The organism is Chitinophaga jiangningensis (assembly GCF_900142605.1).
Lineage (GTDB): Bacteria > Bacteroidota > Bacteroidia > Chitinophagales > Chitinophagaceae > Chitinophaga > Chitinophaga jiangningensis.
Map to the genome: position 1 here is coordinate 403,701 of NZ_FRBL01000009.1, position 57,671 is coordinate 461,371.

A 57,671-nucleotide genomic window follows, 5' to 3' on the forward strand; every position below is an offset into this window, starting at 1 on the left:
GGTTGGTTCGACTGGAGCGCCGGTTTATCTACCCTGTTCATTGGTTTCTTTGCCAGCACTATTTTCCTGTACCACGGTACATTCACCATCAACTCCCTGATGCACAAAATTGGTAACCAGCGTTACAAAACCGGCGACCAATCCCGCAACAGTGTATGGCTGGCGCTGATCACCCTGGGTGAAGGATGGCACAACAACCACCACTACTATCAGAGCTCTGCACGCCAGGGTTTCTATTGGTGGGAAGTGGATATCTCCTATTATGTGTTAAAAACACTGAGCTGGTTTGGAATCGTATGGGAAATCCGTCCGGTACCGGCGAAAGTGAGGGAGAGCAATAAAATTAATCAGGTAAAAGATGGAACTCCTGCCAACGAGGTAAGAGCATAGTTTCCGCATAACGAATAAAAAAGAGGTCGTCACGGTTATCCGCGACGACCTTTTTGTTTCTGCTTATTAGACATTGAGGTTAACCTATTAAATACACTACACGATTAATGATTTTCCACGACATGCTGCCATAGCAGTATGCATGCATTTACTAACGTGAATTATTTAATTGGCGAAAGGAGATCCCAATGATCCCAGGTGGATATAAGAATTTAAACAGATAAAATAGTTCGTTGGGATGGCGGCCACCTTGTATGGCCGGCGATAATATTTTTTGCGATCAGAATAATTGGTTGAGATTGATTTACAACTGCAATATGCATCAACTAATCGAGTGTAACAATACCCTTCCGGGGTGATTTTTCACCCCTATACCTGCACAAAAATGGAGTACTGTAACAGCTCCTGTACATTGCGGCAGCGGAGTTTCTGCATTATATTTTTGCGGTGTGTTTTTACGGTGTCTATGGAGATAAAAAGGGCCTTTGCGATAGCCGGGTTCGTGGCACCCCGCACTATCTGCTGGAACACCTCTTTTTCGCGGGCAGAGAGACGGATGAACTGCTCGGCATGTTGCATTTTAAAAATCGAGCTTTTGAGGAGGCGGTTGAGCAGGAAGATGTATTCGTTGAGTGCTTCACTATTGATTTCCAGGCTGATTTCTGACTTCCCGTCCATCAGGCTTTTTACTTTGATGGTAGGCGGTGATACGGGCTGTAATTTTGATTTCTTTTCCAGCCAGGGCAGTGCCTCCTCCCGGTGCCGGAAGAAGCGGGGGGCCAGGTTGGTGGTACTTTCTTCGAACAGGCTGGCCAGCGACAGCAGGTGCAGCATATTGTCGCCGATTACGATGGCCACCTTCCCGTCAAATCCCGCATTTACCGCGGAGGCGTTGAGAAAGGAGTCTGTCCAGGCCTGCAGGTCAGCGGGAATATCAAAACTACAATTCTCATTATACCAAAGGGTATGTTTGGGTTTAACCTTCCAGTAAAGTGCGTGAAAATCTTTAATACCGGTGATGTATTCTTCTGCTGTTTCGCAGGTATTCCAGGAGGTACAAATGACCTTACTTTTTTCGTATAGGTTGACCGAGATAATCCCAGTGGTAGCAATATGCTCCATAGACAGTTGCTGTAGGTTGAAAATAGATAGTTCGCCAATAGAATAGTTCAGGGACAGTAACTCACTCAATTTAACTTATTTATATCATATTTCATTTATCTTGTCAAAAAACCACGATAAGATGACATACACCCCACATCCGGCGAGATACCAGGATATGACCTACCAGCGCTGCGGGAAAAGCGGTTTGCTGTTGCCTGCCATCTCTCTGGGGCTTTGGCACAACTTCGGCTCAATTGACAATTTTGATAACGGGCGTGCGATCATTCGTCATGCGTTTGACAATGGCATTACACATTTCGATCTGGCAAATAATTACGGCCCGATTCCCGGCAGTGCGGAGGAAAACTTTGGCCGTATCCTTAAAAAGGATTTTAGCGGCCATTTAAGGGATGAAATGATCATTTCTACCAAGGCTGGCTATACCATGTGGCCGGGCCCATATGGGGACCATGGCAGCCGTAAATACCTTATTTCGAGTCTGGACCAGAGCTTACAGCGTATGCAGCTGGAATATGTCGATATTTTTTATTCTCACCGGCCGGATCCGGCGACGCCAATTGAAGAAACGATGGGTGCGCTGCATAGCATCGTGCAGCAGGGCAAGGCATTGTATGTAGGGCTTTCTAATTACACGGCGGAGCAAACGGCTGTGGCCGTGAAAGTGCTGCGGGAGTTGGGCACCCCGTGTTTAATTCACCAGCCTAAATACAGTATGTTCGTACGCTGGGTGGAGGAAGGGCTGCTGGATGTACTGGAAGCCAACGGAGTGGGATGTATTCCGTTTTCTCCGCTTGCGCAGGGGCTGCTAACCAACAAATACCTGCAGGGTATTCCTGATGGCAGCAGGGCCAGCAAGGGTGGCTTTTTGAAGGCGCAGGATATTACGGCGGAGAAGCTGGAAAAAATTACCCGTTTAAATCAGCTGGCGGTACAGCGTGGCCAAACGCTGGCACAAATGGCGCTGGCGTGGGTATTGAAAGATTCGCGGGTTACAACGGTGTTGATTGGTGCGAGTTCTACCGCGCAGCTGGATGATAACCTGGTGGCGTTGCGGAATAGAGCGTTTTCGCAGGCGGAGTTGGCGTTGATTGAAGAAATTTTAGCGTAATAAACATCCGCCTTCGTCGGACGATTAATTACGCCAGGGGCTGGGCCGTCGGTCCAGCCCCTGGTAATTTTATCTGGGAGTGCGTTTAGCGCGCACATACTGGATGGGCCATGGCATATCATGGTATCCAAGTGCTGTGGCTGCGTGCATAGGAAAATACGGATCACGGAGCAGTTCCCTTGCCATCAGCACAAGGTCTGCCTGGCCATCAGCGATGATGGCATTGGCTTCTTCCGGGGTGGTGATGAGTCCTACCGCACCAGTGGCGATACCTGCTTCCTTGCGGATCTTATCTGCGAATGGCACCTGGTATAACGGACCTACCGGAATTTTCTGGTGGTGTGCGAGTCCGCCGGTGCTGGTATCTATCAGGTCCACTCCCCTGTCTTTCAGGATGCGGGCGAGTGCTACAGATTCCTCTTCGTTCCAGCCGCCTTCGGCCCAGTCGGTAGCGGAGATGCGTACCAGCAGCGGGTATTGTGCCGGCAGTACGGTTCTGACAGCGTCCGTTACTTCCAGGAGCAGGCGGATTCTGTTTTCGAATGTGCCGCCATATTCGTCCGTGCGTTCGTTGCTGATGGGGGAAAGGAAGTTATGCAGCAGGTAGCCGTGGGCCGCGTGAATTTCTATTACTTCAAAGCCTGCGCGGACAGCCCTTTCCGTTGCGGTAGCAAAATCTGCAATTACTTTTTTGATACCTTCTTTGGTAAGTGCTTCCGGTAACGGATATACGTCGTTAAACGGAATGGCGCTGGGGGCTACTGCTGTCCAGCCTCCTTTATCCGCCGGTACTTCCTTATGCCCTTCCCAGGGGCGGTAGGTACTGGCTTTGCGGCCGGCGTGGCCGAGCTGGATGCCGGCAACAGCTCCCTGTGATTTAATAAATTGGGTAATGCGCAGCAGCATGGTCAGGTGTTCTTCCTTCCAGATGCCCAGGTCCTGCGGGGAGATGCGGCCTTCCGGGGAAACGGCGACTGCTTCTGTGAGTACGAGTCCTGCGCCCCCTACGGCCCTGCTGCCAAGGTGTACTAAATGCCAGTCGTTTGCGAAGCCATCTTCAGCGGAATACTCGCACATAGGAGAAACGGCAATGCGGTTTTTCAAAGTGACGGCGCGCAACTGAAGCGGTTGAAAAAGATGAATCATTGGTGTGCTGGTTTGTAGAATTGTGTTAATTAAAGGTACTTCATGGTAAGTTAAGACCAAAGACAACAAAACGTTAACACCCGGTGCCTTAAATTGGTTGGATTATAACTCTAATCATGCAACACTCATTATTCCGTAAGCCTGTTACGGATTCGCTGGTCTATCGTTTTTTTGAAACTTATCTGCTGCTGTTTATGGTGATTTCCCTGGTGTGTGCCCTGCAGGGCTTCGGCGTTGGGGAGGCCTGGCGGGCGCTGATTGCCATTACCGGCAAATGGCTTTACGGGAGCGGCTATACGATTGGTGCACTGGTAAACGGAAGCGGAGATACAAAGTTCATGTATGCCACGGTGTTTACCACCCTGCTGATAGCGTTGATGATTTCCGGCATCCGGGTAGTGCGGGCACGCAAGCGCGGATGGAACAGCACCGCCACCTATTGGATAACGGTAATCATCCGGTATTCACTGGCACTTACCCTGCTGAATTATGGTGTCAGCAAGATCACTAACCAGCAATTCACTGACATCTCCCTATATCAACTGGATAAGCCACTGGGCTATTCCTCCCCGATGGGGCTGGCCTGGAATTTCTTCGGGTATTCGCGCGGGTATAATATTTTTATGGGACTGGCAGAAGTGATACCCGCACTGTTATTGCTTTTCAGGAGAACTGCCCTGCTGGGCGCATTGCTGACGCTTACCGTGATGGTAAACGTATTTGCGTTGAATATTTTCTATAACATCCCGGTAAAATTATTATCCCTGCACCTGATTTTATATGCGTTGTTCCTGGCATCGCCGGAGCTGGGAAGGCTGATACAGTTTTTCATCAGTGGCGAGGCAGCAGCGCCACGAAAGGACCTGAAACCGGCCTATGCCACCCGAAAGGGCCGTGTTTTCCATCTCACTATAAAAAGCATTATAACAGGCGTTATTTTGGTGACGATGGCAATGGATGCCCGGCATATGGCCCATCGGATGGAACAGATGCAGCAAAAGCAGCCCCTGTATGGCATTTACCGTATTTCGCAGCCGGGAACCGGTGGCCTGCGGAGCTACCAGTACATTAACTGGGAAAAATTATACCTCGATAAGGGGCATCGGGCGATGGTGACTTTGACGGGTCAGGACCCTATATGGTTAAACTATCGCACGGATACGGCAAAACGTGTAATTTTTCTTACAGGCGGACCCAATATTGTGGAATTCTCTTATCAGTTGAGCGGTGAGCGGAATTACCTGCTGACCTCCATAAAGGGGCAGGATACCGTGCTATTACACGCCGAAGCGGTTGATTTATCAGGCTTTTTACTCCCGCGGCATATCTTCAGCTGGCAAAATGAGTATCCTATAAATAAGTAGGCGGCATAGAAAATGCGTTATGGTTATCAGAACCAAACATATCACTATGAAAAGTATAGTTTATACGGTAGCCGTGGCCTCCCTATTGTTTTTAAGCAGCTGCGAGCTGATCGGAGGTATTTTCAAAGCCGGGGTATGGACGGGCATTATAGCGGTGGCAGTAGTATTGGGCCTCATTGTATGGCTGATTTCCAGAGGAATGAACCGGGATTAGCTGTATGTGTAACATAATGAAAGAAGCCGGAGCCTTTAAATAAAGCTCCGGCTTCTCTTTTATACATTAAAACCGGCATGCGGCACCATTATCATGGCATGCGGCGGCTTTGGTGGCCGGGGTGGTGTTGGCGGGCGCCTGGGTGGTACACAAGCCGCAACGATAGACAAAACAGCCATGGTCATGATAAAGACTAACTTTTTCATATAAAGCCAATTTGATTCAGGATTAGTTATGCAAAAGTGATTCCACCTTATCTTCCAAAGCTGTTTTTAGCTTAAAAAAACGGAAAAAACATATACATTTCTCCCCTTATACTTGCCGATCTTTATGGCAAAGTGCTTGCCACGCAAGCATTCACAATATGGACAGTAGCCGGACTCCGGCCCCAATATCTATGACCATGAAAAGATTACTATTACTATTGCTATTATTTTTCGTGTATTCGGTAGCGTTATGCCAAAATACCGTTTATGTAAATGCGAATGTCCCCAAAAGTGGTGATGGAAAGTCGTGGGCCGGGGCTTATCAAACCTTAAAGGAAGCGATGCTGGAGGCTAATAAGGGTACGCAGACCAGCATTTACCTGGCGCAGGGCACCTACAGGTCCGACACAAACATTCAGGGCTATACCGATCCTCATTTTCGCATTTTTACTTTTAATAAATCTGTGAGTTTATACGGAGGTTTCCCACCTACAGGCAATCCCGGAATGGCTGACCGCAATCCTGCATTATACCCGACAATATTATCCGCAGATGTTAACAATACACCGGCTGACCCTTCGGATAATTCACTGGGTCTGTTGCTTTTCATAGGGAATAATAAGGATACTCTCGATGGACTAACGATCTCGGATGTAATGCCATATAATAGTTCATTTTATTACCCGGTGACGGTGGCCACTGGAGGCGACCTAACGATGAACAATGTGATACTCCGCAACAATCATACAGGAGCGATTTCTATAAATCAGGGTAAACTCAAAGCTACCAATCTTACGGTGATTGACAATACTGGATTTATTGCCTTGCTCGATTTTTACAAGAGCGAAGTAACCGTTTCCAATTCATTAATAGCGCGAAACAACGCCAATATACTGTTAGGTTGCAGTAACAATAGTAGTAATACTACCGGAACTTACAGTTACAGTAATATCACGATGGCAGATAATATTGCGGCGGCAGGCGTTTATAGTTTAAACCTCCTGAACAGAACGGTAAATTGTATTTATTATAATAACGTGTCTCCCAACACCGGCCAGATGAGCGAATGGATGGGAACAAACCCTAATTCCGTGTTCAGCAATTGCATTACGCAGTATGCTGCGAGTAACCCCGGGAAAAAAATTTTCCAGGGAGATCCACTTTTTAAGAATGCAGTTGCAGGCGATTATTCTTTACAGGCCGGCTCCCCCGCCATAGATCAGGGAAGCAGTGCTGAATATGCGCCGGGATTGGTATCACCGTCCATTAGTGGTATTCGCAAAGACCTGGCGGGAAATGCCCGGTTTATCGGCAATGCGGTAGACATTGGGGCCTATGAAGTACAGGGGCCGCCGGTTACAGGTAGCTGGGCATTAAAGGATCCGGTGCTTACACGAAACCAGGTGGTTACTTACCAGCTCAGTTTCGACTATGATGTGCTGAAGTTGGTACCTTCCAATTTTACTGTCCACAACGGGAGTATTGTGGGTATTACCAAAATTAACAACCGGCAGTTTGAGATTGGGATAATGGCGGCTACCGTGGATAGTGTGCGTATAACGATGGAGAACAGCGATAGCACCTTCAGCAATTTCGGGGGGCTACCCAATGTAAGCATGGCTTGCCTGCCGGATTACATTGCTCCGGTGGTTAACGCGAACGATACTACCCTGCTGGCTGATATTCATAATGCGCCGGTTGCTATTGTGAATCAATTTTATTCTGTCAGTGATAATCATACGGTAACGGCTAAACTGGCTGTACAGGTAGCTCCCATTACAGTTTCCTGGCCGGGGCAGGATGTAAATGTAACTGCGACAGACGAGGCGGGTAACATTACGCAGCAGTCGTTCCGGGTTACCCTGAGAACTTTGGAGGCAGATGCGGTTCAAACCGTACTGCCAACGGTGCATGTGCCTTTTGGGGGAAGCATACCTGCGGGAGCTTTACCATCTCCCTTAACCATACATACAACAGACGGGCAGGTGGCTGATTTTCCGGTCAGCTGGGAGGTGAATAGCTTCAATAACAGGCAGGCAGGTACTTACCAGTTGCCGGGTAAGCTTACCTTACCTGACTGGGTAAGTGTACCGGCGGGTATGTTGCCTGTAATAACCTGTGTTGTGGAGAAGAGAAGAGATAGCACCATTAGCGCGCCAGCGTCCCTGAACGTTTCCTTCGGCACAGCGTTCACGGCATTGGCATTGCCGCAGGTGGCAGTGGCGTATACTGATGGTGCTGTGGTTAATGTGCCCGTGCAATGGAATGCCGGCAGCTATGACGGGAATAGGCCGGGAACATATACGCTTACCGGTACCTTGCAACCGGATGCAAACAGTATCCTGCGTGATTCAGTGGCGCGTGTAACCGTTACGGTTAACAAAGGGCAGCAGGTGCTGACGGTAACGCCGGTGGCGGATAAACTGATTGGTGATCCGGCGTTTGCGCTGCAGGGCAGTTCTTCTGCAGGGCTTCCTGTTAGCTGGACTTCCGACAACCCGCAGGTGATAGCGCTTAATGGCAACACTGCTATTGTTGGCCAGCCGGGAACGGCGGTTATTACCCTGACTCAGCCGGGTGACTCACAATATGAAGCGGCGGTGCCCGTGAAGCTGAGCATAACCGTGAAGGATATACCGGCCCCGGTGATTAGTGCCAGGGGAAACATGAATTTTTGCGAAGGAGATAAGGTGACGCTGGCTACTACATCTCCCGGAAAATATCAATGGTACCTGGATGGACAAGCCATAGGAGAAGCCGCCGGTAATACACTGGAAGTGAGTAAGAGCGGGCAGTACAGCCTACAAACGACACATCCGAACGGCTATACGAATGCAAGCAATACCATTAGCATTACTGTCTATGCCCTACCGGCGATTGAGATACAGCCTGTAACGGCGTCCATCAGCAAAGGCTTTACCGTGCAGCTGCATGCCAGTGGTGGCGATACTTACCAGTGGGCGCCGGCTGATGGATTGAGCAATGCCGGCATTGCCGATCCGGTGGCTCGCCCGGCGGTGACTACGACTTACACCGTCACTGGAATGAGTCAGTATGGCTGCTCCGCGCAGGCACAGGTCACCGTTACCGTCAAAGAGGATGACATCGTGCAACCCACCAACATTCTCACTCCTAACGGCGACGGCATCAACGACCGGTGGGTGGTGCAAAACCTGGATATGTACCCGGACAACGAGGTGAAGATCTTTGACCGCAGCGGGCGTATGGTGTACCGGCAGTTGCACTACGCCAACACCTGGACGGGCGATTCCCTGGCTGAAGGCACGTATTATTATGTGCTGACGTTTGGTCCGAGAGGTAAGGTGGTGAAAGGATATATCACCATTCTGCGATAGCTTATAAAAAAAATGGTATATAATTTTGTAAAAATCAAAAAATTGCTACTTTTGCATCCCTTGACACCGGAGTTCGGGACGTAGCGCAGCCCGGTAGCGCACTAGCATGGGGTGCTAGGGGTCGCAAGTTCGAATCTTGTCGTCCCGACTTAAAGCCGAATTATTCTGTAACGCTTTGTTACGGAATAGGCCGAAAAGCCCGCAGATACAATATCTGCGGGCTTTTTCATTTTTTCCGCATATCAATTTATTTCATCGAATTTCAATGTATTTGCCGAGTAATCCCGTGAGTAAGAGGCTCCTAGATACAAAAATGTAGCAAGCGGAATAGTCTACAAAAACTTCATACAAATAAAGAAGATGCAGCAGATTTTGTTGATGCGGAAATAACATTTAAAATATAGTCGAAATTCAATATATTTAAAGCTTAAAACTAATATCCATTTTTCAAAAATCGCATTGAGAATGCCCCTTCCTGAAATTTTTGCAATCCCTAACGAATTATTAGAAAGAAAACGTACTGAAGATGATATATCTATCTTGATTGGAGAAAATGGTAGCGGGAAAAGTTCACTTCTTAATCACATAGCACGAGAATACATTGATTCAAATATACAAGTGATAGCTATTGCGAACACTGTTCATGACAAATTCAATATAAAAAATAAAAGATTTTATTCACTAAAAGCGTCTGAAGGTAAAAGCATAGTACGAAAAGCACTTGTAAACTGCTTAGCAGTCGTAGCAAGAGATGATATGAAAAGGCTTGGTAGTATAGGTAAAACTCTTGTATATGTTGGATTTTGGCCACTACTTGGTTTTAGACTCAGAGGATACGTATACAATGCTATTGAGAAGGTAAATCAGAATGAGGAATTAAGCCCGAAAGCTAAAGATGAAATCACTTATTGTTTAGAAGAATATCAAAGACAATTTGGACACAATGGCAAAACGGCAAAGGTTACGGTGGATGATAGAGAACTACTTCAAATTCGAGATTCTTATTTACTGACATTATTTAAATATGAAGCCGACTTAAGAAAACACAAGATAATTACACGAGTAGAATTTTTCTTATATAGGAAAGACGAAACAATACCACTTAGCAGAGCTAGTTCAGGGGAGCTAACAATGATTACTTCATTACTTTACATTACTGGAATTATCAATCATGACTCAGTAATACTAATTGATGAACCAGAAAACAGTCTGCATCCTAAATGGCAGGTTGAATATATTAAGTATATAAGTGAGCTTTTTTACTTGTATCAACCCAAAATAATAATTGCTACTCATTCTCCTCTACTAATTAATAGTACTGAACTATATTCTAATTCAATCAAAATTTATAAAGGTGATAAAGGGATATTTTCACCTCATTATAATGATTCCAACAATGTTGAAGAAATTTACCAAGAATATTTTGATGTCATTACACCTGAAAATAGATACTTATCTGAGTTATTAGTAAAAAGATTGAATGAATTAGCAGATGGTACCATTTCACTATCTGACTTCGAATCTATAATCCATGAAATCTCCTTAAGTTCTTATGACGAAAAACAAAAAGAGGTCTTGAATGGAATACTTGCTATGGGGAGGAAAATTAAAAAAGTATAAATATCAATGCCACTAACTGCAGAAGATAGGCTTGTAATACAAGCTGCTATAGAACTAGGCGGTAACATTTGGGAGAATGATTTACTGAAAGACATTAAGAGAAAAATCAAAGATCATTGCCTTACAACAACATCATATCAATGCTGCTACTGCAGGACTGATTTCACAGATGAATTTAGAATGGTAATGGACATCGAGCATATATTACCTAAATCAATTTTTAGTGACTTTATGTTTGATGTATTTAATCTAAGTGTATCGTGCAAACGGTGTAACATGAGAATTAAAAAAGAAAGAACAGATTTTCTCCAAGATATAAATCAGGTTCGCCTTAGCCCTATAGACCCCGATCAGTACCTTATTAGCCATCCAAACCTAGAAGACTATTTTCAACACTGCGAATACTTTTCATCTACTCACAATGGAAAAAAGTACATTAAATACGTTCCACTTACCGATAAAGGGGTTTTTACTTATACATATTTTGAATTAGAAAGAAAGGAAATTGAATGCTTAAGTGAAAATCAAGGGGTACGGATAGCCGAAAATGAGATTTCTGAGAATATTCCAATAGACCTAACAAATGAAATTCGACAATTATTAAATAGGTGAGAAGATTAGGAAAGACAAATATAAGGTCACTCATCTCTATTATTATCTTTCATTAAGGCATCAAGCTAGTAATATACTAATTAAATTATACAGTTTATGAGATAGGCTTACAGGTGCTTAGCTTTTCCCAATTTCGCCGCCAGGAATCGATCACCAGGGGATATTTTTTGTGGAATTGTTCTTTATTGTCAATAAAACTGTTTAAAGGTCTTATTTTTTTAACCTTGTAGACAGTTTATTTTAAAGTCTCAGAACTCAAATGAACGAATGAAATTACTTCTTTATAACACGGATTATGATATTACCAATCCTGTCTGCTTCTATATCAATGTATCCATATTCTATCCCATCTTTCATTACTTCAATTTCTCCAGATTGTAGATCTTTCATCGAAACTGCAATGAGTGTTTGTCCGAATGTATCGGTCCTCCCGATAAAAATATGGTTATAGAATACTTCGACATTGGATTGGGGAGTTCTTAAGGAATCAAGTACTGTAACTTTCTTCTTTTCATAAAGAGCTGGTATATTTAGAATTTTAGAGCTATCGCTAAGCATTTCTCTTAATAAGCCATTATCATCTGCAATTAATTTCAGCGACAACAAGAATCTAAGATTTTCAATACTTTTAAATCTATCATTTGTTTCAATTGCCCTTAGAATTAGGGACGACTTTAGCTTTTCCCTTTCTAAATCCCGTTCATTGGAATGTTGAATTACAGAATTCAATAAGGAACCTATTATACCTAATAAGCCAGCTATAACTGCGATTAAATAAGATTGACTAATCCTATATTTTGACTTTATCGCATCACGCTTTATTTTAATTTCAATTTCTTGGAGCTGGATTTCATGTTCAATTTTCTTTATCTCCAACTCCTCTAACCGGTTGGTTGGTGGTTGATCTTGCATAGTATAGAAATGTATAAACTGAATGAATGATCATTTTATATATTGCATATTATCCTTTACAAATTATCAAGAATAAAAAATATCAAATACTCATTGATAACGATTTATTTTCCTGATGCGGAGACCAACCCATCAATATTTCCATTAAATATTCCATGTTGTCACAAATCTCTTCTATAGTTATTATATGCATTTGATTCCATTGAAATTGCCCTCCAAGATATAGGACAAACTTCTCTTCAACAAACATTATCTTCTCAGCTGACAAGGAAACAAATTAGACCATAAATCCAAATACAAAATAATACTTTCTATTGCATTAAACAAAAACCATATACAATAACATAAATAGCAATCGGATTAAATCGAAACTTGAAATATCCTTATCTTTCAAAATTATCAAGAGGTGAGCTAATCTTTTGGGTATTATTTTATACAACTTTGACCTTGCATTCAAAACTTTAGGCTCAGTAGGTTCAATCCCATGAGCAGATACGAAGTTCTTTTAACAACGCATTAAATCAAATAAATTACGATATCGAGGCGTCGCATTGCCGTTCCGACTTAATTAAGGGCCTTCCTTTTAGTAAGGCTCTTTTCATTAAATCTTATTTAAGATGAAGAAACTCCTTGATGCCTTGTAACACAAATTTGATTGGCAAGAACATTAGTATTATATAGGCAATACTCCACAAAAATTATCCTATGCTTTGTTACTATGTCACCACAACAAGTGGCTTAAGTTAAATGTCTTGATAATGTACAAAACTCACTGTAAAGTCGATTTCATCTCACGGACAGATGTTGAGTGGTAATGTTTATTAACTGTTTCATCACCTTTAAAATAATTCTAATTCTCGACCTCCCTTTTCGACAGTTTTTACCTGAAGGCAGCCAGTTATGCACTAACTTCTAACTTATACCCCCTACCCCGTTTCACCACAATTTTAACCTTCGGATCTGACTCCAGCTTTTTCCTGAGTTTTGAAATAAACATATCAAGACTGCGGCCCACAATAACCCCTTCATCTTCCCATATTTCTTTCTGCAATCGGGTCCGTTCAATTGTCTCGTTTGGGGACAATGCGAAAATATGCAGTACCCGCGCTTCCGTAGCAGTGAGGTCTATAGTCGTTTCGTTTATTATCAACTTGCGGGCGACTGCATCGAACAACATTGCACCTAAAGCGATCACACCAGTTTGCGGAGCCTCAGGAAGGATCGTTCGCGGCTTAAAAGACCTCAGGAAAATGAATGCAATGATGGCTAAAACCGACAAGCCACCCATGAGAGATACCTTTTTTACATTGTTTACATTCGCCGGTTTAAACTGAATGTCCACCAAATAACAGGCGGAGGGTTGCTTTCTCCCTCTACATGCCAGGATGTTATCTCTTTTACCTGCTGAAATGGCAAACCCATAGGCAACACTGCCGTCGCTACAGTTTAGCACATTAACAATATAATCAGTTGCTAACCAATTGTTTGACAATGAGCGTTGCGTAATACTTATCAGGGAGTCGGGTTGAAAAGTAAAAGGATGCTCGAAGCTAATCTGGTATTCATGCTCTCCGATCTTTTTTACAGGAAGTACTCTGGATGTCCGGTCGCCAGACTGCAAAAGCAGTTCATGGCCTATCTGGCGGAGTAAAACTGTTCTTCTGGCGATGTCAAAATCGTCACTTCTTTTCATGCTAAATGCCAGGCAGACGATGAAGATACACGAAAGTAATATCAAACCAAACAGGTACTTCCGCCTTCCGGAAAGGAAATTCAGGCTTTCAGGCATATGCTTTACGATTTATTTACAAAGGTTACATTTTTATTTACAATCCAGATTTCCTGGCTGAAAAGCAGGCAGTTAATTTCGTTGAAATCAAATTTTTACGATATGGAAAATAAAAAAGCTGCCTCAAACGGACCAGGTTTACCAGGAGATAAATCTAGGTTAATTAATCCGACAATAAATATGAAAAAAGCTATTTATGCGCTGATCTTACCGCTGGTGGTGATAAGCGGGTTGGTATTTGCTTACGACGATATCACAAAGGGGACTGCTAAAAAATCAACGCCGAAACCCCACACTGCTGAGGAAATAAAAGCAGAAAGGAAAAGATGGGAAACTACCCCTGCTGGTATAATGTTTAAACAATGGGAGGCTTCACCCGAAGGTAATAAAGTACTATCTGCTGCTGCTAAAATCGGTAAAGAGGTAAGAGATGCTGCTAACATGGAGGCTGTTGTCACCTCCCTTACGCTGCCGCCAGGCTCACGGGTAGGCTTCGGCTTGATGGTGAGCATTAAGGGTAACGACTATATTCTTAGTTTTGGGGCCGAAAATGCTTACAATGAATTTCAGCAACTGCACACCCTGAAGGTAAACGACAAGATAATTTTAAGAAGCCGCGGCGTATCCTACGCACCCAAGTATCCATATCCAATAGTATTCGCTGATTATGTAGAACGAGATAGTAAAATAATTTATAAACGTGTGCCACACGGTGACGGCTGTTGACACATGCTCAATTTTAGATCAGAAATGGATCAAACGGAAACATATGGCTACCCGGAAGATTTTTGGGTAGCCATTCAAATTTAATTATATAATCGTGTGTCCTACATCTTCACAACCTACACCGCTGCATATTGCACCTGCAATATCTCCTCCGTCAGCATTTTATTCTCCACTATTTTAAACCTGGTAACAAAGTTGTCTTTATCCCCGATTACCCCTCCATCTCCAACAATAACAGGAATCAGGTTAAAGAAAATGTCCGTTACCAGGCCAGCCTCCAGAAATGCATTGTATGTTTTGGTACCACCCCCAAGCACTGTTGCAGTGAATCCCTTCTCTGATAAGTAAGAAAGTGCTTCTTCCGGTGTGCGGGCGACTTTATATTTATCGCTGCTGAAGTTGCCTGCTGAAAGTACCACTATCTCAACCCCGGGAAATACCTGCTCTGCACCGCCAAAGGATTCCAGTACCTTGAAAGTAGCGCTGCCCAACACCAAACTCTTAATATTGTTGGTTAGCTGAAAAAAGTATCCTAAAGCTTCCTGCGGCACATTATGATTAGATTTGCCAGCCAGTAATACCTGGCCATTGTGTGATATATTTGCGATCAAATTTACTTTCATAATTATTGAATTTGAGATTGTTTGTTAAAAATCCACATCAACATTCTTTTTCTGCCATTCAAAGTGGCCAGTCCTTTTTGCAACCAGCCACTGATGATTGATATGTACATATTCATCCTCATAGGTAGCGCCAATGGTAGTGGTTATTTTGTTGCCGGCCTCCTTGCTAATGAGGGTGATAAAGCAATACAATTTTCCCTGTGCATAGTTGCCGTTAAGTGTGATGACGTGCTGACCATTGAAGTGATAAACTGTCTCAACCTGCTGCAGAAATTGGTTAAATGCTGCTGCCATTTCCTTTCGACCTGTAATTTTCAAAATGGTTTTGCCATCAGCAATGGTTTCTGAAATGGCATCTGCTGTGAATAGTTGCACCTGCTGCTCAAAGTCTTTTTTATCAGCGAGCATGGATATGCGATCAACCAGTTCCTTAATAGCAATTTTATCCGCTAATTCATTTGTATTCATGCTAAATATGATTAACCGTGAGTGCTATTTTACCCTGGATATTACCTGCGGCTGCTCTGGCATGGGCTTGACTGGCAGCTTCCAATGGGAACACGCTATCAATAACCGTTTTAATAACGCCCTGCTCTATCAGCTCAGCTAATGCGGTAAGTTGTGGACCGCTTGAACGTACTTGCGTTGCCGATACTGTTACACCCAATTTTTCCGCTTCAGCGGCGCCTGAGAACCCGAGTGGGAAAATTGGAAATAATGCACCTCCCTTCTTCAGTATTTTCAGGAACCTGCCTGTGGTGGGGCCACCGACTGCATCAACTACCAGGTCCACATCAGAGACTATCTCGTTGGCGGAGTATTTCGTGTAATCAATAAATTCATCCGCACCCAGCTCTCTCAAAATACTTTCCTGTTTTGTAGATGCCACTGCGATTACATATGCCCCCTTCCATTTAGCCAACTGCACTACAAAATGGCCTACGCCCCCGGCAGCGCCGTTTACCAATACTTTCTTTCCTGCCAGTGGAACGGGCTCGTGGCGGTTGGGCTGAAGCGGATTGGGTTCATTGTGGCCCTGGTCAATCAGAAACTGCCATGCAGTGAGTAAGGACATAGGGGCTGCTGCCGCCTGAACAAAATCTACATTTTTAGGTTTTAAGGCGATCTCCGAAGCCGGCACGCTTACATATTGAGCATAGGCCTGACTTGCACCATAACTCGGAAATCGTACCATGCTATAAACTTCATCACCGGCTTCTAATCCTTCCACCCCTTCGGCTACTTCGGTGATAATGCCTGATATATCTGTACCCAGAATGATAGGGAAAGGTACTTTGGGCTGCCATTCCGGCGGCAACATTTTATATCCATCCCGCAGGTACCAGTCAGGTGGATTTAACCCAATTGCTTTTACTTTTACCAGCACTTCACCTTTTTTCGGTGCAGGCACCGGAGCATCCTCGTAACGAAGTACTTCAGGGCCTCCGAATTCGTGCTGTCTGATTGCTTTCATCACCATTGGTCTGCTACTCTTCTGTTCAATACTTAAGCTCATCTTTTGTAGTTTTTTAATGTGCAACAAAAGTAAATTAGTAGTATACTTGTGACAAGTATGTACTTATTTGTATCCTACACACCATTAGTAATGTATTGTTGATTATCAATACTTTAAAAAATGAGAAAGAAAGAAAAAAGTTGTTCGGAAGCGGCTACCTGCTCGGTAGATTATGCCTTTAAACGTATCGGCGGGAAATATAAAGGCCGTATTTTATGGTACCTGCACGAGCATTCGATTTTGCGTTACGGGGAATTGAGCAGGACCATGCCCGACATCACCACTAAAATGCTGACGCAAACATTAAGAGAGTTGGAAAGTGATCATTTAATCAATCGAAAAGTATATCTTGAAGTACCGCCGAAAGTGGAGTATACACTAACGGAAGTAGGGCAAGGACTTGTTCCGTTTATCAGGTATCTGAAAGAATGGGGGGATGAGCAGATGAAGGCGGAGCGGAAGAAGGCGAAAATGGCAGGAGGTTGATAAGGTTGTAGTGGCCATCTGTCTATTCTTTACCACGGTATGGAAATTCGAATTACTTATCGTATTTTTTTGAATGATTGAATTAAAGTATATCTTGCACACCCAATTTGTAAATGTCCAAATACTTTAATTAACTGAGGCCCTTATTTTTATCGTGATCTTTTTAAGTACCTATCAACCATAAAATACTTTTTAAATTAAAAATCCTTATTGCCATGAAAAAACTGCTCGACGCCTTGTAACACCAAAAGTGTTTACAAGTGAGAACAAGAAAAATTTTTGAAACTACTGACCATCGCAGGACGTATAACCTGGTCAAAAGAAGATTGTATTCCATTTGCACAAGATGCCACTGGCATCCTACCATCTGGCTTCATTGCACTGACAACCCTTTGAGAACCACATGGTATCACGGTGACGCGAATATTCATCCAGATGATATGAAATTCAAATACCCACCCAGTTGGAAAATTGTTTCAAAAAACCAGAAACAATGGATGAAGAAAAAATTCAAGTCAAAAACCACTATCATGCTTGATGGAAGTCTTTGGATTGAAAAGTGGTGGTAATTACAAGAAATTAAGAAAAGCCTTATAGCAAAAAGCTGTAAGGCTTTAATTTTACAAATCTCTATTTATGAAATCATTTATCCTAACCCTTAGTTTGGTTATTTCCGTACTCTTAATACATGGGCAGCACCCTGTTGAAGAAGGCAAAAAATTATACCGAAGCGAAATGGCTTCCTGGTATGGAACAGATGTTTTTGGCGAATACCTCCGGCACCGTGCTTATAGAGTTGGTGGCTATTTTTCCTATGAAAAAGGCAACGATATCAATTGTATTTTCTTCTCCAACGATACTATCCCTGTAACGCTTGGCATCATCACTTTCGACAGTACATTCTCCATACAAAACGCAAGAATAGACAGCACCCAGCGAGCATTGACAGATGAAGAATCAGCCTATACTTTACTTAGAAAGAAGACAAAGGAAGCGCTTAACACAGATACCATCTTCCAATACTATAAGAATACTGGCTTTAACATTATTCCTGTTATTGATAATTATGGAAAGAGAGTATATGTTTTAACCGGCCCCAAAACCAATAATGTGGTAATATTTGGGAATGATTACCTTGTAACCTTTGATAAAAGAAATAATATCAAAGACATCCAACGACTTCATAAAAACATTATGATGATTGAAACGGATAAGGAAGTCCAGGAAGGGGTAAGCATGCACTCACATACAGCGGAAACCGGAGAATCTATCACAGCAACAGATGTATGTACACTCATGCTCTATGCGCAATCGGCTAAGTGGACACAACATTATGTGCTTGCTCCTAAACAAATATCCATATGGGATTGTAAGAAAAATTCAGTATTTGTGTTAAGCAGAAAGGCGTGGGACAAGATCAATCAGAAGTAATGGCGCCAGGTGCTTTGAAGTCAGCCATATTTTCGTTTTGCCTTGTCCAAATCCGGGCTACTTTTTCCACCTGATCATTGGTCATACTTTCAGTGCGAATCCATGTCCTTACACCATGGATCATCACCATGGACGCCTTATGCACCTCAATAAAATATTTCAAGTCGCGTCCATTATCCAACAGGATCGAACCAAAAGTTAATGGCTTCTTTGCATAATAATCTTTAAAATCACCGTGTGATTTGTCTTTCGCTCCGATTCTGTTGCCAGCCATGAGCGTCCCATTCTCTTTAGTTACCAGTTTACGGGTAGTCAATACACTGAAATTATCAGCATCAATAATTGTGGAGCAAATGACCAGCTCATTTTCCGAAAGCTCAATTTCAATTCCCGAATACCATTGAATAAACTCAGCATTATCCGTATAAAACCGGGTCCATTTAAAGTCATAGGGCTTCATAGTGCTTCTCTTTATAGCAGCTATGGAAATGTTATGAATACTTTTATCGGATTTCATTTTTAAGCGTTACTACGTTTTTATTCAACAAATCATTAATAACCTGCTCTCCCCTGGTTTTTCCTTAGGTGCACGGTGCAAACAAGGCAGCACCTTACTTTCCGGATGGTCTACTGCCAGTCTCCAAAGATTCCCGACACCCAGGTTGATGATTTGAGCACCAGGTTTGGGTTGGTAATGCAGGTCAAAAAAATTATCATTCAGGAATGCTTCAAAACCTTCTTCGGGACCATCATAAAGCTCTTTTAATGCAGCACGCATTTCCGGAATAAGTATCTTCTGCACTCCCTGCTCGTTGGGTAATATATCACTGGACTCACCATAGTAAGTACACAGGAAGGTATCCGTTGCTACCGGCGACCTATCTACGTGGAAAGAATATACATCTGTTGGAAACAGCGGAAAGGAATCATCCCGCTCATAATATTTGATAACATTAAGTGCCGGCTGGGCACCATATTCCGTTAACGCATTCCAATCGTTTAGGAGGACTTCACGGGCAAGGTTCCCCTGCTCACTTAGCTGCAATGCTTCAAGATCTGCCGGTTCCAGGGCGGTGATGTTCCCGTCGAGTGTTACCTTTTCTATGATCTCAGCAAAATTCCCTTTTAATGTACGGCTCCAGCACATCGCATTGATCGCTCCGGCGAATGGTGTAGCAACCAGGTCGTGAAAGTTGGTGACGTGTGTAATACTTTTAGCATTAAAAGATGAATTCAGCATATATCATAAATTGGCCAATCAGCGGCAATATACAGAAATAGTCGCTATGCAAACCGAATGAACCCTCCAGGCACTGGGCTCAAACATTCAATATGACTTATTGAAACGAAATAATTGAGTATATTAGAAGGCAATAATATATATCACCTTATGAAAAAACTACTCGACGCCTTGTAACACCAAACGTGTTCACAAGTGAAATTTTACAAATGCCTTAAGGAAACTACACACCGCCGGACTTATAACCTCGCCAGGCGAGAACTCTATGCCAAATGTACTATATGCCCCTGGCACCCTACTTATTGGCAGCACTGTCCGGACAATCCGTATATTTCCATGGTCTACAAGGGACCCAAAAAGGATAAGTTCAGGTTCCAACATCCACCAAATTGGAAACTTGTTTCCAAAAACAGGAAACAATGGATGAAGAAAAAATTTGTATCAGAAACTACTATTATGTTGGATGGAAGTTTATATATCCGCATGAGATGGTAGCTATTAAAAGCATTTCTTACATTCTCTGACTGTAAGAAATGCTTTTTAATATACTAAATTTCCACCTCCCCAAAAAAGGTGTTTTCACGGTTTATTTAATTATCTGAAACCCTACCTTTGCATCTACATACGGGCACCCCTCAAACAAATTCCCTCAAACTATCCGGACGCCCCTCATTTGATACACATTTTCTCTCTGCTATTTAAATAACCATTTAAAACAAATCGAAAATGCAAAGCGTAGAAAAAATCGCCCCAGACAAAAAGGCCGCCGCCACCGCATCAGGATTCCATTTCCGTACGCCGGCAGACATCCAGGATTTTGCAAACCAGCCCGCAAAACAAACTATGATGAATGCCCTGTGGAGCAATCACCTCAATGGATTTACGCAACAAGGCATGTTGAATAATCCATGGAATACCATCAACACACCAGCACCCACAAATTATTACAACCCTATCGACAACAATCCCACCAGCAGCGCAGCAAATATTCAATGGCTGGCTTTTCCGGGACGACTCGAATTCAACTTCCCCAGCGCCTCACCCGATCAGCTGTATCAAATGGCGGATACCGGCGTTATGCCCGGACAAATATCCAATGATCCATGCGGCACCGGACAAAACGTGCCATATTTCCCGTACGGCCCAAGAGGATGGCAGGATGAATATTGCGAATGGGCAGTAACCCGGAACGATGCAGGAAAAATTACACGCATTGACTTTACCTGCGAAAATCCTGAATACTGGAATACCTTATGGTCCATAGATCCTAATCAGGTGCTGGCACTGTATCAGTCTATTCTCGACAAACCCCAGATCACCCTGAAGGATTTATCAGTACCTGGTGTAGTAGACCCGATTACCAACCTGCCGGTTTATAACCCGCTGAATAAATGGAATAGCGGACCAGTATCCAGCGCCACCGAAGGCGGCGCCATCCACCTCACCAGTACGCCCAATACCATACAAACAGAGATCGGCCTGGCAACTACCTCTACCGTACAACGCTTCAACCCTCCTCCTCCACCCGCTACCACCAACACTATGTGGCCATCTGCACAATACAACAACCTGATTTGTATTGGCCAGTTCGGTCAAAGGTATCGCAACAGCGACCCTAACATCGGCGGTACAGTGAATAATTTTGTAACGGCAGGTAATGTGGTCACCCTCGCTGACCCTCCGGGACTCTACATTCAAATGCCTGATTTCTCCAACTACGTAACGCCGGATGGCACAGATGCCTCTACCTTCTGGACCATTAAGCGTGGCAGCAAATCACTGAAAGATCAATCCGGCAATCCACTGCCAGGTAACTTCATCCTGCATGCGGTATTTGAAGTACCAGCTGACTTTCCTTATACCGTCGGGGACATCAAAATCTCCGGAAAGCCAATCAGCTGGGGCTCTCAGGTAGCCTATACTTTTAAAATGCAGATTGTAGCCAGCGCATATACCGGCACCACCCCACAAGGTTACGAACCGGTCGATAATACCCCGCCGGACAAAACATTTGCACAACCGGTTCAACTATTCTATCAGGACTATTTTGATACCTTATACAGCATCAAGGTAGCTAACCCGGTAAACCATCCGATTCCTTTGCTGAGCAACAGTACCTACATACCTGCCGTAATCAATATCGGCACTACCGCTGCTAAAATGGTAGTAGTGGTAGATACCTGTACCGCACAACCCAATCAGCCAGCCACCTACCCTGCCGTAACGTTCGATGATCCCAATATCACTGCACAGGTTACCGCAGTAAAAAACAACATCAGCTACGCTGTACCGGGTAATAGTCAACCCAGCACCTACCAGGCACTATACATCACCGTAGCCGTTGGCAACAAAACAGCCGCCGGTGAACATGGTGTGTATGTCACCAACGCAGGCCAGAGCCGCTCCGTAGCAATGCCGGCACTACTGACTGTAACACCAGTTACCTGTCAGGCTACCATTGCCTGGCAGAATACCGGAGTAATCGTAAATGCAAATACCAAAACTACCGTCAACTACACCTCCGGCCTATGGACTGCCAACCCGGCCGATAACGGCGGACAGTTGTACAATGCGGCAGGTAATCCAACCTTCTTCCCCGCTCCTCCGGGCTACCCGCTCGCAGGACAAAACATCGGTGCATTACTCGGCCGTATAGGCAACACCGTATTCCTGATTGGCCTGGGAACCATTGTTCCTGCTAATCTCAGCGGTGAATTGCAGCTGTGCATTAATGACGACCTCAATAAACAATACGGTGCCGGATTAACAGATAATATCGGTGCAGTTAGTGTAACCATTGAGGTAAGCTGACAGTGTAATCACCAACTTGACAGTTCGATAAATGAGAGGAGGCACATATAAAAAATATGTGCCTCTATTTATCCATTTAAACCCTGCAAACATGAAAAGATCCTTAGCTTTTATAATCATTACCTGCACCATTCTATTCACCAGTCAGTTCATCATAACAGCATTTAAACCAGACAACGTAAGTAAACAACGACCGCTTACCACTAACAGCTGCAACTGCTACGCCAGCACCCCGCTTTACAACGTTGTCATCAATTTCAACAATAAAGTTCCTGGCGACCTGCCGGCGTTCAATAATCAGTCGCAAGCGGATTGCTTCGCCTGGCAGGAATTCATTACACTCAACTGGCCCATCGACAGCACCAAATCCTTCGGGGCACCCAGGGATTTTTCGCCCGTAGGCTGGGAAAAATACATGCCGTTAGAAGTACTGTTTCAGCCAAACGGTGTAAAGCCTTCCCCATGGGGCACGCTGGTATCACCTCAATACGCTGCCAGGTTTAAGACCCAAAACCTGCTGATGAATACAAATAATACGAAGCTCTTAACCTTCACTACCAAATTTGCAGTGGACTCTAACTTCCGATTGAGTCCGGACCAGGCAGCACCTTCCGACAAACCTAACTGGCTGGGCGCCCAAAACGGTACCAATTTGTGGTATGAGATTAAGCTGAATAAAGACTACTATGATTTCGTTATAAAAAATGGCTACTATAACGCCGTCACACAGCACGATTCCGTACAGAACGGCGTCCCGCTTAACTTCCCGCAGGGTCAGTATAACGGCCCAGTAGGCGCCATCGAAATAAAAGCCGCCTGGATGGAAGTGGACGACCTCAGCTCACCAAAATGGGAACGTTATAAACTATCCAGGGCCACTGTGTACGATTCTGCCACGGGCAAACTAAGGGAAACCAATGTAGCCCTCGTTGGCCTGCACATCCTGCACAAAACGCAGAACCAGCCCACCTGGGTTTGGGCCACCTTTGAACAGATAGATAATGTACCGGAGAACGGGCAGCCAGCCCCACCCTATGGTTATAATTTCAACAGCTCCAATTGTACTTCCCGCCAGGTAAGTCTCAATGGCGGCGGCACGGCAACGGTTGGCTGCGCACCTAATACCTCCCCGCCATATTATCTGTCGCAGGCCGCACCGGTGCCTATACAGATAACCCGATCAAATGCGATTGACCAGTCGGATGCGGCACCTATCAATGACAGTATGCAAAACAATATCAAAAGATTTTATCCGCAGTCGGTGTTTCAGTATTACCAGCTCGTAGATGTGATCTGGTCACAAACCCTGCAACCAGATAAAACGAAGCCCATCCAGGCACCTTTTCCGCTCAATACCTCCGCCATGCTCAGTGGCGCGCATATCGTAGCTAATACCACCATGGAGAGCTATGTGCAGAATACCCTCACCTGCTATAGCTGTCATAAATACAGCACTATTGCACCTTTCCCGGGTGACTCTGTAAATAATAATGTTTTTGGAGACTTTAGTTTCGCTATTTCAGCAGCCCAATACCCAACAGCAAAGGCGAAGAAAAAACGCTGATCAAACCACAGCAACACTAAAAAGCCTTACAGCATTTTGTTGTAAGGCTTTTTATTTGCGGCATTATTGCAACACGTCATAACTTTTATGTAGTTGGTCAAATGTTCCCCTTCCTGCCCCTGTAATCTCTTTACCTTTTTGCCATGAAACCAGTTCATCTCCTTTACATACTTGCCGTGGCAAAAGTATTATTGCCCTTTTTCCTGCAGGACTCCCAATGGGAGCCGCACCGGGACGAATTACTCTACCTTGCGGAAGCAAGACATATGGCCTGGGGCTATATGGAAGCGCCACCCCTGCTCTCCGTTTTCGCCTGGCTCACCAACCTGATGGGCGGCGCCATGTGGGCCATTAAAATCTGGCCCTCACTGGCCGGTGCACTCACCTACGCCCTTGCCGGCCACCTGGTGTTACATTTTGGTGGTCGCTGGTTTGCCCTGGTGTTGGCCTGGCTGCCATTTATAGCAGGCGCCTGGCTAAGAATGCATTTTTTATTCCAGCCGAATTTCCTGGATATTTTTTGGTGGACCGCCATGGCATACGGGTTGATCAGATTTAAACAAACAGGGAAACCAATATTTCTCTATATGGCTGGACTTAGTCTGGGCCTGGGCATGCTGAGCAAATACACCATTGTGTTTTATGCTGCCGGCCTGCTGGGCGGCTTAATACTTACCTGGGACAAGCAGCTGTTATCCAACCGTCATTTCTACCTGGCAGCCGGGCTGGGTTTACTGATTTGCCTGCCGAACCTCTGGTGGCAGGCTGCTAACGGCTACCCGATTGTGTACCACATGAAAGCGCTGCAGGATGGCCAGCTACAATACCTCAGTCCATGGAGCTTTCTCACGGACCAGCTGCTCTTCAACCTGGCGGGGTTTTTCATCTGGATCACAGGGTTAATATGGGCTGCCCGCACCCAATCTTACCGGTTTATGGCCTGGGCATTTTTGATAACCATTGCCCTTCTGATGATGGGCCACGGTAAGAGCTATTACTCGCAAGGCGCCTATCCGGTGCTGTTTGCACTGGGTGCCACACAGCTGGAAGCCTGGGCAGGCAAATGGTGGAAGCTGGGAATGGTAGCATTTATACTCTTTATTGGCTACACGGAGTTGCCACTGTTGCTTCCCACCAAACCGCCGGCGCAATTGGCCGCATACTACCAGCACCATAAACTGGCCAGTAAGGTGGGCGTGCTTCAGTGGGAAGATCAACAGGATCATGCGCTGCCACAGGACTTCGCAGACATGCTGGCCTGGGAGGAAATCACCCAAAAGGTAGCCAAAGCCTACAATACACTGGATAGCTCAGAAAAGGCCGGCACATTACTGTTCTGCGACAACTACGGGCAGGCCGGAGCAGTCAACTATTATGGCGCTAAATATCACCTGCCGCCCGCTTACAGCGATAATGCCAGCTTTCTGTACTGGATGCCGCCTAATTTCGAGCAGTTCGACATCATTCTGCTGGTTACACATGATAAGCAGGAAATGCAATATGGATTTATGAAAGAGTTCAATAGTACACAGTTGGCGGACAGTATAACGAATCCATACGCACGGGAGCATGGCTCATTGGTGATATTAATGAAGGGCCCCAGCGAAGCATTTCGGCAAGCCTTCCGCGATAAGATCAACCAGAGCAGGCTAAAAACCACTGCCGCAGGGGCCACTCAGCTATTAAAGCCCAGTCCGCTGGACGAGGGAGGCACCATGCATTAGCGGCCCCACTTTACTGCGGATAAGCATATGTTTCCGCCACCCATTCAAATGCCTGGTCTTTTTTTCGTGCATGCCCTATGCCTGGCCATGGTAAATGATAGGCAAATATCGGTGTAGCCGATGCCGTTAGTTTGGCCAATACTTTTTTACGGGTGGCTATGGCCTGGTGAAAATCAGTATCTCCGTTAAAACCCCATTCAGGATGAGGAAATAGCAGCACATCGGAATGTATGAGGTCCGCAACATGCACGATAGATTGATTACCGGAATAGATGTGGGTGATGGTATGGCCAGGTGTATGCCCCGGTGCGATTTCAAGCCTGATGCAATCGTGCAGCACCTGCCCGTCATCAAACAGCTGCAGCTTTGGCTTTATGGTAGTAAATATCTGCTGGGTGGCTTTTGTGTAAGTTTTCAGCAGGTCTTTATTTTCAAAAGTAGACTTACTGAAATCCTGTTCAGCGGCCATCCAGAATTCATGCTCCAGCCTGGATACATAGACGGTAGCATTAGGAAAATTGATTACTCCGTCCGCATTTAACAAGCCTCCCACATGATCCGGGTGGCCATGTGATATGATGATAGTGGAGATGTCAGTGGCCGCTATTCCTGCATCCGCCAATGAACTCATCAGCCATCCGGAATTTTTGCCGTAGGTACTTCCTACGCCGGTATCAATCAGTATCACCTGATCTTTCTTTTTTACTACCAGTATGTTCAGGCCAAGGTCCATATAGTCAGTAGGCCTGAAGTTCTTTTTCAGCAGGTCATTCACCTGCGCAGCAGGAACCTCCGGCGCAAAACCGGGATGCACCGGGCTCATATGTACATAGCCGTCGGTGATGGTGGTTAGTTCCAGGTCGCCCAGCTGAAACCGATGATAAGGACGTGTTAGCGGTGATTTTGTACCCGCCCACAGGCCTTTAAGGGGCAGGGAAACGCCAACGCCGGCGAGCAGGACATTTCGGATTAAGGATCTTCTATTCATATGTTGGGTAAATTTCAAGGATTGTTGCAGGGTCGGGCTTTACCCTGTCGGGGTTTCAAATTAATCTTTTCATGCGGATTGCAGTTAATAATTGGAAATAAATAAGCCGGTAAAGCCTTTTACATATTAGGGAGATGTAAATCCCTTATTTCTTTAATTGCTGCATTTCCTTTTCAAAATCCCTGATGTGCGAATACGGTTCATTAATGCGACTGTTAGGTTTTAAATAGATGAAATTTGCCCGGTTATCCAGGATCACATTAAAATGATTCAGAAGTACGTTGCCAAACAAAGTGGTGGTTTTACGAGGTGCCTGTTTGGTAGGATCGGCGGCATTGGTGACGATATCTTTAAACACGACCCCTGCAATGGTAGCATCCAGCTGAATTATTTTACGGCCATTCAGGATAGTCAGCTCTTTCAGGTTATTCCAGTTATCTCCCTGACCGGTGAAGTCCTCCCCCAGCAGCATTGTTCCATCGCGACCAGTATCAAAAAGAAACCACGAGGTATATGTTTTACCATTCTGCTTTATAGTGACCTCAAATTTAGGCCGGTCCTGTTCAAAGACCACTGGTTGCTTTTGATAGGAGGCTGCGTGGTTCGGCAAAGTATCGCGGATAAGCAGCACTTGCTTATCGTAGTCAATTTCAACAATCTTATTACGAAAGAGGTGGTTGCCAATAATTAAATCTTCGCCCGGCTTCATATTACCGGTTTCTACCAACGGCAGGTGGTGGAAGGTCAGGTTACCAAATGTCAGTTGGTTATCAGTACTTTTCCTTACCTCATTTATACCTTGCGTATTGCTAAGCATCGCCTTTTCATCAAAATTCAGGTGTAATCTTTCCGATGATGCTTTGTTGACAGCAGCGCCACCAGCTCCCAGATCGAATTGCATGCTTACCGGCATTTCTCCATTTAAGATTCCCTGGATATAAATCCTGGACCCTTTCAGGGTAAAGGGAATGGTATCCGTTTGCTGTTTTTGTATTGGCATTTTTTCGATGGACTGCGCCTGCATGGATATAAAAAGTAATAAGCTAAAGAGCATACTCATATTATTGGGCGTGATAAAGGGCATATGTATCTGGGTTTATGACGGGTTAATGGTAAATAAACACAAGTATAGCCGATGATCAAAACACCGCCAAAGAGTTGGTAACATATTCATCACATTTATATAATTAATTAAAAATCAATGTTTTAAAAAACCAAATAATAAACCGTTTTATACATTACTTATATCAACCATATCATCTCTCTATCCATAACCCCATGCATTACGCTCATTTGCAATTAGTTTTATACCTTTGCAAGCCAATTAAAGATTATGCTTGAAAGTTTGAAAATAGGAATATTAGGCGGCGGTCAGCTGGGGGCTATGCTCATCAGGCATGCGATCGACCTCGGTGTAAACGTAAAAGTGATTGACAAAGACCCACAGGCGCCATGTGCCCGCTATACTTCCTCTTTTATCTGCGCCGATCCTACCTCCTACGAGGCGGTGCTGGAATTCGGAAAAGGACTGGACATTATTACCATTGAAAGGGAAGCTGTAAACATCGCTGCATTGCGTGAACTGGCCAAACAAGGGGTAAAAGTGTTTCCATCACCGGATACCATTGAAACCATCCAGGACAAATATACCCAGAAACAATTTCTACAGTCGCATAACATACCAGTAGTGCCAGGCATTGCCATCCAGGGCAAAACCGAACTCTACTCCCTGGAAAGCAAACTGCCGGGCTGCCTCAAGAAACGCCGTGATGGCTATGATGGCTATGGTGTGATGGTATTAAAAACTAAGGAAGACATCAACGCCGCATTTGACGCACCTTGCGTACTGGAAGAATTAGTGGATATCAAACACGAAATTGCTGTTATCGTCGCCAGAAATGAGCAAGGCGAAGTAAAATGCTACGACGCAGTAATGATGGCATTTTCCGAAGATAAATTCATCCTTGATTCACAGATTGCCCCTGCGCAGCTGGACACATCCATCCTGCAGGAAGCCACTAAACTTGCGGAAAAAATCGCCGATGCATTTCAACTGGTAGGTATCATTGCTGTTGAGATGTTTGTTACCAAAGACAACAAAGTAGTGGTAAATGAACTGGCGCCACGACCACATAACAGCGGTCACCATACGATTGAAGCCAGCATCACTTCCCAATATGAGCAGCTGCTCCGCGCTATTATCGGCCTGCCGCTGGGCGCCACCGACCTGCGTTTCCCTTCCCTAATGATGAACATACTGGATAGCACTTACCTGAATACTCACAAAAAGGAAGTACTCACCAGCCTCCTTGCTATTGAAGGCGCACACCTGCACTGGTACGGTAAAATCGACCACCGCCCGGGCAGAAAAATTGGTCATATCACCATTGCCGGCGACACCATGGAAAGTATCACCGCCAAAGCAGACACTATTCGCAAAGTTTTAAATTAATATATATGGCACAGGTAGAAGTAGGCATTATTATGGGCAGCAGTTCTGATGCACCTATTATGCGTCAGGCAATTGAAGTCCTGAAAAAATTCGATATACCTTACGAATTTACCGTTGTATCTGCACACCGCACTCCACAGAAAATGTTTGAATACGCGACTGCTGCAGAAGAGCGCGGCCTGAAAATCATCATCGCAGGAGCCGGCGGTGCCGCACACCTGCCGGGCATGGTGGCAGCCATTACCACGCTGCCGGTAATTGGTGTACCTATTAAATCTTCCAACTCCCTGGATGGCTGGGATTCCCTGTTGTCCATCGTGCAGATGCCTGGTGGCGTTCCAGTGGCTACCGTAGGTGTAAACGGTGCACAAAACGCCGGTTTACTCGCCGTACAAATCCTGGGAACCAGCAACCCTGAACTCAGGAAGAAAATGGCAGCATTCAAACAGGAGAATTTCGAAAAAGTAAACAAGCAAAATGAAACATTAGATCAGTTCTAAAGTTTCCTTACTGCATCATACTAGCCTGCGCCCTTCACCGGCGCAGGTTTTTTTTATGCCATTCGCTACGGGCGGTAAATATGCGCCACAATGCCGCCAGGGAACGATTTCACTTCTGCCAGCTTGAGGTCCACCGGCTGCGGTATTTCCGTGAATATTGGCAGCCCCTTGCCCAGTATCACCGGATGTGTTACGAGGTGATATTCGTCTATAAGACCCTTCGCAATCAGGCTACGCATAAATCCCGCTCCACCTGCTGCCATAATCGTTTTACCAGGCTGAGATTTGAGTGTCGTGATTTCTTGTGTAAGATCGCCGCTGAAAACAGTAGCCGCCGCCCAGGACGCCGCTGCGCGCGACTCCTCCGCCGCCTTCAGCAATGCCGGGTCCATTCCTGTAAAACCACCGTGGGTAAAAAGACCTTTGGGAATCTCGTTCATAGGACCGGCAAAAGGGCCGGTGGCTGTTGGCCAGTATTTTACCATCGACTCAAACGATTTTCTGCCCATAATAATCATCCCGGCATCCTGGTATTGCTGCAGCGCCCAGGCACGGGAAGTTTCATCGGAGGACCTGAAGATCCAGTCAGCCTCCCCATTCGGACCGCTTACAAAGCCATCGATGGAGAGCGACATTTTCATGATCAACTTTCTCATAACTGAAAATTTCTTTTCTCAAATGTACGGTGGCCCTTCCGGATGCAAGGTGGGGCAAAGTGACAATCCGAGGGGCAATTGCGACTAACACCCGATTCATGCAGTATTTTTCCATTTACCACTTTGTTAACAATAAATAGTCTACCTTTCATATAATCAAACCCACACAAACACAGATAGCGATTTATTTTTTTCATCTATTCTTCCGGCATATTTGAGATTTATTCCCGCATCTACAAAATTTCAAATATGGTCATTTTTATTTTCTTCGTTGCCATCTGGTACCTGTCGTTATTTTTCCAGACGTTTTTTCAGCACAGATATGCTGCGCACGGCGCCTTTACGATGAGCAAGGGATGGGAAAAATTCTTTTTCATTCTCACCTATATCACACAGGGCTCCTCCTATATGAGCCCCAGGGCCTATGCTATTATGCACCGATTACATCACGCGCACACAGACACCGAACTGGATCCTCATTCACCTTCCAATTCCTCCAATATCTTCAAGATGATGTGGAGTACCAGAACAGCCTACCAGGGAATTCTGCAAAATAAAACGGAGGTAGACAGCAAATACACGAAGAACGTTCCGTCATGGGCCGGGTTCGACAAATTTGCAAACAGTACTTTTTCGAGACTAATGTGGGTAGCTGCCTATGTATTGTTTTTCGCGGTATTCGCCACCAGCGCATGGCAGTATTTACTATTGCCGATCGTAGTGTCCATGGGAGCATTTCATGGCGCTATTGTAAACTGGTTTGCCCATAAATACGGCTACATCAATTTCAGGTTGAGAAATACGGCGATGAATCTTCTGTTCGTAGATGTATTGATGTTAGGAGAATCTTATCATAACAACCATCATAAGCATCCTTCTTCCATCAATTTTGGAAAGCGCTGGTTTGAAATTGACCCTTCCTATTATATTATAAAACTGCTGGCATTTTTGAGAATCATTAAGCTGGTAAATTTACCCAAAACACAGCTGGCAGTAGCTTAGGAACACTAACATCTGCCTGAATAAAAAAACACCTTTCGCTGCATTGAATGCTTAGCATAAATGTAGCGAAAGGTGTTTTCTTTTGTATAAAAACGGGTGTTATTAATACCTTGGTCTTGGGAAACGCTCGCGGTCTGCTCTGGGCCTTGCTTCGTTAACCACTATCGCCTTTCTGTCCAAAAACGTTTCATTCAGGTTTCTCATAGCGCGCTCTGCTTCTGCAGCGTCCGGCATGTCAATGAAAGCAAAACCTTTGGAACGGCCGGAGTAAGTGTCATAAATTACTTTAGCACTTTGTACCGCACCAAATGGAGCAAACAGTTCAGACAATTGTTGTTCGGTTGTCTGGTCACTTAAATTACCAACAAAAAGATTCATAAAAAATAGTTTTAATGTAAATAATAAGGGCAGCTGGAAGAGCGAAGACTGAGTAAGAAAAGAGGTTATCAAGACTAAATCAGAAGAAGCAGAGGCAGGAGCCAATGGGTAATATGATTAAAGGTAGGTTATTAAAATGAGTAATGAGAATATATTTCTGTGACGCCCCTGAGCTGGCTACACTGATCCGGAAATATGCGGTATAAAAAAAGCCTTCGACGTGGTCGAAGGCGCTTCTGTCAAAATCGTTTATTTATCGTACATCTTTCAAATTAACATCCACTTTATCTCCATCCTTCTTAATCGTCACTTTCGTCTCAATCTCTGCAGTGGCGCCGCTGGCTCCATTCGCGGTGTTGTAAACGTTGTTGGACGACAATACCGCACCACTCGGATGCATCAGGTAATTGGTTCCAGCATAATATTGGTAAGAATAACGATGGGTATACCCGAAGGAAGTCATGAGTATATATTCCCCCGGCATCAGGTTGGTGAATTCAAAATGCCCCTTGTCGTCATATACCTTGGTAGTTTTAATACAGGCGGCTACGTTAGGGTCGATCGGCACTTCCGGCAGTTTTTTCCCTTTGCGGATTTTTTTGTTTACTGCCTTCCATTCTTCGATATAGGCGGAGTTAGGAAGTATTGACACTACTGTTCCTTTGGGCGCGTACTGGGCCCGCTGGATGTTTACTACCTGCAGCTTGTTGTTGCCATGATCCCTGGCGAAGGCGGTACCTGTAATCACACTATTACCTTTTTCTGTCATCCGCAGATTGAGTTCCTTGTCGAAATTACTTTCAATAGGCCGGTAATCCAGTTCCTCATTCACACAAATTTCAACGGTGCCACCCCCTACCGGCATTTCTCTTTGCCAGATGCGGTGGTCTTTTTTGTCGATGATGTAGGTATATACAGCGCCGGACTATTCTTCCAACAAACTCAGCAACCAGCTTTCGTGCTTGCCGGTTTTAGGTGATTGATAAATAAAGCTTTTTACGTCTTTGATGGTGTAATTAGAGACAACGCTATCCGGACTATTTCCCAGGTAAAACTGCGGCATGGTGGCCTTGTAACCGGTTGTCAGCGGCAATGTGGTGAGCATGATCTCCGCAACATTAAAATCCACAAACTTTTCGGAAGTTTTAATGCTAACTGGTTTATCCTTATCTCCATTTACATATTGATATTTACCGGTAATAGGATTTCCAAATTTCAGTTCCAGGGAATTTTTCAGTCCCTTGGTAGTATAACTGACAGGGCTAAACGTTTTTGCGTCCGCGATAGATAATCTGCTTCTATACCACTTATTCTTGTCATCAATATACTCTACTGCAAACTTCAGTTCATTTCCGGCAATAGTCAGGTCGTTGGTATAGGTACCCTTTACATCCCATTTATTATCCTTAAAATAATAGATAGTAAACTTAGACTTTCCGGTTTGTAAACGGGAAGTGTTGATGTCCGGGCTGCCGGGCACAACGGTTTTTTGGGCAAAGCTGGCTAAGGGCAGTAATAGCAGCAATACAGGTCTGAATGGCATCCGCATGAATTCCGTAATTTCTTAACAAATAATAACATTTACCACTATCCCAAAACACGTCGTATAGCTGTTATAGCTGCGAAGGACTTTGAGAGATGGTTGATTTTTCAATATATTTTTATATGGATGTAATACAGTCCAAAAAAGTAGCGCAAAAGTAACCACTTTTACCCTACTTTAAAAATGGTCGGGAAATAATAAACCCGCTTATTTTTCCTGGTATCCCCCGCTACTATTGCACCGTTTCCTCTCTATTCATATCCTTTAGCACGGACCTGGCTACAAAAGCCAGCAGCAGCACAATCACAATGATGCCCGCCCAAATCCACCAGTCGCTGTTAAACACCGACTTCGTTTTTTCCTGTGCCGGCGTATCCAACAACTTTACCGTACCAGGTTGCAATACTGCTAAATGCGCGGGAATATCCTTACTGAAATAATCCAGGTCGTAGCGGCCAGCTTCCATACCGGCAGCGCCTTTGATGAAATATGGCTGGTCTTTTTCCAGATATACCGTGAGCCATATGCTCGGCTGCCAGGCATGTACGGCGATAATTTCCAGCGGAGGATTATCCTCGTTTTCAATTTGCAGGTACAACTCCTTCGCCTGCACCGGTTCATCCAGTACCACTGCTGCAGGCTGATCGGACGACAGGTAGAAAGAAGCCAGCGTACGCATGGCTGGCGCGGCATTTCGTCTCTCCCCCACTATTTTTTGCTGTAAATACACCTGCCGGTGGTAAAAGGCGGGCGACTTTATATCAAACGTGAGCTTACCAACCAGGTAGGATTCCTTTGCCTGCAAGGTAACCTGGGTGGTATGCGTTTTATGGTCTGTATCCTGCTTCAGCAGCGGGTCCGGCAATTCAGTAAAAGCTGCAGGCCTGGTTATGTTTTTATAATAGCCAACACTTTTTATCATTACGGGAGATGTCAGAGAATCGTCGATAACAACTGCCAGCCAGGGATAGCCGGATACCGGGAGCGATATTCCCATCGCGGCTATAGTAGGATCGTTCGTTTGTACACCACCGTTAGGGTCAAACGTAAACTCACTGTTCACTGCATACCACTTTACCTTATCATCACTGCCATCAATGCGCATGTGCTTTATTACCCTCGTATTGTTATACAACAGGTATAACTGATCCAACTGCACGCCGGCAGTATTGTGAATGGTAATGACAGTGTGTTTGCCCGCAGTCGTCCTACCCGCAATTTCCAGCGGTACAAAACTGGACTCATCATAGGTACGATCCTGTTTTTTGACGAGAAATGGCGATACCTCCTCCCCTTTCATCACCCTGAAATTGGACAGGTGAGGGTAGTTAAGTTGCGCTACCACCGAAGGAGACAACGCAATGTTGTAAAAACCGGTGGCAGCCACTTTAGGCAGTGGCGCCTCCCAGGTGAAAGGTAACGGCTGCTGCTGTCCATTAACGGAACCGGCTAGCAGGAGACCTATTATAATGCGCAGGTATTTACTCATTTGTTACTTCGTTAGCAGCAGCATTTTCATCTGCCAGTAATAATTTTTTCAAACGCTGATACATAAACGAGATAATAAGCAGTATTATTCCGAGAGAAATAAATGCTGCGATTTTACCACCTTCTTCAAGGCCGCTGAAATCAAACAGGAACAGCTTGAGCAGCGTGAGCCCGAATACGGAAATGGAGATAATCCGCACCATACGCGACTTCCATTTGAGTCCGAGGTAGATCAGCATAAAGGCATAAATACCCCATAGGATAGCATATCCCACACGTTGCGTGCGATAAAGCAGGGCATCCTCTCTGGTAACGTCTGCATGGCTGCTGTACAACACCAAGTGATCCAGCTCAGCGCTGACCAGGTACAGCATTACTACTGCAAAACCCCAGTACATTACATTATGCAGTAATTCATTATCCATTTTCCGGATGGTTTTCCAGAGCTGTAATAACATCCACCCAAATGATAACAGCAGGATATAATGTATGAAGAAGCTGAATGCGGGTAAATGGCCTGCTATCACTTCCGAGCGTACATCAATGGCCGCTGGATTGTAATACATGGGATACTGGAAAATGTTTACCGCGGCCAGTACCAGTACCACCTGTTGAAATATCACTTTTTTGTTGCGCACAAACAGCAGCAGCAAAGTAACCGCGAGTGAATTGTAAGCACCGAGGATCACCGGTTTCAGCATACTGCAATGGATATTGCTCTGATAAACTATTTCGAGCAGCAGCGCTACATAAGCCACCAGGCAGGTGAGCACAGTTACGAACGTACGATACGCTACTACCGGCAGCATCGCCACATAAGGCTGCGATGCATCTTCTTTTCGGGAGAGCCTTACCAGCAGTATATGCGCTACCGTTACCACCAGGCCGGTGATAAACGCGTGGTTGAGGAATGTCATCATGCCGGCGGTGGCAGGCCGGTACAGGTCAATCCAGTCCATCAGCAAACTAATCAGCATCAGTCCATGCACCGCTAACGCAGCATACTTCATCAGCACAATTCCTGATTTTTGCCACAGCCATATCAGCAACACGGCTTCAGCTGCCCAGAAGAGGGTGATATAATTCCCGTTCAGCTGCACCGGTGCAGCCAGGCTCGCAAAAGTAAGTACGAGGCCAATCAGGAGGTATATCAGCACCTTATCCACCTGTTTGTTACGGTAAAGAGTATACGCAAATATGCAGTTAAACACCGCTACCAGCGCGGTGAAGAGGCCAGACCATTTATCCAGGTACATATGGTTTAGCAACAACATTCCGGCAGTATAATACAGGAAGGTGTTACTGAGTAAGATGGAGATATTCAGCCAGGTAAATTGCTGTTGATTGCGGACGTTGTTGATGATGTTCATCACAAAAAACACCACATAGAAACAGGTGGCAAATGCCAGTCCGGCACCGTACCTCGACGGCTGCCCTGGGTTTCCGCCATTGATCTGCCAGGTAAGCCAGCCACCAAACAGGATCACGGTAGCTACATAACTGATGATATTAACCAGGTTCCATTTTTTGTAATAGGCAGTAACGATCATGCCTATATTTAAAATCAGAATATAGGTAAACAAAGCGATGATGTTGCCATGGCCGGTGCTCACAAAGAAAGGTGCGCCAAAGCCACCCAGCACGGCTATTACCGCCAGCTCCTGCCGGTCGTAAGCCACTGCCAGCAACACGGTAAACGCGGTAACCAGCACCGTGAGCCCAAAGGCTACTCCCTGGTTAAACAGGTGATACTGATGAAAGGCGATGGCAATCGTGAAATACAATACGGCTACCCCGCCGCCTACCAACACGGAACTGAAGGCCGCGAAGGTTTTGCGCAGGCGGTAAGATAACCCCAGCAACAGCCCTGCGGTGATGAAGCCAATAAAGGTGCGGCCTATTTCATTGATCCAGTCCTTATCGATAGCATATTTCAGGAAGAAGCCAATGCCGAGTACCAATATGGCAATCCCGATTTTATTGAAGAGGTTTTCCCCGATAAATTTCTCCAGGTCAGGGTTCCGCTCCCAGAAGCCAGGGGCTGGGGGCGCTGCTTCAACAATTTCCGGTGGTGCAATCATTGCCGCCTCCTGTGGTAAAATCAGCTCTTCCGGAATAGTTGGAATTATTGCTTCCACTGGTGGCACCAACTTATCTTGTACAGATTTTGGTGGCGCTGGCACTACCGGTACAACAGGTATAGGTACCGGTTCTACTATAGCGACAGGTACAGGTGGCGGTGGCGGGTTCCGTGCTGACTGTTGCAGCAATCCTTCCAGTTCATCCAGCCGCGAGCTAAGCCGCTGAAGGGTTTTAGAGGTTTCTCCTTTGAATGTGGTCAGCATTATCAGGATAACAACCAATAGCAAAAAAATGAAAGTCTCGATCATAAGTATAAGTATGGCCCTATGCCACACTTAAATATACTGATCTGTGCGAATACGGAAATAGTCCGGCAGTGGATGACTCCCTGCCGGACCACCGTGGTATCATGCGCCCAGCCAGGAGTTGACCAGCTGAGAGCGGGTCGCTTCATCGAGGTCCTTACCAAAGGCCGATTCCAGCTGCCGTATAAATTGCGTGGCTTTATCTGTACGTTCATTCATATACGTAGTAAAATCAGGCAGCGGTGGTGGCGGTACCGGCGCATATTCTTCTGCTGAGAGCAAACGGTAAGTATCTTCCGCATTATTGTTACCCAGGGGGAACCAGAAGATGTAAATCGGCCCCTGAACCTGTGTCCCGGACGCATTCCCACCATAAAACTGCCAGGTACTGCCCTTGGGAATCGGAAGGGTTACGCAACCATAGTTGTAATTCATAACAGAACTCCAGTTGTTCCCAAATGATCCCATGGTGCCTCCCATACAGCTAAACCAGGTACCTATGGTATACAGGCATCCCCTGGTCCAACAGCTTTTAGTACTGTCTGATGGCGCCGCAGCAAAGGCTACCGCAAAACCATCGGTATTGGCATATACCGACTGCGTGTCAATCACGGAACCGGCAGCCAGCAATACACCGCCGGAAACCATGCTAATGTTGCCGGTGAGTGTTGCATTGCCAGTGACGTTTAATGTTCCGTTTATATTACTGTTCCCCAGCGTTGCACTTCCTGTGGTGGTGAGCGTGCCGTTGATAGTCGCATCATTCAACGTAGCTGTAGTGCCTGTAACATCGGCCAGGGTGGAGCTACCGCTGATGGTTAGCGAAGACGCCGTAATACCGTTTAGTGTAGCCGCCCCTGTTACTGTAAAGGTACCTCCCACCGATTCATTACCGGCCGTATTTACAGCCGCAGGTGTGAGCAGGGGATTGCTCACCGTTACCGTTAGCGTGGCATACAGCGTCAGTTCCGCCTGTGTGGCCACGAGGATGAAAGTAGTATCTACCGCTATGCCCGCGGTAACCGTGTAAGTGGTGGCCGTACCGCTGTACACCGGTGTGGAAGCACCATTCACATAAATGGCATACGACGTGCCGTTACTGGCCCAGTTCAATTGAAAAGCAGTACTGTTCTCCACCGTAGCCACTGGAATAGTAGGTGTGGCGGAGAATACCGCCATAAAATTATTTACATAAAATGCAGGTGCATCAGATTTTGTCATGGTAAAATTAGTTTGTTTGGTACTGAAAGACGGGTTTTCAACCGGGCTGGAATACTCCTCCAGCAACACCGTGGCCGGCCCGGAGAGCGTGTTTACATTACCTGAAATAGTACAGGTAAAAGCATTCACGGCATAGCCGGCGGTGTTATTGGTAAGCGTAAACACGGCATAATCAATATCATCCGGCATACTAATGTCTTTGCCCTTAATGGTTTGCTGGGAGGTGGACCAGTCGCTGGTATTCAGCGTAGCTACCGGTGTGGGGGTCGTCATGAAAATTTCATCGGCATCCGCTCCCACCGGCACCGAAATAACGATCATTTTGCAAAGCACCTCCGTGGTAGCCTCCACCGAAATTATTATCTGCCCGCCTGTGGCCGTGCCTGTACTCACCTCCAACGGCGAGGGTACTGTGCTGGCGGCATAGGAAAGCAGTACGGGATCATCTGTCAGGTTTCTATGCATAATTTTATTTTTAAGAACTGCTGGTATCTGTATTCATTTGCGTGATAAACTGCAACACCCCTTCGTGTAATTCGGCCTGGGAGTAATTCAGCAAAGCCGTTACGGTAGCGTTATTAAGGCCATAGCCCTGCCAGGTGAAACTGGCCTGCGCAGTACCGGGGTTGGTTACTGTACTCTCCCACCACGACCAGCTCCCATTTTTTTCTATTATAGGGAGATAGTTAATATTATCGGCATACACAGGTGTAACGCCACCCGACGTGGACGCGGCCTGGGTGATGGTCAGCAGTGGGCCCACTTTAAAAGTAATTTCCATAGCCGCCAGGGCAGTGTCCACAAATACCTCCGGCAACACCAGTGTAGTTACAGGCAGTATGCCGGTAACCGCATGCGCCGCAGCCCTGGGGTCCAGCAGCAGCGTTACCATTGCCGTAGTGCTGCCATCAAAGGGCAGGTTGATGAAATTACCATCGGCTCCTGCCAGCGGCCCTATCTGTTGCACATAGGTTTGTCCATCCGGAGGCAGCGCTACGCTGTTGAATACACTGAAATCATTCTGTGTGAAATAACCGATCACTCCATCTTCCTGCGAGGCGAGGTCGCCCAGGCGAATGCTGAAATTGGAAGTAGTAAAATCAGGAATGTTACTACTGACTGGAGCTGCGCTCACCGGCGTAGGCCAGTCGCATCCTGCAATCGGCGGGCCATCCAGCGAAAACTGCAATTGCGTTTGTACCAGTGCCAGCGGCCTGCCTACGAGTACGGATAAATTAATATCGGTGCGACTCCCCAGTGGATCGGTGGTCCAGAGGGTAGTATCAATCACCGCAATCAGCGCCTGAAAATCTGTTGCCGGCCTGTTGATGGCTGCGCTGATAAAAGCGCCCAGCGGCGGTGCCGCTGTGGTGATGCTGGCGATAGTAAGGTTGTTGTGCGGCGGTGGTACCCATTGCGTGAGGGTATTATTAGCTGTATCAACCAGCAGCTGAATTTCACCTGCGTTCGTACCATCCTGCAAAAACAGTTGCAGCGACTGATCCAGGTGATTGGAGATCACCCAGCCACCAACAGGATTAACGTCCGCGGCGTAGTCGAGCACTTTGGTATTGTCCACCTGGTCCACCAGCAGCATATCCAGCCGGCCTGGCTGCAACAATCGCGGTGGCAGCTGAAAAGGTGCTGCCACGGCCGGTGTCAGGTTGTTGGTAACAGTCAGGGCTGCATCCACTACCAATGGAAAATTATTGGCGTCATGAGTGCCGCTGCTCATCGGATCTATCAGGTCGAGCTTACGGCCAAACTGATCGTATACCACGAGGTGACTCAAATACGCCTGCCCGCTGCGAATAGCCTGGAAGGGGAAGTCGCTCGGGCCACTGAGCTTTACGGCCGGGATGGAGTTGACCAGTCCCTGCACATTGGAAGGCGTATCATATGGCGGCGTGCTGTCGCTATCCGGGTAGCCGATTACTTTTGCAAAGCTGACCACATCACTGCCGTTAGTAAACGTTTCTACGGTAGGCCTGCGAAAGGTCCGTGGATCACGCTGCGTGAGGTATTCATTGAAATTCACCAGCTCCTGGCTGAGAAAAAGCCATTTATCTACCTGTTCAATTTCGTTATATAAGTCCTGTAAGTTGGTGTTGGTGCTGCCGTACTGTGCGAGGAATGCTTCGAGTCGCGCCCCGAAAGTGAGCTGTGTATGCGGGCTCAGTAACGACCTTCCCGTGATGCTCTCCGCCGCAGCGGCGCCGCTGACGGTACTCTTCAGCTGGTAATCCGTTCCATCGAATGTCCAGTTGCGTGTAACCGTTCCCGAGGTAGGATCTTCAATATATTCAAATGGGATGGCCGTATACGTTACCTCCCATTCCAGGTACATGGGATTCCATTGTTGGGTCCATGGCTCAAGGGAGAGCGCCGGCAACACTCCGGGGTTATAAGCTGCCGGGTTATGTGCCAGCAAGGCCGTGGTCACATCATCCACGTTCATACTGCCTGCACTGGCTATCAGTGCGCTGTTGGAAGGATCCAGCAAAAAGAATTCGGTATACAGCTGACTAACGATGGCCGGATAGGCGGCGGCGTTGGTCAATGCCGGCAGCACGTTCGACAACATCGCGGGGGTAACGGTGATATTATCTACCGTAAGGGAGTTGATTACCTGGGTAGACAAGCGTATTTCCAGGCTGCTGTCCGGGTCCGTACTATCGTCCGGCTCAATACCGGAGATCAGCACCACCGGGTTGCGTGTTTGCCAGTACCTTGGCAGGGACGCTGCTTTCAGCGTATAACCTGCTGTAATTCCCTGCTGCTGCGCAAATGCGGCGATGCCGTTCAGGTAAGCATCCTGGTCGTTTACGCCGGCGGTATAAATGGGTTGCGGCACTTTGGACAGGAGCCCGTCGATCAGCTGTAGCTGACTCAGTACGAGCCCCAGTGAGCCGGAGGCATTGGTGGGGTCCAGGAATGTTGAGAGGTCGCTGGCTTGTATACCGGTATTGTTGGGCGCCATTTGCTGGGCCAATGCGTTCATATAGCCGCTTTTCCACCACACGCCATTGAGCGTCCATTGCAGGCTGTATAGCTCCGCGATGGCCTTGTCCAGCGCTTGCTGATTGAGGTTGAGTTGCAGCAGCCAGGCGGCATCTGTTGGGTTGATGGTAGCATTGCCGCTATTGTTTTCCGGCGGGGTGATTACCCAGCGGGTGCCGCCCAGTTTGGAACTGAACCACTGCTGCTGTACTTTTTCTGCCAGCAGGGTATCGCCGTTTGTTTGGTTCAGCAATGGCAGCAGGTCGTATTGAAAAGCCTGTAGCAAAGCGATGACTGCACTGGTATTCGTATAGCCGGGTACGTTACTGAGTTGTTGGCCTATCAGGGTGCTGAATGCATCCACGTCGGTATTGGCTACTGCCACCGTCATATTGGCTGCTGCCATGGAGTCTTCCAGCTGGTCGGGTGAAGGTGCGGAGGTAGCTGTACTGCTCCAGGTTAATCCGAGTGCCATTCCCGTGTATACGCTGGCGTTAGCAGCGGAAGGATCTGCATTTTGCGCAACGGTCCAGTTGAGGGCCGTCAGCACATCAGGCATATTATCAGCACCGGTAAAACCGTTGGTGGTGGCTACAATATCTGCTGTTTCATCAGCATACCAGCCGCTTACAAAATAACTGAGTACGGTATCTGCAGGAGCGTCTGTGAGGTCGTCGTAAAAGGAGAAAACATTTTGATTGAAGGGCATATAGCCGCTGAATTCCATATTCCCTGGTGCAACCGCAGTGAGGAAGCTATTGCCGGCAGCCTGCTCCGTCCAGGTGGTGGCGTCAAAAGCCATACCGATGTTGACGGTATTTGCACCGGTATCTTCTGTACTGCTGATGGCCACTGGCTGTGCTGCCTGTCGGTTAGGTTCCGTACTGGCTTTCCAGGCGGCCACCACACTATCATCTACCATAAAGTAACTGCTCACCGAACCATCGGGGTTGGGGCAGTCGCTTTCCAACACCCAGCTTTTCAGGATATTATTGCCGTTACTGTCTTTCGCCATGCGTACGATGAGCCAACGGTTAGGTACATACGGAAAGTTGCTGCTGCTATCCTGGCCGCTGCTGCGCAGGGACCTTGGCAGCGTCCAGTGCAGGTAAGCGCCTGTGGTGGCGGTATTGTAGGAGGCGTCAAAGCCAAGTGGCTCCGGACTCTGAAAGGTATTATCGCTCAGGTTTACGTAAGTGTAACGCCACCAGCGAAAATTATCCCGTGCTACCAGTGCCGGGTTGGCCAGCAAAATATCCAGTTCTATGGGTACGAGCAAAGGGTTCATCAGGAATTATTTTGGGTTGATTGACTGGTAAATACTACTGCTTCCGGGGATTTGATCAGCTGCAACGCCAGTGTGCCAGGCGTGAGCGTATTACCGGGTGGAGTAACGCCGTTGCTCACCAACGCAGCTGTCAGCGTTTGTACAAGGCCGTTAGCGGAGGAGGGCGTGATGTTGAGCACGCGGCTGCCCGCACTGCGCATGCAGCACTGGGTTTGGCCGGTAAGGTCATAAACCTGCACGGTACCCACCTGCGCTCCCGGCGTGCCGGTACTGATATCTCTCAACACGGCATTGCCATCATCATCCACCCCGAAGCCAATGGCTTCCGCAGGCTGACTTATTTCCACGTTATCAGGCACCCCGTCAAATAAACATAGCAGTACATTGGAAGAGAGTAAGTCCATACGTAATATGTTCAGGGTAGTATCACCCGGGTCCTGGGCTTTTATAACGAGATTGGGCCATCCGCTGATCAGCGCAGATCGCAGTAACAGTCCGCTGATCACCTGTGGCGGTGTGGAGGTGGGCCCGGGTGTTTCGCCCTCCAGCACACTGCGCATGACGGCCAGTGCACTCAAAGCCCCTTCGAAGATCATGTTTTTGGTAACCTGGCTAAAAAAGGTTTCGCGACTGGAATCGAGTCCCAGGCTCAGTGCTCCGTCCACTGCGGCATTGAGCCAGTTGTAGTCGAGGTAAAAAAACCGCAGCGACTCCACCGGCAACAAACGTTGATCTGCCACCATCTTATGAAACGGTACCGGATACAGCAACATCAGCTTCGCCAGCCAGGTGGTAACCGGCTCCATATCCGACTGTATCATACTTAGCAGCTGTGCCTGCACGCCGGGGTCCGACAAAAAGGCTTTGGTATCTTCCACAACTGTGGTAGCAACTGCTGATGGCCTGGTGTTAGCTGCACGGTTGGCGGACGAATTTTTATTATATTCAGCACTACCGAAAGCACTTTCCTGCGTATATGCTTTTACGTTATCAGTACTATTCCCGGTAGTTTTAGCACTTCCTGTTTGACCGTTACTTTGCTTCCACTCATTCGCGTTAGCTCCTCCCCCTGCATTTCCAATATCCTGGATCAGCTGCGGCGTCAGTAGCTGCAAAAACTCATCCTGCACGGTGGTGGTGGCTTCGAGCGCTGATATATCCGTCGCAGAGAAGTGATCCGATGTTAATTTATACAACAGGTTATCCGTGATCTGATGTGCTTTATTCCTGAAATTAAAAAGTTGCTGCGCAAAGGAAGCATCTGACAAAGCGGCTTCCCTGCCTGTTTCCCAGGCGGTAGCGAGCGACACATCAAACACACCGAATGTTTTATCAAATATCATGGCCTGATCGGCGGTATAATACGGCAACGGCGCCGCACTGTTGACTGGCAGCAAAGGCGCCATAGGCCCGCGATACCAGGCAAAGGTATTTTCACCGCTGCGGGTATGGTAAGGTAAAGGAACATAACCATCACCGAGGCGGTTATTAATTTCTGTGGCAGAAGCAGATCCATCGCTGGTAATACCCGGGAGTCGCAGCCAGAGCAGCGTTGGATCGATGGTGTTATCCGCATTCGTTTCCTGGTTTACCAGGTTAGTCACCAGGTCCTTAAAGTCCTGGGAGGTATCCGGCAGGGAAAGGAAGGTCCAGCTGGCAAGCGACACCAGTGATACACTGGTATAGGTGCTTAGGTCGGCATCGGGAGAAAGATAGCTGTCCATACCTTCCAGCGACACCAGGTGTACAATATTTTTAGCCGGGTTACCATCACCTACTGCCGGTGCATCCGCAAAGCGATTAGCCGCTATCACCGAAAACAGACCATTTTCGTTGAGCCCTGCCATGGCTTTGTTACCGGTGTTTACCTTACGCAGGTGTGCGAGGTAAGGCAATTCATCCAGATAAGGCAATACAGCGGTAAAGGTGCTTACCGGCATATTGATATAGGTACAGGAGGAGGTGGTGTCCACATCTGCTTCCACTGTTACCTGCGGCACCAGTACCGGTGCTGTGGTGGCCAGGAAATCAGCGATCGCCATTTGGGAGGACTGTGTATTCGTGTCTGTTCCGGGGTTCAGCTCTGTATCCTGAAACACCAGCAGGGCTAGCCAGGGGGTGTTGGTCACCGTCATGCTGCGCTCCCAGGGTAAACTGGGATCATTTAATACGATATTGGGGAGCACCTGCCCATACTGCCCGGTGCTCCCCGCCGCCGGGTACATGTTCACCACCTGTGTGGGATCAATGGCAAACTGCGGGGCCGTTACCACAAATTCCTGCTGGGCGGTAAATGGAGTGGCGCCGGTGGCAGTCAGTGTATGCGTTACGTTAATGAAATAGTTACCCGGCGACAATACCGGCACATAGTTGTCGAAGAACTGCAGGTCTCCAACGGGTAAAGGCTGTAAAATATTTTGCGTACTCATGGTTAAAATTTAGGATTGTTCCATTGGCGTGGCCGTATACAAATTGCCTGCTGTTGCTGCCAGCTGGCTCATCGCATCATTGCTGCCCTGGTAAATACCGTTGCTGCTTAACAGGGCATATAGCGCATTGCGATTAGCCGAAAGCGTGGTGGCAATACCGGTGATATCTGCTATGGTAGTGGTGCTGATGACAGGTTCGTACACCGTGCCGGGCACAGGGTTCGTATTCCAGGGTGCCTGCGGAATGCCTTCGAGGATGTACTCTTCCATCAGCTCCGTAATCGCTACTACCCCGGTGCTGTTGCCGGGTACCGGTGGTGGCACCGTAACGGTAAAGCCAGTAATCAGGTTCGGAATCGTATCAGCATTGGGTAACGCCGGCGCCTGTACGAAATTATTGTTACTGTCGGTTTGCGGCTGCCCCCAAAGAGTAGCGGCCATTGAGCCGTAGTTAGGTGTCAGCTGCCAGCCGGTGATGTCGATGGGCGTACCGGTGCTGCTGCCAGGGGTAATGGTGAGGTCATGCACGGACGTAGTGCCGGTAATATTCATTGGCCGGATATCTACATTTGTGCCACTTGTAATCGCGTTACCGTTGTAGGTAAGGCTACTCGCCGGCACTACGCTCTGCGTGGTAAACTGAAATGCAGCTGCCCGCACGGCCCATAGCTGCGTAGTGGTGCCGGTGGCTGCCGCTTTTGCAAACAGGACTGTGTTGTCGGATGATTGTTGTGTGAGCACTTGCGACAAACCGGTATTGGCCACAATCTTGCAGACGTCCGCCGCATCCGGGAGCAGTTGCGCGAAGGTAGTCCATGGCAGCGGTTCGTTATTTTGGTTTTGCGCACTATCGCTGCCGAAGCTGATAGTAACTGTTACGATCACGATATGCACCTTCACGATGCCACCCACTGGCGGGCCCCAGAGGTTCAGGGAGGCGCCAATAGACACCGTTATGGTTTTATGGCATACCAGGAGGTTGAGTCTCACGGAAGCGCCTATATCAATACTTATATCGGCTACAAAGGAAAAAGGATTCCAGGTAACCAGCATATCTGCCTGGGCGGTAAACCAGGCTTTTACATCACCGGACTGGAACAGCGCATCGAGGCTACCGCCTGCCATGCCGCATCCGGGCGTCAGCGCGAAATAGGAAGCGCCGGTAATACTGATATCTGTTGATACCTGCCAGTTAAATCCTAAACGCGCTACATTCGGATAATACGAAGGAATCACAAAGGCGGGATGGTAACCACCTATGGTGAATACAAACTGTCCGGCATTGGCGTTACTGCCAAACCAGATGCTGAATGCAAAGCCACCGGTGAGGTGACAGGCATTACTCAGTAAAAACGAGTTGCTGGTAATACTGGCGGCCACGGTAAAGTATCCGTCTGTTGGCTTCAGCACGGCTTCCATTTGCAGCTCTACGTATACGAAAGCATCGCTTATGGCGGCACCCTGTGGTAAACTCAGCCAGGCCAACCCAAGGAGCGCAAAGGCGAGGTCGTTACCAAACTGTGCTACCACCAGCAGCTCTCCCTGAATGATTTCAAAGGAAGTGAAGCTAATGCCGGCGGCTACCCAGTAATCACCTTCCTGCGGCACTATCCATTGTACTTTGGTACCATCGGCTCCGGCTACCTGCCCTTCCAGTATTTGCAGGGTGTTCATGGCTACATCCATGGCACTGCCGGTTTGTGGAGCATCGATCGCTAACAGCGGGAATGCTGCCACCTGGTTAAAGCTGGGTATGGCGAGTGACCTGTTATATCCGAATCCTCCCATGAGGCCTGTTACAAAGAAAAACGGGGCACCGCCCAATGGAGCACTTACATCTGCAAAAATAAAAAATGAAGGCAGGCCGGTGCTCAATTGCGCATAGGAAGCGAGGGCCGATAGCCCCCACTGTTCTGCCTGCACCACTAATGCCCCATCAAACTGCAATATTACACCTGATGGCAGCTGCGCGTCCGGCACCCGCACTATGCCGCCGCTGATGCTTAGTCCGGACGATTGGTAGGAGAATCCTAATCCGTTTAACCCAAACACCGGACTGAATGCAGCGATAGAGCTGCCAAATGAAAATCCGTTGAGGGTTACGTTTACAGGTCCTACTGTCATGGAAGCACTGATGGCGCATGAAATCACCTGGCTGGCATAATTGATACCGATACTTTCGATAAAAATCGGGCCGAGGTTTTTTTGTACCTGAAGCGTATACACGGAGGATGGATCTGTGGTACTACTGCCCGTAGCAGCTACCGCAAAGGCGCTCGTACTACCGCTTTGCGTGGAAGGATACGAAGTAACCGGCAATGTTACCGATTGCGCGGTTCCTGCCAGCAGCAAGTCGAAGCCGAATGCTACACCAGGCGTTACCGTTATATCGGGCCGCGATGGGATGCTAATGCCTGTTGGCGCTGCGGAGGTAACGGTGAGATAAGCATCCTTGAGTTCAAAGTCTCCCTTAATCTGATTACCTACCAGGGGCAACATACTTCCAATATCCACGGGCGTAACGGCACCTAAATCCGCAAAAGCCACAAACTGCCAGGCAGCAGGCGTTCCCAGCTGCTGTGCCACTATACAAAACTCACCGGTATACTGGTTATCAAATAAGAAATCCGCATCTATCACCACCACCCCCATCGTAGGTGTGTTATAGGAAACGGTGAGTGAGGTCAGTTCTATTTCAGGGAGTGTTGAAAGGTCGATATCAAAATCGGCAAAGAGACTGGTGATGAGAGTGGACAATGGCACTGCATCCGCCGTACCGTTGAATTGCAGGCTGGTAGTTCCGGCGCCGGTGGTGAGCGTAACATCCATCAGCAATGCTGTAAGGCCAATGGTAGCACCTGCGTTTAACACGAAGGTAATTCCCGTTGCCGTTTTTTCGAACTCCAGGAAAAATGTGGAGGAGAGCGACGATGAAAGCACGCTGCAGGAGAAATCGCCGGCGCAGGAACAGGTGAAGGTGCTCCCCTGCGGGTCCGCGCTTACCAGGAAACTGCCGAAGGTAAGATCGCTTAATTCCTGCGGCACATCGGTACCCGGGGCGATCTCCGTGATGATATCGCTGAAAGAGATGTTGCCTGCATAGGTGGCCTGGATGCTGTCTATTTCCCAGGAAGTGGTATGTACCAGTGAGATACTGAAAGCAAATGGATCAGTAAATACCGCCACCGGAATATTTGCATTGGCTGTGATGTTGATGATGGCGGTAGAACTGCTGCTGGCTGGTTGGAACCACTGCGCATACAGGTTAAATCCACTCATATCAAACAAACCAAGATTCACATTGGTGCCAGTTAGCTGGCCTATATCAAACGACAGATAGCTGACTGCAAACGTGCTTCCAAGGGTGAGTTCCACTTCAAAACCATTGAAGGTAATATCATCAAAAGCCGTTGCCAGTGCGCTGGGGATGAAGTCGGAAAAGTTGGTCCCGCTAGGCAGCACGGCTGCACCGATGGTGCTGTCCGCAATATTTTCCAGCGTGGCCGTATAGGTAGAAAGTGGCTGCCCGGTTACGGTAATTGTATCGGACGATTCATCGATACCGAGTGAAAACTGCATGTCGCTGGTATCAGCGCTGATAGCCAGCGTAATATCCTGCACTAAATCCTGTGGGGGCGTAACCGTTAGTACCAGGTTGAGGTTATTGATGGTAAGATTACTCAGCAGCGGAAAGGAAGTTAGCAGCGGCGCACTGAGCGTCATCAGCGGATAAGGGTAATTGTTTTCCAGGCTGAAGGCGCCCCAGCATTTGCAGAACCCCGGTGCGCTGCTTCCCAGCAAGGCGGTGAGTAACGCCAACGCCCCTACGTCGCTTTCTGTAGCCATGTTGAGTCCTGCTACAAGTGTGATTGCATCATTTGCTGCGGTGGACCATAGCTGAAAGGTGGTTTGTGCGCTGGTGGCGTAAATGAAATAAGTATTGGAAGGTGCGACGCCCGTAAAAGGAAAAGCATTCAGTAGCGGAAAGCTGGTAGTCCACGTCCACGTGGAAGGTGCTGCCAGGGAGAGTATGAAGTCCACCGAGGTATCCACGGTAAACGACAACGTTTGCACGGTGAGATCCGTTATCTGCAAGGCAGCAACTGTTCCGGTAGTAATGCTGACGGTGTTTGCTGTTGCATCCGGAATATCCGCGGTGGTAACACCGGTGATGGTGAGAAAGGTGCTGCTGTCCAGCCCAAACTGCGATTGTATCGTGCTTACCTGGTCAGCAGAGAGCAGCGTGGTATCCAGCACGATACTACTATTGCTGGCAGCCTGTGCACGGAGTTGTGTAATCAGCGTATTGATATCCATCAGAGCTGGTTTTGTACCTATATCACATCTATAAGCTGGATAAAGGCAGGAGTAAAGGTAAATGTGCCAACAGGCAACCGCAGTTGATTATCCAGGGCGGTAAATAAGATCTGTTCCACCGCCTTGGAATACATGACTTGTGGTAATTCTTTATTCAGCGTAGCGGGAGGAAATGTGGCCAGTAAGGTATTGAGCGGACAGTTAGCCTGCGCAGGTGTATCAATGTTGGGGGGCTGAGCGTTTTCATACAATAAATTCAGCAGCTGACTTTTCAGCGCTGAAAACCGCTGAGAACCGGGTTGATTGTCATAATCAGTTGACGCCAACGCTCCTTTTTGTACGGTGCTACCTACATAGTACTGACAAAGCGTATCACCCAGGTATTTGGTAAGGCTGCTGTCTTCCGCGGAGGTAATAAAATAAGGGCAGTAATTGGTATTGCTGGCACGCAAGGCACTGATGCGCCATAATACTGCCTGCTGCAAAATGGGCGCTCCAACCGGCGCCGCGGCTACCTGTTGAGGTGGCGGCTGATGGGCTATTTGTGTGATTTGCTCGTAGGTCAGGGCGCTGGTAGCTCCGGTAAATCCCAGGCCTACGAGGTTCGCATTATTAGTCATGGCGGCTTCCACTGGCTGCAGATCCGGAAAGTTGTTGATGTAAACTACGTTATCATCAAACATCCAGATCATGTTGCAACTAACCGGGTTAGTATTAGAATTAATATGTTTAAAGAACTCTATTGCTGCATACCTGGCGCCGCCAAAACCAACCAATTGATTAGGGCTCCGCATTTTCCAGCCTATTACACGCATATTGGTACCTGCAAGATTTTGGGCATACGTTCCATACTCCGTAACATGCACGAAGATATATACATTCCGGAGGGGTTGCTGTGCCGCAGCCAGCCTGAATGGGCAGTAAATAGGTACTGCGCCGTTGAACAGGGCATCACGGTCATTCATATTGGCAAAGTTACCATTGCCTGCAAGTACTCTGCCGACATCATAAGTTCTCCTGATCCATCCGGAGCGATTACTGGATATTACGACCAGCGGCGGCAGCATGCCGGCTGCCTGCTCGCGCGCCATGGTTCCATTAATATCTTCTCCGATATAGGTAAGATTACGAGCCTGTATATTCAGCCTGTCAAGCGTGGTAGACCTGTTGGAGGCCAGATTGGTAATTGTGGGCTGGTCCGCTTGCTGCATGTTAATATTTTCCAGCGGCTGGTATTTTTGATTGACCAGGTTGGAGGCCAGATAACTGGTGTTTAATTGAGCGCTGATAGCCATCAGAGTAGGTGTATTAAAGGCATAACAATCATCACTGCGATATCATTATGCAGAACAATAGGGTACTTAAATTTGTAGCGGGAAACAGATCAGGAATCTGTCAGATAGGATGCATAACCATGTAACCCTGCTGTATAAAAAATTTTACGGGACAAGAGGAGGTTAGAACAACACATAACTTGAAAGGTTATTTATGAAGTAACGGATACTAATTTATGGTATTTGTAACAAACTGCCATAGTAATTTTCTGCCTCCTGATCATATGAAAATATGATCATCTCTCCTGCAAACCCATCGCAGTAAAGGGATGCGACTAAATGGTAAATTTTATACCAAACCGTTATTTCTGTTCTATTCTCTGCTGTTAAATCTTTGCAATTTGCAGGTATGATGCAACAACCAACCTATTCACTACGGCAACTGGTCATATATTTTTTAAAGCTGGGCACCTGGGGCTTTGGTGGCCCCGTAGCGCTGGCTGGTTATATGCACCGCGACCTGGTAGAAAATAAAAAATGGATTTCAGAAGAAGATTATAAGGAAGGACTTGCGCTGGCTCAGCTGGCTCCCGGGCCGCTCGCCGCACAGCTGGGCATCTACCTGGGTTATGTACACTATCGCATACTGGGTGCTACCTTAGCCGGACTGGCATTTGTGCTGCCTTCTTTTTTGATGGTGGTGGCGCTGGGTTATTGCTATACCCGATGGCAGGGCATCCCACTGATGCAGGCGGTGTTTTATGGGGTGAGTGCCGCGGTGACAGGCATTATCAGCATCAGTAGTTATAAGCTGATTAAAAAGTCGATCGGACCAAACATTCCGCTGATCTGCATTTGCGTCGTAGCGGCCACCTATACGGCCATCACTGCCTCGGAAAGCATCTGGCTTTTTCTGCTTGCTGGTGTTGGCTACTGGCTGTTTAAGCATCCGGGAAAATTATTGTCCCGCAATGCGGCCGGTGTATTTTTCCTGCCTTTATTAACGGATATTTACAGGAGCAGCAACAGCGGTAAGCTATGGGATATCTGCTGGTTTTACATGAAGGCCGGCGCGTTTGTATTTGGCAGCGGACTGGCCATCGTCCCGTTTTTATATAGCGGTGTAGTGAAAGAGTATGGCTGGCTGAATGAGCAACAGTTTATGGATGCCGTAGCGGTGGCCATGATTACACCGGGACCGGTAGTGATCACAGTAGGGTTTATCGGGTATCTGACCGCCGGCTTGCAGGGAGCTTCAGTAGCCGCCTTCGCCACCTTTTTCCCCTGCTACCTGTTTACTGTTTTACCTGCCCCATTTTTCAGAAAGTACGGGAAAAACCCCGGCATTAAAACGTTTGTAGATGGTATTACCGCGGCAGCTATCGGGTCCATTACGGGGGCGGTCATCGTGCTGGCGAAAAGGTCGCTGACCGACCTTTATACCGCTGCCATTGCCGTGGTGGTAGCGGTGCTGTTATGGCGGGTAAAAAATCTCCCCGAACCACTGGTTATTATTACCGCCGCCGTAGCAGGTATAGCGATCCGGTATTTCCTGCAATAAATATTTATATTGTGAGAAACTGTGGCCATGAAGTGGATTACCCGCGAGCGACCAAAAATTGACCGTATAGCCTGCCCCTGGCTGATCAGGAGATTCATAGACCCCGAAGCGGAAATCATCTTCGTTCCCTTTGAGCAGGTGCTGGAAAAGGCTGCTGCCTTACCAGCCACACCGTTTGATATTCCGGGCGTGGAATACTCCCACTATGACGATAAATGTACCTTCGATTATTTTCTCCTCCGGCATAACATTCAGGACAAAGCACTGGAAAGAATCGCTGCAATAGTACGCGGCGCAGATACGGACCGGCACGACTTTGCACCACAGTCAGCCGGACTGGAAGCCATCTTCGCCGGGCTGGCCCACAACATCCGGGATGATCACGCCCTGCTCGACCTGGGCATGGTGATTTACGATGGCCTGTACAGCTGGGCCACTCACCTCTATAGTCATAAACACACCCAGGCGGGACCTGCAGAGCAAATGCTGCTGACAGTATTACACCAGTACCTTGGCAGAAAGAACAAACAGAAAGTACCGCAATGGGCCATGGAGCTGAAAGCCATTCTGCAGGACCAGGTAGATTCCAACATGGCAGCCAATCTCAAAGAGGTGTCAAAAGAACTGGATTTGAATCCGGCCTATCTGTCGCGGGAATTCTCCAAGTACTTCGACAATATGAGCTATGGTGATTACATGCGCAAGCTGCGGATCGATAAAGCTATTTCCCTTATAGAGACTTCCGATTACTCCCTCACTGAAATAGCTTACCTGACGGGGTTTTCAGATCAGAGCCATTTCACCCGTATCTTCCGCTTACATACCGGCACCACACCGTCTGACTATAAAAAAAGTATCAAAAAAAGTAAAAAATCTTCCAATGGTTAATCCCGTGCTATTTCCGGCCACCGGTTAATGGTAGCATTGTGGTATGAAAAATTGTATTATATTTTTGCTATGCCTGCTACCTGTATGCATCCGGGCACAGCACAACTCCTTTCCTAAAGTAGCCGGTTATGTAGGTATCTTTCATCCTATCGTCACTTTTGGTAATGGTGACCCCAAATTTAATTTTAATGGCTCCTATACCGGTGGTCTCCCTACGGGTATTAACATCTGGAAAAGCAACCGGATAGGATTTTCATTTGAAGTAGTGCCCATCATTACTGCTTCCAATGGCACGAGTAAAATGAGCAATTTTGTGTTTCATCCCGGTTTGCTGGTAGCATTAGGCAAAGGCTTTACGCTGGCTAACCGGCTTGCGTTTGAAACCAATGGCAGGTATGGTGTTACGCCTGTTTTAAACAAGGTGCTGATCAAAAAGAAAGATCATGGCTACTTCTTAGCAGTGCCGGTACCGGTAAGGTTTGGAATTAATTTGCCAACTACAGTGAGTGTAGGCGTGCAGGTGGGGATTACGTTTTAATTATTGTTTTAGGGAGATGTAAAGGCCGCAGAGATAAGAGATTCTGGCTTACACTATACATCCACATCCAACCCGTTCACCATCCTGATATACTCATACTGCAAGTCCTCATGCAGCGTATCTATTGCCTTCACTGATTTTTTCAGCAGCTGCATATAGATGTTATGTATTTGAAGATTCCGCTTACTCACCATGTGCGCGTCTTTCATGTGCTGACAGATATACAACAACAAGTCTGCTTCGGTTTCTTTATCGCCTACATATCGTATATACTTGTTGGTGATACGAATAATCTTTCTCAATTTCTTTTTTGCGAGATAGGATTTTTCCCGGTGGATATCTGCAAAGGCCTCGTCTATTTCTGCTTTGATGGAGGCGACGTATGCCGGCAGGTCTTCTGCCTCAAACAGCAGGTAGGTCAGTAGCTCCTTATTCTCTGCTTTAAATTTCGCCAGGCGCAAACATATCGTCACCAGGCTTTCGTGTGGTAAAGTTTTTAATTCTTTCTTTATATCGTTTACTGATGCAGACTTCATAATTCCAATTATTCAACAGGCTGGGGCTCACTTTTACCGTCCAACCAGGAATTAAAGATAGTATAGAAAACAGCCATTATGATGGCGCCTTTGAAAATTCCTGTAAATCCCCACGCTGCTGCGCCTCCTATCACACCAAGGAATAATATTAAAAACGGTAACTTCCCGCTTTTCGCAATCAGCAAAGGTTTCAATATCGCCTCTCCTATTTGCAGCGCCGCGCCATAAATAATGAGGAACACCGTAATGCCCGGATGCCCCTGTGTGGCCATCCAGATGATCACCGGAATCCAGATCACCAATGGCCCAATCTGTATCAATACTACCAAAAATACCAGGGCTGACAGCAACAGTGCGAAAGGTACTCCACCAATGGCAAATCCCACCCAGGATACCACGCCTGTGATGAAAGCCGTTCCCATAACGCCTATGGATACACCCTTTACAGCCATAATGGTGGCATCCAGTAACTCTTCTCCATCCTTTTTACCCAGCAGGTGCTGTATGGCCAACCTAAAAGGCCGCACCGCTGTTTGGCCGCCAACGAGGAAGAATGCTGAAACAATGATCCCGATGATCAACTGCAACGCCGCACCAATGATTTCCGCACCACTGCTTACCACATGTTTCACCACTACCCCTACCTGCCTTTCATGCCCAACAATCGTAGTATGTGGGTTGGCACGCAAACTCTGCCAGTAAGCACTAATATCAGGGCCTATATAGGGTAAATTCACCATCCATATGGGCAAAGGCGGCAAGCCATTTTGCCTGGTTTCATTTACCCACTCCACTATTTCCCGCATATGCGAGCTAATGCCGCTGATGATATAGGTTACCGGCAATGCAATCACTGCCACCAGCAGTATCGCATATATTACGGCTACCAATGTACGCCTGCCACGCATCTTTCCCACCATTTTTTCAAACAACCCATGGAAAGACACGGAGAATATCAGGGCAAACGTTAACACCCCAAAGAAAATATGTAATACCTGGTAGAGTGACAACAACAAGCCTAATAACAATAGCAATACAAGGATCGTTTCGATCAGATTTCTGGAGCCGGGGCGAAAACGCGCATTCATAAGCATTACTTTTCGGTAGTATGAATTTACTACTTATTGGGCAGGTGTAAAAAAGATGTGTCAATAACACCCTTCTGTGTAGAGACGCCTCGCAGGCGTCTATCCGAGAAAATCTGCTTCACATTCTTCGCTAAAATAATCTCATGTATATCGATAATTATCAAATAGATTTTGGAGGAGATTATGTTTGATAGACGCCTGCCAGGCGTCTCTACACCGTAATTAGAACTATTATCTTTTAGCAATAATTTGTCACCTTGTAACACTAAATAATATTATCATCAATCATCCTCCTCCTTTTTCTTCTTCTCCAATATCACAAACCCGCTCCGCTTAGGCGCCGGCATTACTGCCTGCTCCCCTTTGAAGTACTTCCAGATTACTTCATTTAACTCCAGGTCCGGTGCTGCATCTTCTTTCGTAAGATCGTATTTATCAGATTTTTTACTACTCTCGTTCACCGCCACATTGCGCTCTTCCAGGTTTACCAGCGCAGGCTTTACGGTATAGGGCGTAAAATCAGGGGTGGCAGTAAAACATTCATATAAAGGTAATGCCGCCGCATCATACTGGCTCATCGGAGGCAGGCCCAGTATCAGCTCCATGGTACGCAAAAAACCGGAGGTGGAATACATGTTATGCACCACCGCTTTCCTTTTTACATATGGGCCGATTACGAAAGCCGGCGAACGGTGGGCATCTACATGGTCGGGGCCGTTTTGGGCATCGTCTTCAAGGATGAATACCACCGACTCCTTCCACACCGGGCTGTGCGACAAATGATCCAGCAGGCGGCCGATGGCCAGGTCGTTGTCCGCCACGGCGGCCCTTGGGGATGGCTTGCCCTTGCGCTGACCACTGGTATGATCATTAGAAATACGGATGGTACTAAACTGCGGCACCTGGTTAATGGCCAGCAGGGAATCGAAGTCGTGCTGCCAGGCATCTACGCGCACCTGATCCTTAATGTCCATATCAAAGCCCGGGGAATAAGGCGACATATGCCCCTGCAGACTCTTCAAGTTCGCTTTATTATAAGCACCAAACTCTCCATAGCTACGATAGCTCAGGCCGGCACGCTGGCAGTAATCCCAGATAAACCCATCCTTAGGATACGTCACCGGGCGCCCGCCTTCGTAGTTGGTGGTACCACCGCGATTACCATAAGTAGTAGGCCATGTTTTTTCCACCACATCAGTAGCGTAGGCTGCCATGCTCCAATTATGCCCGTCCGCACTTACTTCTGCATCCACATAAAAATTATCCAGTAACACAAAATCCTCCGCAAATGCATGGTGGTTCGGGGTAATATTTCTGCCAAATAGAGTCAGGGAAGAATCACCGTTACCTTGTGGTAAATCACCCAGCACCTGGTCGTAGGTACGGTTTTCCTTGATGATATAAAACACGTGTTTAATGGGCGACACCTCCCCCTGCTTCCTTGGAACAGGGCTCCCTGCTTCGCCATCGGCGAGCAAGGCTTTAGTATCGGAGAAGGGAGTATTGGCATATACCTGACGGGTATACGATTTCAACTGGTCCGCTTTAGGCGCATCGATAAACGACAGCGTACCCTTGAAAAGTCCTGCAATATATTGGAGTCGGCTATTGGCCGTACTGCCCGTATGAATACCACTGTTATCCAGCTTACTCACCGGCTGCGGACCTTGTGGATTTGGCAGCGACGTATTGCCCTTACCGTTAGCCACAATAATTTTTGAACGCAGCACTTTCACGCTGGTAGGATACCAGCCAACGGGTATAAAGCCCATACTTTCACTATGCCCCGGAACGGCGGTGTTAAACACGCTCAAACAGTTGTTATCCGCATTGGCGATGTACAGCGTTTTTTCATCCCTGCTAAGCGCAAGGCCATTGGTAGTAGAGCCGCTGAGCTGCGTTGGATACAGTGTGGTCGAAATGGTTTCGATCACTTTGCTGTCCGCGGTATTGATGACGGATACCGTATTATCGTTGGCGTTAGCCACATATAGTACCGACCCTTTCCTATTCAGCAGCAGTTCATTCGGGTGGTTACCAACGGCAATCAGGTTATTGATCGTTGCTGTGGCGGTATTCACAACGGCTACTGCCGCTGCTCCCCAGATACTTATGTATAACTTACTTTCATCGGGCGACAACACACAGCTATACGCAATATCCGGCAGCTGAAT

At 46.9% G+C, this 57,671-nt stretch carries 45 protein-coding genes and 1 tRNA gene (2 of these 46 cut by a window edge); 20 read left to right on the top strand and 26 right to left on the bottom strand.

Features of this window, described 5'->3' with window-relative positions; translation table 11 throughout:
• Positions 1-390: the final stretch of an acyl-CoA desaturase gene (locus BUB18_RS23900; RefSeq protein ID WP_073085895.1), read on the top strand. Its footprint begins 522 nt before the window's first position; only the last 390 of its 912 coding nucleotides appear in the window; its start codon lies beyond the left edge, outside the window; the stop codon is at positions 388-390.
• A 369-nt stretch (positions 391-759) separates the two neighbouring features.
• On the opposite strand, the gene BUB18_RS29880 is transcribed toward BUB18_RS23900, so the two are convergent.
• Positions 760-1,581 (bottom strand): response regulator transcription factor, encoded by an 822-nt coding sequence (locus tag BUB18_RS29880; protein ID WP_218588096.1) that lies wholly within the window; start codon positions 1,579-1,581, stop codon positions 760-762.
• 52 nt (positions 1,582-1,633) lie between these two features.
• On the opposite strand from BUB18_RS29880, the gene mgrA reads away from it, so the two are divergent.
• Positions 1,634-2,623, top strand: coding sequence for an L-glyceraldehyde 3-phosphate reductase (gene mgrA, locus BUB18_RS23910; protein WP_073085897.1), 990 nt, complete (start codon positions 1,634-1,636; stop codon positions 2,621-2,623).
• Positions 2,624-2,692: 69 nt separating this feature from the next.
• Here mgrA and BUB18_RS23915 read toward each other — a convergent pair whose 3' ends face one another.
• Positions 2,693-3,769, bottom strand: coding sequence for an NADH:flavin oxidoreductase/NADH oxidase (locus BUB18_RS23915; protein WP_073085899.1), 1,077 nt, complete (start codon positions 3,767-3,769; stop codon positions 2,693-2,695).
• Positions 3,770-3,885: 116 nt separating this feature from the next.
• Between BUB18_RS23915 and BUB18_RS23920 the strand changes: the two genes are divergently transcribed.
• Positions 3,886-5,133 (top strand): hypothetical protein, encoded by a 1,248-nt coding sequence (locus BUB18_RS23920; protein WP_073085901.1) that lies wholly within the window; start codon positions 3,886-3,888, stop codon positions 5,131-5,133.
• A 46-nt stretch (positions 5,134-5,179) separates the two neighbouring features.
• Positions 5,180-5,347: a phosphatidate cytidylyltransferase gene (locus BUB18_RS23925; protein ID WP_073086052.1), complete on the top strand. Its 168-nt coding sequence runs from the start codon at positions 5,180-5,182 to the stop codon at positions 5,345-5,347.
• Positions 5,348-5,406: 59 nt separating this feature from the next.
• On the opposite strand, the gene BUB18_RS29740 is transcribed toward BUB18_RS23925, so the two are convergent.
• Positions 5,407-5,553, bottom strand: coding sequence for a hypothetical protein (locus BUB18_RS29740; protein ID WP_178372197.1), 147 nt, complete (start codon positions 5,551-5,553; stop codon positions 5,407-5,409).
• 197 nt (positions 5,554-5,750) lie between these two features.
• Here BUB18_RS29740 and BUB18_RS23930 point away from each other — a divergent pair, with 197 nt between their 5' ends.
• The 4 genes from BUB18_RS23930 to BUB18_RS23945 all read left to right on the top strand — a co-directional run bounded on the left by BUB18_RS23930 (position 5,751) and on the right by BUB18_RS23945 (position 11,141).
• On the top strand, positions 5,751-8,909 hold the full coding sequence (locus BUB18_RS23930) for a T9SS type B sorting domain-containing protein (RefSeq protein WP_178372198.1): 3,159 nt from the start codon (positions 5,751-5,753) through the stop codon (positions 8,907-8,909).
• Positions 8,910-8,983: 74 nt separating this feature from the next.
• Positions 8,984-9,057, top strand: a tRNA-Pro gene (locus tag BUB18_RS23935).
• A gap of 317 nt (positions 9,058-9,374) precedes the next feature.
• Complete coding sequence (locus tag BUB18_RS23940; RefSeq protein ID WP_073085905.1) at positions 9,375-10,529, top strand: AAA family ATPase; 1,155 nt, start codon at positions 9,375-9,377, stop codon at positions 10,527-10,529.
• Positions 10,530-10,535: 6 nt separating this feature from the next.
• Positions 10,536-11,141, top strand: coding sequence for an HNH endonuclease domain-containing protein (locus BUB18_RS23945; RefSeq protein WP_073085907.1), 606 nt, complete (start codon positions 10,536-10,538; stop codon positions 11,139-11,141).
• Between the two features lie 273 nt (positions 11,142-11,414).
• On the opposite strand, the gene BUB18_RS23950 is transcribed toward BUB18_RS23945, so the two are convergent.
• Positions 11,415-12,053 carry a hypothetical protein gene (locus tag BUB18_RS23950; RefSeq protein ID WP_073085909.1) on the bottom strand — a complete coding sequence of 213 codons (639 nt, stop codon included), beginning with the start codon at positions 12,051-12,053 and terminating at the stop codon, positions 11,415-11,417.
• 898 nt (positions 12,054-12,951) lie between these two features.
• On the bottom strand, positions 12,952-13,842 hold the full coding sequence (locus tag BUB18_RS23955) for a winged helix-turn-helix domain-containing protein (RefSeq protein WP_073085911.1): 891 nt from the start codon (positions 13,840-13,842) through the stop codon (positions 12,952-12,954).
• A gap of 102 nt (positions 13,843-13,944) precedes the next feature.
• On the opposite strand from BUB18_RS23955, the gene BUB18_RS23960 reads away from it, so the two are divergent.
• Positions 13,945-14,568: a hypothetical protein gene (locus tag BUB18_RS23960; protein WP_245805730.1), complete on the top strand. Its 624-nt coding sequence runs from the start codon at positions 13,945-13,947 to the stop codon at positions 14,566-14,568.
• A 116-nt stretch (positions 14,569-14,684) separates the two neighbouring features.
• Here BUB18_RS23960 and BUB18_RS23965 read toward each other — a convergent pair whose 3' ends face one another.
• Genes BUB18_RS23965 through BUB18_RS23975 form a run of 3 tightly spaced genes read right to left on the bottom strand, consistent with a single transcriptional unit; the run spans position 14,685 to position 16,707 of the window.
• On the bottom strand, positions 14,685-15,191 hold the full coding sequence (locus BUB18_RS23965) for a dihydrofolate reductase family protein (protein WP_073085913.1): 507 nt from the start codon (positions 15,189-15,191) through the stop codon (positions 14,685-14,687).
• Positions 15,192-15,215: 24 nt separating this feature from the next.
• The gene (locus BUB18_RS23970; RefSeq protein ID WP_073085915.1) at positions 15,216-15,659 is read right to left on the bottom strand and encodes a nuclear transport factor 2 family protein; all 444 of its coding nucleotides are present in this window, start codon (positions 15,657-15,659) and stop codon (positions 15,216-15,218) included.
• A gap of 1 nt (position 15,660) precedes the next feature.
• Positions 15,661-16,707, bottom strand: coding sequence for an NADP-dependent oxidoreductase (locus tag BUB18_RS23975; RefSeq protein ID WP_245805731.1), 1,047 nt, complete (start codon positions 16,705-16,707; stop codon positions 15,661-15,663).
• Positions 16,708-16,827: 120 nt separating this feature from the next.
• Between BUB18_RS23975 and BUB18_RS23980 the strand changes: the two genes are divergently transcribed.
• Together BUB18_RS23980 and BUB18_RS23985 are read left to right on the top strand one after the other, a co-directional pair.
• Positions 16,828-17,193 (top strand): winged helix-turn-helix transcriptional regulator, encoded by a 366-nt coding sequence (locus BUB18_RS23980; protein ID WP_073085917.1) that lies wholly within the window; start codon positions 16,828-16,830, stop codon positions 17,191-17,193.
• A 636-nt stretch (positions 17,194-17,829) separates the two neighbouring features.
• Positions 17,830-18,624 carry a hypothetical protein gene (locus BUB18_RS23985; RefSeq protein WP_073085919.1) on the top strand — a complete coding sequence of 265 codons (795 nt, stop codon included), beginning with the start codon at positions 17,830-17,832 and terminating at the stop codon, positions 18,622-18,624.
• Here the strand turns inward: BUB18_RS23985 and BUB18_RS23990 are convergent.
• A complete protein-coding gene (locus BUB18_RS23990) occupies positions 18,611-19,084 on the bottom strand; it encodes a hypothetical protein (protein WP_143160078.1) in 474 nt (157 codons plus the stop codon). The genes BUB18_RS23985 and BUB18_RS23990 overlap by 14 nt on opposite strands.
• Before the next feature lie 81 nt (positions 19,085-19,165).
• Positions 19,166-19,864 (bottom strand): hypothetical protein, encoded by a 699-nt coding sequence (locus tag BUB18_RS23995; RefSeq protein ID WP_143160079.1) that lies wholly within the window; start codon positions 19,862-19,864, stop codon positions 19,166-19,168.
• Between the two features lie 726 nt (positions 19,865-20,590).
• Between BUB18_RS23995 and BUB18_RS24000 the strand changes: the two genes are divergently transcribed.
• From BUB18_RS24000 to BUB18_RS24010, 3 genes are all read left to right on the top strand, one after another.
• Positions 20,591-22,675, top strand: a complete 2,085-nt coding sequence (locus BUB18_RS24000; protein ID WP_073085923.1) for a hypothetical protein — start codon at positions 20,591-20,593, stop codon at positions 22,673-22,675.
• Between the two features lie 91 nt (positions 22,676-22,766).
• Positions 22,767-24,239 (top strand): hypothetical protein, encoded by a 1,473-nt coding sequence (locus BUB18_RS24005; RefSeq protein ID WP_073085925.1) that lies wholly within the window; start codon positions 22,767-22,769, stop codon positions 24,237-24,239.
• A gap of 143 nt (positions 24,240-24,382) precedes the next feature.
• Positions 24,383-25,963, top strand: coding sequence for a glycosyltransferase family 39 protein (locus BUB18_RS24010; protein WP_083550681.1), 1,581 nt, complete (start codon positions 24,383-24,385; stop codon positions 25,961-25,963).
• A 10-nt stretch (positions 25,964-25,973) separates the two neighbouring features.
• Here BUB18_RS24010 and BUB18_RS24015 read toward each other — a convergent pair whose 3' ends face one another.
• Positions 25,974-26,951, bottom strand: coding sequence for an MBL fold metallo-hydrolase (locus BUB18_RS24015; RefSeq protein ID WP_073085929.1), 978 nt, complete (start codon positions 26,949-26,951; stop codon positions 25,974-25,976).
• Between the two features lie 145 nt (positions 26,952-27,096).
• The gene (locus tag BUB18_RS24020; protein WP_073085931.1) at positions 27,097-28,035 is read right to left on the bottom strand and encodes a retropepsin-like aspartic protease; all 939 of its coding nucleotides are present in this window, start codon (positions 28,033-28,035) and stop codon (positions 27,097-27,099) included.
• Between the two features lie 249 nt (positions 28,036-28,284).
• On the opposite strand from BUB18_RS24020, the gene BUB18_RS24025 reads away from it, so the two are divergent.
• On the top strand, positions 28,285-29,403 hold the full coding sequence (locus BUB18_RS24025) for a 5-(carboxyamino)imidazole ribonucleotide synthase (RefSeq protein WP_073085933.1): 1,119 nt from the start codon (positions 28,285-28,287) through the stop codon (positions 29,401-29,403).
• A 5-nt stretch (positions 29,404-29,408) separates the two neighbouring features.
• On the top strand, positions 29,409-29,903 hold the full coding sequence (gene purE / locus BUB18_RS24030; protein ID WP_073085935.1) for a 5-(carboxyamino)imidazole ribonucleotide mutase: 495 nt from the start codon (positions 29,409-29,411) through the stop codon (positions 29,901-29,903).
• Between the two features lie 65 nt (positions 29,904-29,968).
• Here purE and BUB18_RS24035 read toward each other — a convergent pair whose 3' ends face one another.
• A complete protein-coding gene (locus BUB18_RS24035) occupies positions 29,969-30,559 on the bottom strand; it encodes a dihydrofolate reductase family protein (protein WP_073085937.1) in 591 nt (196 codons plus the stop codon).
• A 249-nt stretch (positions 30,560-30,808) separates the two neighbouring features.
• On the opposite strand from BUB18_RS24035, the gene BUB18_RS24040 reads away from it, so the two are divergent.
• Positions 30,809-31,561 (top strand): acyl-CoA desaturase, encoded by a 753-nt coding sequence (locus BUB18_RS24040; RefSeq protein WP_073085940.1) that lies wholly within the window; start codon positions 30,809-30,811, stop codon positions 31,559-31,561.
• 102 nt (positions 31,562-31,663) lie between these two features.
• On the opposite strand, the gene BUB18_RS24045 is transcribed toward BUB18_RS24040, so the two are convergent.
• The 10 genes from BUB18_RS24045 to BUB18_RS24085 form a co-directional block, all read right to left on the bottom strand.
• Entirely contained in the window at positions 31,664-31,939 is a 276-nt protein-coding gene (locus BUB18_RS24045) for an RNA recognition motif domain-containing protein (RefSeq protein WP_073085942.1), read from the bottom strand.
• Between the two features lie 253 nt (positions 31,940-32,192).
• Complete coding sequence (locus BUB18_RS29885; protein WP_218588097.1) at positions 32,193-32,804, bottom strand: hypothetical protein; 612 nt, start codon at positions 32,802-32,804, stop codon at positions 32,193-32,195.
• A gap of 60 nt (positions 32,805-32,864) precedes the next feature.
• Positions 32,865-33,482: a DUF3108 domain-containing protein gene (locus BUB18_RS29890; RefSeq protein WP_218588098.1), complete on the bottom strand. Its 618-nt coding sequence runs from the start codon at positions 33,480-33,482 to the stop codon at positions 32,865-32,867.
• Between the two features lie 232 nt (positions 33,483-33,714).
• On the bottom strand, positions 33,715-34,971 hold the full coding sequence (locus tag BUB18_RS24055) for a hypothetical protein (protein ID WP_073085944.1): 1,257 nt from the start codon (positions 34,969-34,971) through the stop codon (positions 33,715-33,717).
• Positions 34,964-37,360, bottom strand: coding sequence for a DUF2339 domain-containing protein (locus BUB18_RS24060; RefSeq protein ID WP_083550683.1), 2,397 nt, complete (start codon positions 37,358-37,360; stop codon positions 34,964-34,966). The genes BUB18_RS24055 and BUB18_RS24060 overlap by 8 nt, the downstream gene beginning before the upstream one ends.
• Before the next feature lie 99 nt (positions 37,361-37,459).
• A complete protein-coding gene (locus tag BUB18_RS24065) occupies positions 37,460-39,043 on the bottom strand; it encodes an autotransporter outer membrane beta-barrel domain-containing protein (RefSeq protein ID WP_073085946.1) in 1,584 nt (527 codons plus the stop codon).
• 10 nt (positions 39,044-39,053) lie between these two features.
• Positions 39,054-42,866 carry a hypothetical protein gene (locus BUB18_RS24070; RefSeq protein WP_073085948.1) on the bottom strand — a complete coding sequence of 1,271 codons (3,813 nt, stop codon included), beginning with the start codon at positions 42,864-42,866 and terminating at the stop codon, positions 39,054-39,056.
• The gene (locus BUB18_RS24075; protein ID WP_073085950.1) at positions 42,866-45,295 is read right to left on the bottom strand and encodes a hypothetical protein; all 2,430 of its coding nucleotides are present in this window, start codon (positions 45,293-45,295) and stop codon (positions 42,866-42,868) included. The genes BUB18_RS24070 and BUB18_RS24075 overlap by 1 nt, the downstream gene beginning before the upstream one ends.
• Positions 45,296-45,304: 9 nt before the next feature.
• The gene (locus BUB18_RS24080) at positions 45,305-49,612 is read right to left on the bottom strand and encodes a DUF6603 domain-containing protein (protein ID WP_073085952.1); all 4,308 of its coding nucleotides are present in this window, start codon (positions 49,610-49,612) and stop codon (positions 45,305-45,307) included.
• Positions 49,613-49,629: 17 nt separating this feature from the next.
• Positions 49,630-50,907 carry a hypothetical protein gene (locus tag BUB18_RS24085; protein ID WP_073085954.1) on the bottom strand — a complete coding sequence of 426 codons (1,278 nt, stop codon included), beginning with the start codon at positions 50,905-50,907 and terminating at the stop codon, positions 49,630-49,632.
• A 388-nt stretch (positions 50,908-51,295) separates the two neighbouring features.
• Between BUB18_RS24085 and BUB18_RS24090 the strand changes: the two genes are divergently transcribed.
• Genes BUB18_RS24090 through BUB18_RS24100 form a run of 3 tightly spaced genes read left to right on the top strand, consistent with a single transcriptional unit; the run spans position 51,296 to position 53,873 of the window.
• Positions 51,296-52,447 (top strand): chromate transporter, encoded by a 1,152-nt coding sequence (locus tag BUB18_RS24090; RefSeq protein ID WP_073085956.1) that lies wholly within the window; start codon positions 51,296-51,298, stop codon positions 52,445-52,447.
• 27 nt (positions 52,448-52,474) lie between these two features.
• A complete protein-coding gene (locus BUB18_RS24095) occupies positions 52,475-53,335 on the top strand; it encodes a chromate resistance protein ChrB domain-containing protein (RefSeq protein WP_073085958.1) in 861 nt (286 codons plus the stop codon).
• Between the two features lie 43 nt (positions 53,336-53,378).
• On the top strand, positions 53,379-53,873 hold the full coding sequence (locus BUB18_RS24100; RefSeq protein WP_073085960.1) for a hypothetical protein: 495 nt from the start codon (positions 53,379-53,381) through the stop codon (positions 53,871-53,873).
• Positions 53,874-53,926: 53 nt separating this feature from the next.
• On the opposite strand, the gene BUB18_RS24105 is transcribed toward BUB18_RS24100, so the two are convergent.
• From BUB18_RS24105 to BUB18_RS24115, 3 genes are all read right to left on the bottom strand, one after another.
• Positions 53,927-54,409, bottom strand: a complete 483-nt coding sequence (locus BUB18_RS24105) for a hypothetical protein (protein ID WP_073085962.1) — start codon at positions 54,407-54,409, stop codon at positions 53,927-53,929.
• Positions 54,410-54,417: 8 nt separating this feature from the next.
• On the bottom strand, positions 54,418-55,497 hold the full coding sequence (locus tag BUB18_RS24110) for an AI-2E family transporter (protein ID WP_073085964.1): 1,080 nt from the start codon (positions 55,495-55,497) through the stop codon (positions 54,418-54,420).
• A gap of 281 nt (positions 55,498-55,778) precedes the next feature.
• On the bottom strand, positions 55,779-57,671 hold the 3' portion of the coding sequence (locus BUB18_RS24115) for a bifunctional YncE family protein/alkaline phosphatase family protein (protein WP_073085966.1). The gene runs 549 nt beyond the window's last position; 1,893 of the gene's 2,442 nt are visible here — the last part of the coding sequence; the start codon falls outside the window, past its right edge; it ends in the stop codon at positions 55,779-55,781.

Bases quoted from the DNA above. Each gene is read 5' to 3' on its own strand.
- mgrA (WP_073085897.1), top strand. From the start codon at position 1,634: ATGACATACACCCCACATCCGGCGAGATACCAGGATATGACCTACCAG.
- BUB18_RS23915 (WP_073085899.1), bottom strand. From the start codon at position 3,769: ATGATTCATCTTTTTCAACCGCTTCAGTTGCGCGCCGTCACTTTGAAA.
- BUB18_RS23920 (WP_073085901.1), top strand. From the start codon at position 3,886: ATGCAACACTCATTATTCCGTAAGCCTGTTACGGATTCGCTGGTCTAT.
- BUB18_RS23925 (WP_073086052.1), top strand. From the start codon at position 5,180: ATGAAAAGTATAGTTTATACGGTAGCCGTGGCCTCCCTATTGTTTTTA.
- BUB18_RS29740 (WP_178372197.1), bottom strand. From the start codon at position 5,553: ATGAAAAAGTTAGTCTTTATCATGACCATGGCTGTTTTGTCTATCGTT.
- BUB18_RS23930 (WP_178372198.1), top strand. From the start codon at position 5,751: ATGAAAAGATTACTATTACTATTGCTATTATTTTTCGTGTATTCGGTA.
- BUB18_RS23940 (WP_073085905.1), top strand. From the start codon at position 9,375: ATGCCCCTTCCTGAAATTTTTGCAATCCCTAACGAATTATTAGAAAGA.
- BUB18_RS23945 (WP_073085907.1), top strand. From the start codon at position 10,536: ATGCCACTAACTGCAGAAGATAGGCTTGTAATACAAGCTGCTATAGAA.
- BUB18_RS23950 (WP_073085909.1), bottom strand. From the start codon at position 12,053: ATGCAAGATCAACCACCAACCAACCGGTTAGAGGAGTTGGAGATAAAG.
- BUB18_RS23955 (WP_073085911.1), bottom strand. From the start codon at position 13,842: ATGCCTGAAAGCCTGAATTTCCTTTCCGGAAGGCGGAAGTACCTGTTT.
- BUB18_RS23960 (WP_245805730.1), top strand. From the start codon at position 13,945: ATGGAAAATAAAAAAGCTGCCTCAAACGGACCAGGTTTACCAGGAGAT.
- BUB18_RS23965 (WP_073085913.1), bottom strand. From the start codon at position 15,191: ATGAAAGTAAATTTGATCGCAAATATATCACACAATGGCCAGGTATTA.
- BUB18_RS23970 (WP_073085915.1), bottom strand. From the start codon at position 15,659: ATGAATACAAATGAATTAGCGGATAAAATTGCTATTAAGGAACTGGTT.
- BUB18_RS23975 (WP_245805731.1), bottom strand. From the start codon at position 16,707: ATGAGCTTAAGTATTGAACAGAAGAGTAGCAGACCAATGGTGATGAAA.
- BUB18_RS23980 (WP_073085917.1), top strand. From the start codon at position 16,828: ATGAGAAAGAAAGAAAAAAGTTGTTCGGAAGCGGCTACCTGCTCGGTA.
- BUB18_RS23985 (WP_073085919.1), top strand. From the start codon at position 17,830: ATGAAATCATTTATCCTAACCCTTAGTTTGGTTATTTCCGTACTCTTA.
- BUB18_RS23990 (WP_143160078.1), bottom strand. From the start codon at position 19,084: ATGAAGCCCTATGACTTTAAATGGACCCGGTTTTATACGGATAATGCT.
- BUB18_RS23995 (WP_143160079.1), bottom strand. From the start codon at position 19,864: ATGCTGAATTCATCTTTTAATGCTAAAAGTATTACACACGTCACCAAC.
- BUB18_RS24000 (WP_073085923.1), top strand. From the start codon at position 20,591: ATGCAAAGCGTAGAAAAAATCGCCCCAGACAAAAAGGCCGCCGCCACC.
- BUB18_RS24005 (WP_073085925.1), top strand. From the start codon at position 22,767: ATGAAAAGATCCTTAGCTTTTATAATCATTACCTGCACCATTCTATTC.
- BUB18_RS24010 (WP_083550681.1), top strand. From the start codon at position 24,383: ATGAAACCAGTTCATCTCCTTTACATACTTGCCGTGGCAAAAGTATTA.
- BUB18_RS24015 (WP_073085929.1), bottom strand. From the start codon at position 26,951: ATGAATAGAAGATCCTTAATCCGAAATGTCCTGCTCGCCGGCGTTGGC.
- BUB18_RS24020 (WP_073085931.1), bottom strand. From the start codon at position 28,035: ATGCCCTTTATCACGCCCAATAATATGAGTATGCTCTTTAGCTTATTA.
- BUB18_RS24025 (WP_073085933.1), top strand. From the start codon at position 28,285: ATGCTTGAAAGTTTGAAAATAGGAATATTAGGCGGCGGTCAGCTGGGG.
- purE (WP_073085935.1), top strand. From the start codon at position 29,409: ATGGCACAGGTAGAAGTAGGCATTATTATGGGCAGCAGTTCTGATGCA.
- BUB18_RS24035 (WP_073085937.1), bottom strand. From the start codon at position 30,559: ATGAGAAAGTTGATCATGAAAATGTCGCTCTCCATCGATGGCTTTGTA.
- BUB18_RS24040 (WP_073085940.1), top strand. From the start codon at position 30,809: ATGGTCATTTTTATTTTCTTCGTTGCCATCTGGTACCTGTCGTTATTT.
- BUB18_RS24045 (WP_073085942.1), bottom strand. From the start codon at position 31,939: ATGAATCTTTTTGTTGGTAATTTAAGTGACCAGACAACCGAACAACAA.
- BUB18_RS29885 (WP_218588097.1), bottom strand. From the start codon at position 32,804: ATGCCGGTAGGGGGTGGCACCGTTGAAATTTGTGTGAATGAGGAACTG.
- BUB18_RS29890 (WP_218588098.1), bottom strand. From the start codon at position 33,482: ATGCCATTCAGACCTGTATTGCTGCTATTACTGCCCTTAGCCAGCTTT.
- BUB18_RS24055 (WP_073085944.1), bottom strand. From the start codon at position 34,971: ATGAGTAAATACCTGCGCATTATAATAGGTCTCCTGCTAGCCGGTTCC.
- BUB18_RS24060 (WP_083550683.1), bottom strand. From the start codon at position 37,360: ATGATCGAGACTTTCATTTTTTTGCTATTGGTTGTTATCCTGATAATG.
- BUB18_RS24065 (WP_073085946.1), bottom strand. From the start codon at position 39,043: ATGCATAGAAACCTGACAGATGATCCCGTACTGCTTTCCTATGCCGCC.
- BUB18_RS24070 (WP_073085948.1), bottom strand. From the start codon at position 42,866: ATGAACCCTTTGCTCGTACCCATAGAACTGGATATTTTGCTGGCCAAC.
- BUB18_RS24075 (WP_073085950.1), bottom strand. From the start codon at position 45,295: ATGAGTACGCAAAATATTTTACAGCCTTTACCCGTTGGAGACCTGCAG.
- BUB18_RS24080 (WP_073085952.1), bottom strand. From the start codon at position 49,612: ATGGATATCAATACGCTGATTACACAACTCCGTGCACAGGCTGCCAGC.
- BUB18_RS24085 (WP_073085954.1), bottom strand. From the start codon at position 50,907: ATGGCTATCAGCGCTCAATTAAACACCAGTTATCTGGCCTCCAACCTG.
- BUB18_RS24090 (WP_073085956.1), top strand. From the start codon at position 51,296: ATGATGCAACAACCAACCTATTCACTACGGCAACTGGTCATATATTTT.
- BUB18_RS24095 (WP_073085958.1), top strand. From the start codon at position 52,475: ATGAAGTGGATTACCCGCGAGCGACCAAAAATTGACCGTATAGCCTGC.
- BUB18_RS24100 (WP_073085960.1), top strand. From the start codon at position 53,379: ATGAAAAATTGTATTATATTTTTGCTATGCCTGCTACCTGTATGCATC.
- BUB18_RS24105 (WP_073085962.1), bottom strand. From the start codon at position 54,409: ATGAAGTCTGCATCAGTAAACGATATAAAGAAAGAATTAAAAACTTTA.
- BUB18_RS24110 (WP_073085964.1), bottom strand. From the start codon at position 55,497: ATGAATGCGCGTTTTCGCCCCGGCTCCAGAAATCTGATCGAAACGATC.